Origin of the sequence: Halorientalis sp. (assembly GCF_028275115.1) — an archaeon.
Taxonomy (GTDB): domain Archaea; phylum Halobacteriota; class Halobacteria; order Halobacteriales; family Haloarculaceae; genus Halorientalis.
This window is the reverse complement of record NZ_JAQCNH010000077.1, coordinates 1-53,174: the sequence shown is the minus strand read 5'-3', so window position 1 is coordinate 53,174 and position 53,174 is coordinate 1. Positions and strand designations below refer to the sequence as shown.

The 53,174-nt window shown below is 64.0% G+C and carries 57 protein-coding genes, 2 tRNA genes, 1 rRNA gene and 1 pseudogene; 38 read left to right on the top strand and 23 right to left on the bottom strand.

Going from position 1 to position 53,174, the window contains the following annotated elements; all coding sequences use genetic code 11:
* The 10 genes from rrf to Q0964_RS10435 all read left to right on the top strand — a co-directional run.
* Positions 1-82 (top strand): 5S ribosomal RNA (gene rrf, locus Q0964_RS18570); the annotation flags it as partial.
* Between the two features lie 157 nt (positions 83-239).
* Positions 240-1,442 carry an acyl-CoA dehydrogenase family protein gene (locus Q0964_RS10475; RefSeq protein WP_299266989.1) on the top strand — a complete coding sequence of 401 codons (1,203 nt, stop codon included), beginning with the start codon at positions 240-242 and terminating at the stop codon, positions 1,440-1,442.
* Between the two features lie 141 nt (positions 1,443-1,583).
* A tRNA-Cys gene (locus tag Q0964_RS10470) sits at positions 1,584-1,659 on the top strand.
* A 100-nt stretch (positions 1,660-1,759) separates the two neighbouring features.
* The gene (locus tag Q0964_RS10465; protein WP_299266987.1) at positions 1,760-2,302 is read left to right on the top strand and encodes a DUF6789 family protein; all 543 of its coding nucleotides are present in this window, start codon (positions 1,760-1,762) and stop codon (positions 2,300-2,302) included.
* 378 nt (positions 2,303-2,680) lie between these two features.
* Complete coding sequence (locus Q0964_RS10460; protein ID WP_299266985.1) at positions 2,681-2,902, top strand: DUF7350 domain-containing protein; 222 nt, start codon at positions 2,681-2,683, stop codon at positions 2,900-2,902.
* Between the two features lies 1 nt (position 2,903).
* Positions 2,904-3,839: a DUF7282 domain-containing protein gene (locus tag Q0964_RS10455; protein ID WP_299266983.1), complete on the top strand. Its 936-nt coding sequence runs from the start codon at positions 2,904-2,906 to the stop codon at positions 3,837-3,839.
* A gap of 53 nt (positions 3,840-3,892) precedes the next feature.
* Positions 3,893-4,945 (top strand): DUF7350 domain-containing protein, encoded by a 1,053-nt coding sequence (locus Q0964_RS10450; protein WP_299266980.1) that lies wholly within the window; start codon positions 3,893-3,895, stop codon positions 4,943-4,945.
* Entirely contained in the window at positions 4,945-6,252 is a 1,308-nt protein-coding gene (locus Q0964_RS10445) for a DUF7405 family protein (protein ID WP_299266977.1), read from the top strand. Before Q0964_RS10450 ends, Q0964_RS10445 begins: the two co-directional genes overlap by 1 nt.
* A gap of 98 nt (positions 6,253-6,350) precedes the next feature.
* Positions 6,351-6,596 (top strand): UPF0058 family protein, encoded by a 246-nt coding sequence (locus Q0964_RS10440; protein ID WP_299266974.1) that lies wholly within the window; start codon positions 6,351-6,353, stop codon positions 6,594-6,596.
* 71 nt (positions 6,597-6,667) lie between these two features.
* Positions 6,668-7,489, top strand: a complete 822-nt coding sequence (locus Q0964_RS10435; RefSeq protein WP_299266972.1) for a hypothetical protein — start codon at positions 6,668-6,670, stop codon at positions 7,487-7,489.
* Between the two features lie 89 nt (positions 7,490-7,578).
* On the opposite strand, the gene Q0964_RS10430 is transcribed toward Q0964_RS10435, so the two are convergent.
* The 4 genes from Q0964_RS10430 to Q0964_RS10415 all read right to left on the bottom strand — a co-directional run bounded on the left by Q0964_RS10430 (position 7,579) and on the right by Q0964_RS10415 (position 9,022).
* On the bottom strand, positions 7,579-7,785 hold the full coding sequence (locus tag Q0964_RS10430) for a DUF8123 family protein (RefSeq protein WP_299266970.1): 207 nt from the start codon (positions 7,783-7,785) through the stop codon (positions 7,579-7,581).
* Positions 7,786-7,985: 200 nt separating this feature from the next.
* Positions 7,986-8,097: transfer RNA gene (locus Q0964_RS10425), tRNA-Lys, on the bottom strand.
* A gap of 56 nt (positions 8,098-8,153) precedes the next feature.
* On the bottom strand, positions 8,154-8,822 hold the full coding sequence (locus Q0964_RS10420) for a DUF7119 family protein (protein ID WP_299266968.1): 669 nt from the start codon (positions 8,820-8,822) through the stop codon (positions 8,154-8,156).
* A 62-nt stretch (positions 8,823-8,884) separates the two neighbouring features.
* Complete coding sequence (locus tag Q0964_RS10415) at positions 8,885-9,022, bottom strand: hypothetical protein (protein WP_299266966.1); 138 nt, start codon at positions 9,020-9,022, stop codon at positions 8,885-8,887.
* Between the two features lie 329 nt (positions 9,023-9,351).
* Between Q0964_RS10415 and Q0964_RS10410 the strand changes: the two genes are divergently transcribed.
* Both Q0964_RS10410 and Q0964_RS10405 read left to right on the top strand, forming a co-directional pair.
* Positions 9,352-9,690, top strand: a complete 339-nt coding sequence (locus Q0964_RS10410; RefSeq protein ID WP_299266963.1) for a DUF8134 family protein — start codon at positions 9,352-9,354, stop codon at positions 9,688-9,690.
* Positions 9,691-9,777: 87 nt separating this feature from the next.
* Entirely contained in the window at positions 9,778-11,541 is a 1,764-nt protein-coding gene (locus Q0964_RS10405) for a nitrite/sulfite reductase (protein WP_299266960.1), read from the top strand.
* Positions 11,542-11,612: 71 nt separating this feature from the next.
* Here Q0964_RS10405 and Q0964_RS10400 read toward each other — a convergent pair whose 3' ends face one another.
* Positions 11,613-12,653 carry a hypothetical protein gene (locus Q0964_RS10400; RefSeq protein ID WP_299266958.1) on the bottom strand — a complete coding sequence of 347 codons (1,041 nt, stop codon included), beginning with the start codon at positions 12,651-12,653 and terminating at the stop codon, positions 11,613-11,615.
* 179 nt (positions 12,654-12,832) lie between these two features.
* On the opposite strand from Q0964_RS10400, the gene Q0964_RS10395 reads away from it, so the two are divergent.
* Genes Q0964_RS10395 through Q0964_RS10385 form a run of 3 tightly spaced genes read left to right on the top strand, consistent with a single transcriptional unit; the run spans position 12,833 to position 14,450 of the window.
* Complete coding sequence (locus Q0964_RS10395; RefSeq protein ID WP_299266955.1) at positions 12,833-13,117, top strand: DUF6360 family protein; 285 nt, start codon at positions 12,833-12,835, stop codon at positions 13,115-13,117.
* Positions 13,118-13,164: 47 nt separating this feature from the next.
* Positions 13,165-13,461, top strand: a complete 297-nt coding sequence (locus tag Q0964_RS10390) for a CPCC family cysteine-rich protein (RefSeq protein ID WP_299266951.1) — start codon at positions 13,165-13,167, stop codon at positions 13,459-13,461.
* A gap of 29 nt (positions 13,462-13,490) precedes the next feature.
* Positions 13,491-14,450, top strand: coding sequence for an oxidoreductase (locus tag Q0964_RS10385; RefSeq protein WP_299266949.1), 960 nt, complete (start codon positions 13,491-13,493; stop codon positions 14,448-14,450).
* Between the two features lie 105 nt (positions 14,451-14,555).
* Here the strand turns inward: Q0964_RS10385 and Q0964_RS10380 are convergent, their stop codons facing one another.
* Genes Q0964_RS10380 through Q0964_RS10365 form a run of 4 tightly spaced genes read right to left on the bottom strand, consistent with a single transcriptional unit; the run spans position 14,556 to position 16,604 of the window.
* Positions 14,556-14,798, bottom strand: coding sequence for a glutaredoxin family protein (locus tag Q0964_RS10380; RefSeq protein ID WP_299266947.1), 243 nt, complete (start codon positions 14,796-14,798; stop codon positions 14,556-14,558).
* 27 nt (positions 14,799-14,825) lie between these two features.
* Positions 14,826-16,253, bottom strand: coding sequence for an FAD-dependent oxidoreductase (locus Q0964_RS10375; RefSeq protein WP_299266945.1), 1,428 nt, complete (start codon positions 16,251-16,253; stop codon positions 14,826-14,828).
* Positions 16,254-16,293: 40 nt separating this feature from the next.
* Positions 16,294-16,458 (bottom strand): cupin domain-containing protein, encoded by a 165-nt coding sequence (locus Q0964_RS10370; RefSeq protein WP_299266943.1) that lies wholly within the window; start codon positions 16,456-16,458, stop codon positions 16,294-16,296.
* A complete protein-coding gene (locus Q0964_RS10365; protein WP_299266940.1) occupies positions 16,455-16,604 on the bottom strand; it encodes a cupin domain-containing protein in 150 nt (49 codons plus the stop codon). The genes Q0964_RS10370 and Q0964_RS10365 overlap by 4 nt, the downstream gene beginning before the upstream one ends.
* A gap of 143 nt (positions 16,605-16,747) precedes the next feature.
* Between Q0964_RS10365 and Q0964_RS10360 the strand changes: the two genes are divergently transcribed.
* Entirely contained in the window at positions 16,748-16,990 is a 243-nt protein-coding gene (locus tag Q0964_RS10360) for a hypothetical protein (RefSeq protein ID WP_299266937.1), read from the top strand.
* Positions 16,991-17,230: 240 nt separating this feature from the next.
* Here Q0964_RS10360 and Q0964_RS10355 read toward each other — a convergent pair whose 3' ends face one another.
* The 5 genes from Q0964_RS10355 to Q0964_RS10335 all read right to left on the bottom strand — a co-directional run bounded on the left by Q0964_RS10355 (position 17,231) and on the right by Q0964_RS10335 (position 25,215).
* Entirely contained in the window at positions 17,231-19,072 is a 1,842-nt protein-coding gene (locus Q0964_RS10355) for a CocE/NonD family hydrolase (RefSeq protein ID WP_299266934.1), read from the bottom strand.
* A gap of 602 nt (positions 19,073-19,674) precedes the next feature.
* Positions 19,675-20,967 (bottom strand): MBL fold metallo-hydrolase, encoded by a 1,293-nt coding sequence (locus Q0964_RS10350; RefSeq protein ID WP_299266932.1) that lies wholly within the window; start codon positions 20,965-20,967, stop codon positions 19,675-19,677.
* A gap of 83 nt (positions 20,968-21,050) precedes the next feature.
* Positions 21,051-22,907 (bottom strand): ABC1 kinase family protein, encoded by a 1,857-nt coding sequence (locus Q0964_RS10345; protein ID WP_299266930.1) that lies wholly within the window; start codon positions 22,905-22,907, stop codon positions 21,051-21,053.
* A 198-nt stretch (positions 22,908-23,105) separates the two neighbouring features.
* Entirely contained in the window at positions 23,106-23,387 is a 282-nt protein-coding gene (locus Q0964_RS10340; protein ID WP_414652147.1) for a WNWW family protein, read from the bottom strand.
* A 49-nt stretch (positions 23,388-23,436) separates the two neighbouring features.
* Positions 23,437-25,215: an alpha/beta hydrolase family protein gene (locus Q0964_RS10335; protein ID WP_299266927.1), complete on the bottom strand. Its 1,779-nt coding sequence runs from the start codon at positions 25,213-25,215 to the stop codon at positions 23,437-23,439.
* Between the two features lie 185 nt (positions 25,216-25,400).
* Here Q0964_RS10335 and Q0964_RS10330 point away from each other — a divergent pair, with 185 nt between their 5' ends.
* The 3 genes from Q0964_RS10330 to Q0964_RS10320 all read left to right on the top strand — a co-directional run bounded on the left by Q0964_RS10330 (position 25,401) and on the right by Q0964_RS10320 (position 27,242).
* Positions 25,401-25,796 carry a 30S ribosomal protein S6e gene (locus tag Q0964_RS10330; RefSeq protein ID WP_299266924.1) on the top strand — a complete coding sequence of 132 codons (396 nt, stop codon included), beginning with the start codon at positions 25,401-25,403 and terminating at the stop codon, positions 25,794-25,796.
* A 1-nt stretch (position 25,797) separates the two neighbouring features.
* Complete coding sequence (locus Q0964_RS10325; RefSeq protein ID WP_299266922.1) at positions 25,798-26,232, top strand: DUF7112 family protein; 435 nt, start codon at positions 25,798-25,800, stop codon at positions 26,230-26,232.
* A gap of 140 nt (positions 26,233-26,372) precedes the next feature.
* Entirely contained in the window at positions 26,373-27,242 is an 870-nt protein-coding gene (locus Q0964_RS10320; protein WP_299266920.1) for a CheF family chemotaxis protein, read from the top strand.
* Position 27,243: 1 nt separating this feature from the next.
* Here the strand turns inward: Q0964_RS10320 and Q0964_RS10315 are convergent, their stop codons facing one another.
* The 5 genes from Q0964_RS10315 to cheB all read right to left on the bottom strand — a co-directional run bounded on the left by Q0964_RS10315 (position 27,244) and on the right by cheB (position 33,369).
* On the bottom strand, positions 27,244-28,110 hold the full coding sequence (locus Q0964_RS10315) for a CheF family chemotaxis protein (protein WP_299266919.1): 867 nt from the start codon (positions 28,108-28,110) through the stop codon (positions 27,244-27,246).
* A gap of 78 nt (positions 28,111-28,188) precedes the next feature.
* The gene (locus Q0964_RS10310; RefSeq protein WP_299266917.1) at positions 28,189-29,436 is read right to left on the bottom strand and encodes a HEAT repeat domain-containing protein; all 1,248 of its coding nucleotides are present in this window, start codon (positions 29,434-29,436) and stop codon (positions 28,189-28,191) included.
* The gene (locus tag Q0964_RS10305) at positions 29,436-30,254 is read right to left on the bottom strand and encodes a CheR family methyltransferase (RefSeq protein WP_299266915.1); all 819 of its coding nucleotides are present in this window, start codon (positions 30,252-30,254) and stop codon (positions 29,436-29,438) included. The genes Q0964_RS10310 and Q0964_RS10305 overlap by 1 nt, the downstream gene beginning before the upstream one ends.
* Position 30,255: 1 nt before the next feature.
* Positions 30,256-32,247, bottom strand: coding sequence for a chemotaxis protein CheA (gene cheA / locus Q0964_RS10300; protein ID WP_299266913.1), 1,992 nt, complete (start codon positions 32,245-32,247; stop codon positions 30,256-30,258).
* A gap of 3 nt (positions 32,248-32,250) precedes the next feature.
* The gene (gene cheB / locus Q0964_RS10295; RefSeq protein ID WP_299266910.1) at positions 32,251-33,369 is read right to left on the bottom strand and encodes a chemotaxis-specific protein-glutamate methyltransferase CheB; all 1,119 of its coding nucleotides are present in this window, start codon (positions 33,367-33,369) and stop codon (positions 32,251-32,253) included.
* A gap of 249 nt (positions 33,370-33,618) precedes the next feature.
* Here cheB and Q0964_RS10290 point away from each other — a divergent pair, with 249 nt between their 5' ends.
* The 17 genes from Q0964_RS10290 (at position 33,619) to flaJ (ending at position 47,949) form a co-directional block, all read left to right on the top strand.
* Positions 33,619-34,071 carry a chemotaxis protein CheW gene (locus Q0964_RS10290; RefSeq protein WP_299266909.1) on the top strand — a complete coding sequence of 151 codons (453 nt, stop codon included), beginning with the start codon at positions 33,619-33,621 and terminating at the stop codon, positions 34,069-34,071.
* A 133-nt stretch (positions 34,072-34,204) separates the two neighbouring features.
* The gene (locus tag Q0964_RS10285) at positions 34,205-34,930 is read left to right on the top strand and encodes an RAD55 family ATPase (protein WP_299266907.1); all 726 of its coding nucleotides are present in this window, start codon (positions 34,205-34,207) and stop codon (positions 34,928-34,930) included.
* Positions 34,931-35,093: 163 nt separating this feature from the next.
* Complete coding sequence (locus Q0964_RS10280; RefSeq protein WP_299266905.1) at positions 35,094-35,429, top strand: ArsR/SmtB family transcription factor; 336 nt, start codon at positions 35,094-35,096, stop codon at positions 35,427-35,429.
* 147 nt (positions 35,430-35,576) lie between these two features.
* Positions 35,577-35,855 carry a DUF7521 family protein gene (locus Q0964_RS10275; RefSeq protein WP_299266903.1) on the top strand — a complete coding sequence of 93 codons (279 nt, stop codon included), beginning with the start codon at positions 35,577-35,579 and terminating at the stop codon, positions 35,853-35,855.
* A 251-nt stretch (positions 35,856-36,106) separates the two neighbouring features.
* Complete coding sequence (locus Q0964_RS10270) at positions 36,107-36,811, top strand: archaellin/type IV pilin N-terminal domain-containing protein (RefSeq protein WP_299266901.1); 705 nt, start codon at positions 36,107-36,109, stop codon at positions 36,809-36,811.
* Between the two features lie 122 nt (positions 36,812-36,933).
* A complete protein-coding gene (locus Q0964_RS10265; protein WP_299266900.1) occupies positions 36,934-37,602 on the top strand; it encodes a DUF7500 family protein in 669 nt (222 codons plus the stop codon).
* Between the two features lie 21 nt (positions 37,603-37,623).
* Positions 37,624-38,130 (top strand): hypothetical protein, encoded by a 507-nt coding sequence (locus Q0964_RS10260; protein WP_299266898.1) that lies wholly within the window; start codon positions 37,624-37,626, stop codon positions 38,128-38,130.
* A 116-nt stretch (positions 38,131-38,246) separates the two neighbouring features.
* A complete protein-coding gene (gene cheY / locus Q0964_RS10255) occupies positions 38,247-38,606 on the top strand; it encodes a chemotaxis protein CheY (protein ID WP_299266896.1) in 360 nt (119 codons plus the stop codon).
* Positions 38,607-38,609: 3 nt separating this feature from the next.
* On the top strand, positions 38,610-39,815 hold the full coding sequence (locus tag Q0964_RS10250; RefSeq protein WP_299266894.1) for a chemotaxis protein CheC: 1,206 nt from the start codon (positions 38,610-38,612) through the stop codon (positions 39,813-39,815).
* The gene (locus Q0964_RS10245) at positions 39,812-40,330 is read left to right on the top strand and encodes a chemotaxis protein CheD (RefSeq protein WP_299266892.1); all 519 of its coding nucleotides are present in this window, start codon (positions 39,812-39,814) and stop codon (positions 40,328-40,330) included. Before Q0964_RS10250 ends, Q0964_RS10245 begins: the two co-directional genes overlap by 4 nt.
* Before the next feature lie 206 nt (positions 40,331-40,536).
* Complete coding sequence (locus Q0964_RS10240; RefSeq protein ID WP_349254459.1) at positions 40,537-42,405, top strand: FlaD/FlaE family flagellar protein; 1,869 nt, start codon at positions 40,537-40,539, stop codon at positions 42,403-42,405.
* Entirely contained in the window at positions 42,389-42,826 is a 438-nt protein-coding gene (arlF, locus tag Q0964_RS10235; protein ID WP_299266891.1) for an archaellum stator protein ArlF, read from the top strand. Before Q0964_RS10240 ends, arlF (Q0964_RS10235) begins: the two co-directional genes overlap by 17 nt.
* A gap of 1 nt (position 42,827) precedes the next feature.
* On the top strand, positions 42,828-43,283 hold the full coding sequence (gene arlF / locus Q0964_RS10230) for an archaellum stator protein ArlF (protein ID WP_299266889.1): 456 nt from the start codon (positions 42,828-42,830) through the stop codon (positions 43,281-43,283).
* Positions 43,284-43,299: 16 nt separating this feature from the next.
* Positions 43,300-43,761, top strand: a complete 462-nt coding sequence (arlG, locus tag Q0964_RS10225; protein ID WP_299266887.1) for an archaellum stator protein ArlG — start codon at positions 43,300-43,302, stop codon at positions 43,759-43,761.
* The gene (gene arlH, locus Q0964_RS10220) at positions 43,758-44,519 is read left to right on the top strand and encodes an archaellum protein ArlH (RefSeq protein WP_299266885.1); all 762 of its coding nucleotides are present in this window, start codon (positions 43,758-43,760) and stop codon (positions 44,517-44,519) included. The genes arlG and arlH overlap by 4 nt, the downstream gene beginning before the upstream one ends.
* 2 nt (positions 44,520-44,521) lie before the next feature.
* The gene (locus Q0964_RS10215) at positions 44,522-46,192 is read left to right on the top strand and encodes a type II/IV secretion system ATPase subunit (protein ID WP_299266883.1); all 1,671 of its coding nucleotides are present in this window, start codon (positions 44,522-44,524) and stop codon (positions 46,190-46,192) included.
* Between the two features lie 2 nt (positions 46,193-46,194).
* Positions 46,195-47,949 (top strand): archaellar assembly protein FlaJ, encoded by a 1,755-nt coding sequence (flaJ, locus tag Q0964_RS10210; RefSeq protein ID WP_299266881.1) that lies wholly within the window; start codon positions 46,195-46,197, stop codon positions 47,947-47,949.
* Positions 47,950-48,212: 263 nt separating this feature from the next.
* Here the strand turns inward: flaJ and Q0964_RS10205 are convergent, their stop codons facing one another.
* Both Q0964_RS10205 and Q0964_RS10200 read right to left on the bottom strand, forming a co-directional pair.
* A complete protein-coding gene (locus Q0964_RS10205; RefSeq protein ID WP_299266879.1) occupies positions 48,213-48,842 on the bottom strand; it encodes a hypothetical protein in 630 nt (209 codons plus the stop codon).
* A 187-nt stretch (positions 48,843-49,029) separates the two neighbouring features.
* Positions 49,030-49,161: pseudogene (locus Q0964_RS10200) on the bottom strand (RNA-guided endonuclease TnpB family protein); the annotation flags it as partial.
* A gap of 573 nt (positions 49,162-49,734) precedes the next feature.
* Here Q0964_RS10200 and Q0964_RS10195 point away from each other — a divergent pair.
* Positions 49,735-50,223 (top strand): DUF5807 family protein, encoded by a 489-nt coding sequence (locus Q0964_RS10195; RefSeq protein WP_299266877.1) that lies wholly within the window; start codon positions 49,735-49,737, stop codon positions 50,221-50,223.
* Between the two features lie 192 nt (positions 50,224-50,415).
* On the opposite strand, the gene Q0964_RS10190 is transcribed toward Q0964_RS10195, so the two are convergent.
* The gene (locus Q0964_RS10190) at positions 50,416-51,525 is read right to left on the bottom strand and encodes a DHH family phosphoesterase (RefSeq protein ID WP_299266875.1); all 1,110 of its coding nucleotides are present in this window, start codon (positions 51,523-51,525) and stop codon (positions 50,416-50,418) included.
* Positions 51,526-51,571: 46 nt separating this feature from the next.
* A complete protein-coding gene (locus Q0964_RS10185; RefSeq protein ID WP_299266873.1) occupies positions 51,572-52,027 on the bottom strand; it encodes a universal stress protein in 456 nt (151 codons plus the stop codon).
* A 95-nt stretch (positions 52,028-52,122) separates the two neighbouring features.
* Between Q0964_RS10185 and Q0964_RS10180 the strand changes: the two genes are divergently transcribed.
* Positions 52,123-52,572 (top strand): universal stress protein, encoded by a 450-nt coding sequence (locus Q0964_RS10180; protein ID WP_299266871.1) that lies wholly within the window; start codon positions 52,123-52,125, stop codon positions 52,570-52,572.
* The last annotated feature ends 602 nt before the right edge of the window (positions 52,573-53,174 follow it).

The window sequence follows — 53,174 nt, the reverse complement described above, 5'->3', positions numbered from 1 at the left end:
CGAACACGGAAGTTAAGCCCGCCAGCGTTCCGGGGCCTACTTGAGTGCGCGAGCCTCTGGGAGACCCGGTTCGCCGCCTCCACTCATCCTCGACCCGCAGACGGTATCGGCCGTCTGCGGGTCGAGTTATTTCGAACGTCACCAGCTCCTGCTGGGGTGTCCACCGTTTCGAACGGTCGACAACCATCCAGCCGTTGATAATTCATAGTTTTATAATGTGGTAGCCCCTCGTACGGTGCATGTCATTCACTGACGAATCCGGGTTCGCTGAGTCGGAGACACACCGAATGATGCGAGAGACAGCGCGAGAGGTGGCGAACGGCTACGGCGACGACTACTGGCGGGACGTGTCGGCGGGGACGGAGCCGACAGAGTTCTGGCAGGACTGTGCCGACGCCGGCTTCCTCGGTGTCACGGTGCCAGAGGAGTACGGTGGTGAGGGGATGGGTATCAGAGAGCTGACGACCATCGTCGAGGAGCTGGTCGCACACGGGAGCATGGGTGCGGAGATGCTGTTCGTGGTGAACGTCGTTTTCGGTGCGGTAACGCTGACGAACCACGGGACGGAGACACAGAAAGAGGAGTTGCTGGAGCCGCTGGTGGACGGAAATCTGAACTTCTGTATGGCGCTGACCGAGCCCAACGCGGGGCACAACGCGCCGAACCTGGACACGTCCGCGGCGGAGCGCGACGACGGGACCTTCCTGATCGACGGGAGCAAGCAGTGGATCAGCGGGGTTGACGTGGCGGACAAGATGCTGCTGGTCGCGCGAACGACGCCGAAAGACGAGGTGGCCAAACGGACGCAGGGGATTACGCTGTTCTTGGCCGACCCGCACGACGAGAACATCGAACGTCGGGAACTCGACGTGGGGATTCCGACGCCAGAAAAGCAGTACGAACTCTCTTTCGACGGGTACGTGGCGAGCGAAGACGATATCATCGGGACCAGAGACATGGGCCTGTACCAGCTGTTCGATACGGTAAACCCCGAGCGACTGGTCGGGGCTGCAGGGGCTATTGGCGTCGGTCGGAACGCAATCGAGCGTGCGGTCGAGTACGCGAACGATCGAGTCGTCTTCGACGAGCCGATCGGGGCTCACCAGGCGGTCCAGCACCCGCTCGCGGACGCACACTCGAAGGTGCAGGCGGCGAAGCTGCTGGTCCAGAAGGCGTCCTGGCTGATGGACGAGACGGAGGGGACGGAGGATATGAAGAAGACGGCGGAGCTCTCGAACATGGCGAAACTCCGGGCCTCGGAGGCGGGCCACGAGGCGACAGACGTGGCGTTACAGACCCACGGCGGCAACGGGTTCAGCCGTGATTACATGATCGTCGAGATGTGGAAGGGCAGTCGCCTCGGGACTGTCGCGCCGGGGTCGTCACAGATGATGTTGAACCACATCGCCGAGCACACGTTGGGGCTGCCGCGTTCGTACTGAGGGCGACTTTGTGCGCTCGCGCTTCACGCCCGCGATTCGGTCAAAAAGTGGGATTCTCGCGAGCCTGGTCCCGTATTCTCGGATGCCTCGCCCGCATTAGACCGCTACGCTTAAAACCGGTTCTCGACTACTACCGACTGCGCCAAGGTGGCAGAGTCTGGCCGAACGCGTCCGCCTGCAGAGCGGATCATCGCCGGTTCAAATCCGGCCCTTGGCTTCGTTGTTGCGAACGCGAGACTACTCTGCGCTCCGAGAGGCGAACGTACGGACGAACGTGTGCGCATCGCTTTTGTTGCTCGAGGACGTGAACGAACGACATGGTTGACAGTGACACGCAAGCAAGTGCCGAGGAGCTGGAACCGGACGTCAGCAGTGAGGTCGCGCAGCCGGACTTCGATCATCTCACGGGCATCGTTACGGACGGACTGATCGGGGCCCTCGGCGGGTTGGTCGGGACGGCAGCGATGAGTGTCGTCCTGTTCGTAGCGTCGTCGGTGAACGCTTTCGAGATGGCGTCGTTCGGGATTCTGGCCGAACTGTCCGGGTTGGCCGTGCTCTTCCCGGGCAACGCGGTCGCGGTCGGCTTCCTGGTGTTTCTGGGTGGTGGGATGGTCACGTGGCCGCTCCTGTTCGCCGCGGTATCGGTGTACCTCCCTGGCAGGCGGTTCGCCACGAAGGGGCTTCCGTACGGGTTCGTCCTCTGGACGGGGTTCGTGCTGGCCTTCTCCCAGGGCATTGGCGGCGGCACCGTTACGCTCGCTCTCTACGCCTTCTTAACACTCGTGAGTCACCTCGCGTACGGCTTCAGCCTGGGCGCGGTTTTCGACTACCTCTCGGACCGTCCGGAGACACTAGTCTGACCGACACGACAGCGGAACTGCTAACGGGTCGCCGTCCAAATCTCATGTCGAATGCAGCGGCGACGCCTGCTCGCCCTCTTGGCCAGCATCGTTATTACCGGCCTCACGGGTTGCAACTGGCCGCGAATAATCGGTATGCCGACCGAGACGGCCCCACGCACCTCAACCGCTAAACCGGCTGACAGCGACGTGTACAACCAGTCGTTCGTCGAACGGACGAGACGGCTGTGGACGGCGACCGCCGAGACTCCGTCTCGGTTCACCGCTCGGGACAGACGCCAGACGGGGACTCGGGCGACTCCCAGTGCTGAAGCTCCGCGAGCCAGCAAACCGATGCGTGCCGCGTTCCCACCGGGCCGAACGCCCGAACCCGAGGTTATGCCCGGAACGCACCTCGGAACCGCGAGGAGCGGTGAGGCGGTCTTCGAGGCCGCTCGGCTACCCGACTCGACCCTCGGGTACCACTACGGGACGGTGCTGCCCACCCGCTCGGAGGCCGACCGCCTTCGTCTGACCGTGGCCACGCCGCCACAGGTCGGTTGTTATGAGGGGTACGAGCGCGCGTTCCTGAAACTGCCGCCAACGGAGCTGTCGATCTGAGATGCGCGCAACCGCCATCGCCCTCGGCCTGTTCGCCCTCGTCGTGCTGGGGTCGGGGGTCGCTGTCGCTCACGGGAACCACGCGACGGCGACCCCGCAGGTGTCGACGAACGGCACCGTCGTCGTCGAGGAGGCCGTCCTCTCGATGGACGGCTATCTGGTACTGCGGGCCGACGACGACGGTGAACCTGGACGGGTCGTCGGCGTCCGCCCGCTCGACAGCGGCCGTCACCGCGGCGTCACTGTCCAAGCCGACGCTGCGTTCTGGTCGAAGGTGAACCGGAGCGTCTCGCTGTGGGCAGTGTTACACGCGGATGCCGAGGAGGGGGACGGATTCGACCCGGCTGTGGACAACATGTTACGGTGGTTCGGTGAGCCGGCCGGGCAGCGGTTCTCGGTCGCACGTGGTGACCGTCCCGCATCGGTCCTCACGCGTGGAGCAGGCCCGCTCGAAAACGGGACGCTCCCGGTCGTCGCGGCGACGCTCCCCGACGACGGGTCCCTCGTCGTTTACGCGGCGGACGATGGGACACTCGGCCGCGCGCTCGGCGCTCGGTCGCTCTCGGCGGGCCGACACACAGACGTCCGCGTGTCCGTGAACACGACCGGACTCGACGAGCGGGCGGTCGTCGCAGTCGCTGTTACCACCGACGGCGGTGATGGCCGGTTCGAACCGGGGACCGACGCAACCGTTCACGTTGCAGGCGAGCCGGTCGCCAGTCGATACGAGCGACTCCCCGACGGGCGCGACTCGGTCCGCGTGAACACACCGACGCCCGCTCCCGGACCGGGTAGCGACGGGGGAGATATCGACCGGTCCGACACGGCCGAGACGCGCGCGGAAACCGCGGCGGACGGTGCATGGCCAGGTGTCTGGAGTGTCGTGGTCGCAGGCGGAGTGGTCGCCGCGTGGCTGATTCGGCATTTGGACGTGTGAGGCCTCCTCGTGAACCGGAACGAGTTTTTATCCTCGACATCTAAAAGATACTGATGAATAGACGTGCTGTCCTCCGGGCGGGAGCCGGGCTGGTCGGCGCGGGGATTGTCGGGGGGTGTCTCCAGACGGAGTCGCGGTCGGTCCGCTCGCCGCCACTGGTTGCGGACCGTCCTGACGCGGTCTACCACCCGACTCACTCCGAGGGGATGGAGATGATCGGGTCGACGACTGCGGGTGAGTACAAAGTCGCCGCGATGTACAGTTACCCACACCGCTTCTGGGAGATCACGGGTCCGAACACGAACAAAAAGGAACTCGACGGGAGCCACGCGATGCATCTTATGACCGTGGTCTGGGACCCCGAGACGCGGGTAGTCCTCCCGAACGCTGGGCTCACGATAGAACTCACGACAGGCGGTTCGCTGGTCGACCAGACAAACATGTACGCAATGCTGTCCCAGCCGATGGGACTGCACTACGGTAACAACGTCGAGGCCGACGGCGACGGCACCTACACCGCCAGTGTCGACATCGGGTCGGTGCCGGACGACCGTGTCCGCCGGACCGGTGAGTTCCGGGGCCGGTTCACCGACCCGGCGACGGCAGAGATTGAGTTCGACTACAGCCAGAGCGTCCGGGACGGCCTCTCTTACGAGGAGTACGACGACGCGGGCGAACGCGCCGCCCTGGAGCCGATGGACATGATGACTCCGAGCGCGACCGTCCCGCCGAAAGCGGAGGTGCCCGGTGCGGTCCGCGGGACAGACACGAGTGGCGACGCTGTGTTCGTGGTCGCGGTACAGGACGCGGTGCCTGCAGGCATCGAGGGCGACGGACAGTACTTGACGGTGTTCGCTCACACACCGTACAACCGAACGGTGCTGCCGTCGATGACGCTGTCCGGGTCGCTGTCCGGGTCCGGGGACCCGTTCGCCCTCGAACCGACGCTCGACCCCGAACTGGGCTATCATTACGGCGCGGCCGTCTCCGAGGTGGTGGACGGCCGCACCCTCTCGATCACGGTCGACACGCCACCACAACTGACCCGTCACGAGGGCTACGAGACGGCCTTCCTGGACATGCCTGGCGCGGAGGTGCCACTCTGATGGGTCTCGACGAGTCGCTACCCCGCAGACAGTTCATGAAAGCCGCCGTCGCGGTCGGCGGCGCGAGCGCCCTGAGCGCCTGTCTCGGGCGCGCACCCCGGGCCGGTGAACCCGTCCCGGAGGGTGTCTCGGATTCCTCGGAGCTCCCGCAGCGCCAGCACGCCTGGAACGAGCGCGTGCGTGGAGACGACGAGGGCAACGTCCACCTGCCGCGTCACCAGACTATCCTCTACCTGAACGTCGACGCCGATGGGACCCCACGTAGTGACGCTCGTGAAACCGTCGAGGCGGCCCTCCGGACGCTTGACCGAGCCTACGAGCGGAGCAACGAGGGCCTCGTCTACTCGGTCGCGTACTCGCCGTCGTACTTCGAGCGGTTCGACGACTCACTGCCCGACAGCGTCGACCTGCCCGAACCCCGGCGACTCTCGGGCTTCGAGAACCCCGAATTCGACACGCAGGACACACTCCTCCATCTGGCCAGTGACCGTGCGGACGTCGTACTCGAGGCCGAGGAAGCGATGTTCGGCGACCGAAGCGAGGTCAACGGGCTCGCGGTTGCCGACAGACTCGGTGACGCGTTGACCGTCGACGACCGTCGGACGGGCTTTATCGGCGCGGGAATGCCGGCCGAGCGCCAGACACAGCGCGGCGAACCGATCAGCGGGATTCCCGATTCTCTGCCCGTCCCCGAAGCGTCGCCGCTGTTCATGGGCTTCGAGGCCGGCTTCGCCGGCAACCAGGCCACCGAGGACTACGTGACTATCGAGGCGGGGCCCTTCGCCGGCGGGACGACCAAACACGTCGCGAACCTCCGCCAGCGACTCGGTGACTGGTACGACGAACAGACCTTCGAAGAACGCGTCATGGAGATGTTCAGTCCCAGCCACGCCGAACAAGGCCGCGTCGAGGGCGTCGGTGCCAACCTCGGGGCCGACAGCGGTATCGACGCGTTCCTCGATTCCGAAACCATCCAGCAGTCGATCGACGAACACGGCCGGGTCGGGCACGCACAGAAGGCAGCGCGCGCCAACCGCGACGAGGACGGTAACGTCCGCATTCTCCGCCGGCACGTCGAGTCGACCGACGGCGACATGGCGAGCCTTCATTTCCCGTCGCTCCAGCGCCGACTCTCAACCTTCGAGGAAGTCCGGGAGGCGATGAACGGCGACGACCTCACGGACAACCCGTCGGTCCGGCAGCGAGTGAACAACGGCATCCTCGAGTACGTCTTCGTCCAGAATCGCGGGAACTTCCTGGTACCGCCGCGTCGATACCGTGCACTCCCGACGCCGAGACCCGCCTGATCCGACTGTCGCGGGGTTCGCTTCGGGTGTCGAATTCGTGTGGATTGGTAACACTGCCGCCGTGCGGTTTACATTCGTCCAGCCCTTATGTAGTGGTGATGCGGAAAGACGAATTCCTCTACCTTCATCAGTTGCTCGCCGCGGCACAGGAGACGCTGGTGGCGCGGGGCGTGAACGACGCGGACGCGGTCGTGGAGACGGTCTCACCGATGGCGGCCCACGCCTCGAAGGGAGACCACGAACGTGACGTGATGGCGCTGGCGTCGACGCTGGCGACGGCAACGGCCGACGAGTCAGACGCGACGCAGAGTGGGCGCGACCGGGCGCCACAGGCGTCGAGGTGACCGGAACCGACCGGTAGCGGCCGCGCTGATAAAAAGTAACGGTTAAAACCTGCCCTCCCCAGCCTCGAAGTATGCAACGACGAGCCGCGGCGATATACTTCGTTCTCTTCCTCGCTATCGGGGCAGGGTCGTTCGGCTATATCACCGTCGTCGACGCGCAAAAGCCCGAGATCGACGTACAGGGGCAGGCGCTCGAGTCCGACGACACCCTCAGAGTCGGTGACCGGGTCTACATCGCCTCCATTTCCGAGGGGAGCGGTGAACTCAAGTGGACCGACCAGTCTGCACTGGCGACCGCGTCGCTGGAGAGCGGTTCTACGGCCGCCTACGACAACCGGTCGTGGACGGTCGTCCTCGAGAACCGCACCAACGCGTCGGAGTTCGACCTCCGGCAGGAGTTCGACGTCGACGCCGTCCTAGCAAACGATTCCGCCGTCGAGAACGAGACCGTCACCGTCGACGACGAGCGTCGAGTCGTCTACCGCGAGAACCAGACCCTCGAACCGCTCGAGGAGTACCTCCCGACGCCCGAGACGCTGAGCTTCGCCGTCGGCGACCAGTACGAGTACGTCCCCGAGGAGGGCGGCCCAGTCAACGCGACTGTCACGAACGTGACTGCGTCCGCGGCCGAACTCACTTGGACCACCTCCGAGGAGAACGCCCGCTCTCTCTCCGAAGGCGGGAACGTCACCCTGGACGGGACACAGTACATCGTCCACTTCCCGAACAACTCCACGGCGGTCCTCTCCGAGGACGTCGAGGGCTACCTCGAAGACACGAATCGCCAGGACTACTTCACCGAACGCAAGAACGGTCTCTGGGGCGTCAGCATCATTAGCTTCGCAACTGCCGTCATCCTACTTGGCTCGGCGTACCTCCCGGTCAAGGACTAGCGACGACTCACCAGTGCCGACTTCGGAGAACGGCCACGTCTCGACTACACGATTCGAACTGCCGATTCTGTCTCTCCGTCGCGGCCCGACTACGCAGGGCCTGCATCCGTCCGTGTAAGCCACCCGAGGCCGACGCCGACACCGATTGCCAACAGGCCGCCGACGACTTTCAGCCCGCCGACCGCCCCGCCAAGTGTCGCCCAGGGTGTCCCCGCGATGGTTCCGAGTCCCACGAGAACTAGAAGCGCCCCCGTCACCAGTCCCAGCAGTTCCAGTCCGTCACTGAAGCCTAACATATGCCCCACCTTCTCGGTGCCCTGCCTAAAATCACCGGTCTCGCTCCGCCACATCGATGGGCGTTAGAGAGTCTCGACCGACTGTAAAGATACGGGCCGAGGAGTTGCGAGACACCCGGTCGCATACGCCTACGGCACAGAACCCCAACACAGTCCGACCCGACGCTGACGCGTCCGTCGGTCACGAACCGTTCGCGGTACGGGCCGGGAGGGAGTTGAACCCCCGACCATCTGGTCGCTTCCGAGTCCGCCCGGGTCGAACGCGCGGACTCGTTAAAAGCCAGACGCTCTGCCTAACTGAGCTACCAGCCCTCACCCGGAGACCAAGGGAGTCGGGTAATAAACAGTTTCGGTCCACTGCGGGCGGTTCAGCCGTCGAGATACGTCTCCAACGCCTCGCCGACGAGTCGGCCGGGGTTGACGTCTTTCAGCGCCGCCTGCCGCCGGAGTTCACAGTAAGCGTCCTGTGGCAGTTCCATCGACATCCGCCCGAGCGTGACACCCTCTGCGGACAGGGCCTCGCTGACGGTGTGTCCGTCGTTGATCGTGCTGGCGATGGAACGGATCTGTCGCACAGTGAGACCGTGGTCAAGGGTAGCCCACGCGAGCAACAGACGGGCCTCGCCGGCCACGCGGGCGATGTGTTTCGCGGCGGTTGGCGCGATTTCTCCTCCGGCAACGTGACGGCGAATCGAGCGGGGCAGGTCGTGGACCCGCGCCCACTTCCGAATGAAGGCCACGGTGGCGTCGCCACCGGCGCGCTCGGCCGCGGCCTTGTATGACCCCTCGCCGCGCACGAGGGCGGCACAGGCCGCCGCCCCTCGGAGCATGTAGACGTTGTCGGGGTCCCCGGCGGTGTTTTGCGAGAACTGGCGGACGGTTTCGGCGGCCTCCGCGAGGGTATCGGAGTCGTCCGGGTCGAACGCTACCGCGCGTTCGGCACGCTCGCCGGTGAGAGTGGGGTCGCCCCGGATGACGGGACGACCGACTGGTGACTCGCGGTCCGTCGGTGGTCCCTCTACGGGCCCGTCGGTCATCGATGTATGCTAAGGGGACGAACGGTAAAAGGGTCCCGTAGGCCGTAGCCGTGGGGCATCCGTCAGTCGTCGGCGGCCTCGCGGCGCTCGCTGGTGTGCTCCCAGACTTCGGCACAACCACAGCCGTCGTCTAGGTCGTCGAGATGATCGGTTGGCACTTCTTCCTCTTCTGTGTCTGTGTCTGTTGCTTGTTCTGTCATCGGTAATCCAGCTCTTGGTCCGGTTCGTACAGCTCCGGCGCAACGTCCGCGGAGACGTGTTCGAACACGACGTCGGTCGCACCGTCGCTCGCAGTCATCACTCCACTGTAGCGACCCTACTATCATAATACCTCCCGCAGCCGTAATCCTCACCCGTACTCCCGTATACCGGCAAAAGGTGTCCCCTTTCTCTGACTACGTTACTTGATAACGTGTAGCACGAACGTCCGGTCGTGGCCTCACGGCTGGCTTGCCCCTCGACGACCCGGGTCCGGCGAGTATTGTCCGTGCCGGACCACTCAGGTGGCTCGGGCGACAAAGGCAGATGAATGACCACCGACGTCCACCAACTCGACGACGGTGCCTGGATCAGCGTCAACGACTCCCGAGAGATCAACGTCTCCGATCTGTGGCTGTTGGCCCGTCACGAGTTCTGTGACTGCGAGATGGCCGACTTCCTCGCCGAAGGCGTCGTCGAGGTTGGCGTCGACCATCCCGACATCGCCGCCCGCTTCGCCGGGCGCTGTATCCACTGTGGCACCGAAGGTATCACCGACTGGCTCACCGTCGGCCGCGTCATCGACCCTGACGACGGCCAGTTCTACGGCGTCGTCCCCGAGAGCGTCCACGTGCCGCGGAAACGCACCCGGCTCGCCGGTCCAGAGTAGCCGGCAACATAGTCCGCTACCGCCAAGAGGTGGGGAGGTTTGTCGGTGGGCGGAATCGTATATGGCTGTAGTCCTATAGTGTTACTTATGCCGAGTAAGGTCGAAAACTGGAAATCCGAGGTGTACGGCAACGAGATCCGAGAACACCTCATGGAGTTCGCGGAGGAGGGCTGGGACGCGATCCCGGAAGACGAGCACGACGCTTGGTTCGAGCGGTTCAAATGGTGGGGCCTGTACCACCAGCGGTCGGGACAGGAGAGCTACTTCATGATGCGAATCGGGACACCGAACGGTGTGATCGAGCCCGACCAGCTCGAGGTCATCGGCGAGGTCGCAAAGGAGTACGCGACCGGCCCGGTCGACAACCCCGAGTTCGGCGAGGCCTACTGCGACTGGACGACTCGCCAGTCGATCCAGCTCCACTGGATCAAACTGGAAGACGTGCCGGATATCTTCGAGAAACTCGAATCTAACGGCCTCTCCACCCAGCAGGCCTGTGGTGACTCCTGGCGAAACATCGTCGGCTGTCCGGTCGCCGGCAAAGACAAGCACGAACACATCGACGCCTGGCCTATCGCGGAGGACCTGAACGAGACGTTCAAGGGTAACGACGACTACGCCAACCTGCCCCGGAAATGGAAGGTTTCGGTCACCGGCTGTGACCAGGGCTGTGGGCAGGGCGACATCAACGACCTCGCGTTCGAGCCTGCCGAAAAGAACGGCGAACTCGGCTTCAACATTCGTGTTGGCGGCGGTCTCTCCCGCAAAGAGCCCCGGTTCGCACGGGACATCGACGTGTGGGTGCCCCCCGAACAGGCCAGCGACGTGGCCGCCGGAATGAGTGCGCTGTTCCGCGAGTACGGCGACCGCGACGACCGGTTCAACGCTCGTATCAAGTTCCTGATGGACGAGTGGGGTCCCGAGAAGATGCGCCGCGTTCTCCAGGAGGAGTTCGTCGACTTCGAGCTCCCGACGGCGGGCGAGGACATGCGCGACCAGTACACCTACAACGCCGGCCACGACGACGGTCATGGCGACCACGTCGGCGTCCACGAACAGCCCGACGGTAACTACTACGTCGGCCTGGACGTCCTCGTCGGTCGGATGGGCGCCGAGGACACGATAGAACTCGCCGAACTCGCCGACGAGTACGGCTCCGGCGAGGTTCGCCTGACTCAGCGCCAGAACATCATCGTCACGGACGTGGCCGAGGAGGCCCTCGACGAGTTCCTCTCGGAACCGCTGCTCGAGGACTACTCGCCGGACCCACACCCGTTCATGCGTGGGTCCATCGCCTGTACCGGCTCGGAGTACTGTTCGCTATCGATTACCGAGACGAAGAACCGGCAGGTCCGGTACGCCCGCTGGCTCAAGAACAACGTGGAGTTGCCTGCAGGCGTCGAGGACTTCCACATCCACCTGTCGGGCTGTACGGCCTCCTGTGCACAGCCACAGATCGCCGACGTGTCCCTGCGCGGCATGAAGACGCGCAAGGACGGCGAACCGGTCGAGGCCTTCGACATCGGCCTCGGCGGCGGGCTGGGTGAGGACCCGCACTTCGCCGACTGGGTGGAGATGCGTGTCGCCGCCGACGAGGTACCCGGTTACATCGAGAACATGCTGTCGGCATACGAACAGCGGCGAGCGGACGGCGAGACTTTCCGCGAGTTCGTCGCCGCCCGCGACGAGGACGAACTGCAGGCCCTCGCCGACGCAGAGGAGACCAGCTACGAGGACCCGTACATGCACAACACGAAGATGACGTGGTACCCCTACGCCGACAAGGACGACATGAGCGCCTCGCCCGCACCGACGGACGGCTCCGGGCAGCCCATCACCTCCGACGACTGACACCTGGGTTCCACGTCAGCGAGCGCCGCTCGTCTTTCCGGACGGCGCCGATCACACCGAACGCAGTCGGGTCAGATGGCGTACGTCTCGAACAGCAGGAAAAAAAGCGGCAGAAACACCGACGACGCGAGTCGCGACGCTATCGACAGCGACATGGGGTAGAGGCTCACGCTGTCGTAGGTGTCGTACTCCGTCCGGAGTTCGTCGAGTTTCAACTGGAGTGTCTCTACCTCCTCGAGGTCGTCGTCCGCCAGAAGCCGAGCGCGGAGGTCGTGGATGCGTTCGCGCTTCCTGTTCAGGTGGTCCCGCTTGATTTCGTTCGCGCGACGATTGATGTACACGGTCGGGAACGCGAACGACCCGACGATCAGCGCGATGTACACCGCCACGAGACCGTAAATAATCGCGCTTCCACCGCCGACGCGGACGAGGTCGAACGCGAGTGGCAGTCCCAGCGCGCCGACCGAGAGCATGGTCGTCGTCCGGATGGCGAAGTAGCCGATGGTGCTGAGTCCGCCGAGCCCGTCCGGATGCAACGGGTCGATAGTAAAGTCGAGGCCGCCGATTTCGCGGATACAGAGCGTCGTCGTGACAGCCATTTGGATGCCGACAGCGGTAATTGCAGCGCCCCAGGCCGCAAAGAGTAGGTAAACGACGAAACCGGGGTCGGTGTACCCGCCGACTCCGAGCGACTGGAAGTACCCACGGTTTAAGACGATTGCTATCAGAATCAGTGCGGTCCAGATAGCGGTGGTCGCCCCGACGTCGGCGAAGAAGCGCTGATACCGCGCTGCGATGTCACGGAGCCGCCGGTTGTCGTCGTGTGGCGTGACCTCGGTGGCACGCTCGACGAACGCCGGGAAGACGACGGTGTCGTACTTCCAGATCAGTACCGGCCCGACCGCCGCTAGCGACGCCGCGAGCAACTGACTCCCGAGAAACACCCGCCGAACGTCGGGCCCGGTGAACGCCAGGAACACCGCCGTCAGCAGGAACGGAACCAGCCCGACGGTGAGCAGTATCGTCGGAAGTTCGCCGAAGGGACTCCGCTCGACGAAGACCCGTGAGAGTCGAGTTACCCAGACGTCCGCAGCCGTCTCGTCGCCGTCCATACCAGTGTATGTAGGTGGCGGGCCACGGATACGTAAATCTTGGACCGGCATTCTGCACTGAGTCACGGCGTCCGCGCGACCGGGCGGGCGCGCAGTCACCACCGGCCGGTCGTCGACCCACCCCGGTGAACCAAGCGGAAAAACTGAGGTTGTAAAGGCGGGGCGGCCCAACCGACGGTATGGTTGACCGACTCCTGAAAGTCAATGCGTACACCACGTTCGACCTGCTCGACGGACGCGTCGAGGGCCACGGCTTCGAGGACGAGGCACTGGCCGTACTGAACGTCACCGCGGCCAGAAAAGACCCAGACCACGTGAAACTCCAACTGGAGATGGACAACACGCAACTCGATGGCGTGAAACCCCACGCCGACCACGTCACGCTCTCGGCGACCGATGCGCGTGAACTCGCCGCCGAGCTCGAAGAGTACGCCGACAAAGTCGACGCCGCACAGTCCGAGTAGGCCGAACCGCACTACTATGTAGCGTGAGGCCGAACCTCACGCCGTCGATGGACCCTGAGGGGAATCCTGCATCGCGCGAACTCGGTTTCTGCCCCTGCTGTGGCTACCAATCGCTCCGCGAGGACCAGCCGGGGTCCTACGAGGTGTGTCCGGTCTGTGACTGGATGGACGACCCCGTCCAGTTCCACAACCCCGCCTACGTCGGGGACACCAACCACGTCTCGCTGTCGAACGCCCGCGACAACTTTGAGAAACACGGGGCCTGTACGCCCGGGGCCGCGCCGGACACCCGCGACCCGCGGGACGACGAGCGCCGGGACCCCAACTGGCCGTACGATGAGTAGTTTTTATCGCTGGCGCTGTAAAAATCGGTATGTCCGAGTGGACGACGGCACAGATGCCCGACGTATCGGGCGAGACAGTGATCGTCACCGGCGCGAACAGCGGCCTCGGATTCGAGGGGACGCGGGCCTTCGCCGAGGCAGGAGCAACAGTCGTCATGGCCTGTCGCAGCGTCGGCCGCGGCGAATCCGCGGCCGACGAGATTCGCGGTCAGGTCCCCGATGCGACGCTCTCCGTCACGGAGCTTGACCTGGCCGACCTGGAGAGTGTCGCGTCGTTCGCCGAGGCGTTCACCGACACCTACGACGGACTGCGCGCCCTCTGTAACAATGCGGGTGTGATGGCGATTCCCCGGAGCGAGACAGAAGACGGGTTCGAGACGCAGTTCGGGGTCAACCACCTCGGTCACTTCGCGCTGACGGGCCACCTGCTCGACGCCCTCCGCGAGACCGACGGCGAGAGCCGCGTCGTCACCCAGTCCAGCGGCCTCCACGAGAACGGTACGATCGAATTCTCAGACCTCCAGAACGAGCGCGACTACGGCAAGTGGGACGCCTACGGCCAGAGCAAACTCGCCAACCTGCTCTTTGCCTTCGAACTGAATCGCCGGCTCGACGCGGCCGGGACCGACGGCGTCACCAGCGTCGGCTGCCACCCGGGGTACGCCGACACGAATCTCCAGCGTCGCGGCCCGGAACAGGCTGGTTCGACGCTCCGACTGGCGATAATGAAGGTCGCCAACGCCGTCGTCGCCCAGGACGCGGCTACCGGCGCGCTCCCGATGCTGTACGCCGCGACCGCGCCCGAGGTTCGAGGTGGAGAGTACATCGGACCGAGTGGCTTCATGAACATGCGTGGCCCGCCGGCAGAGGATACGCCGTCCCGACGTGCTCGCGACTCCGAAACCGCCCGCAGGCTCTGGGACCGCTCCGAGGAACTGACGGGTGTGACGTACGACCTGCCAGAGGCAACGGTAGCTGCTGGGGACTGACCGTCCACACTCGTCGGCCGGACCGACGTCGCCAGCCATCCGACAGCTACCCGGTGAGCGGCTCCGGAGGCGGTCCGGCGTCCGGGTTTGTCGGGTCGACGACCGTCACGCCTCCAGCGTGCGCCGCAACTCGGCGGCGTCGACCCGGAATTTGAACTTCGGCGTCCCGTCCACGAGGACGTAGGGGACGCGCTCGCCGTACGCCTCGCGGAGGTCGTGGTCGTCGTCGACGTCAATCTCTTCGACGGTGACCTCGGCCGACACCTCGTCGGCCACCGTCTCGATGGTCGCTTTCGCTTCCTCGCAGAGATGGCAGTTCTCCCGGGAGTAGACGGTGACTTCGGGCATAGTCTGGCCTTGAGGGGCACGCGGTATTCAATTTTTCAGTTTTCCGTTGAGCACCTTCGCGGCGACGAGTATCGGGTCCCAGACGGGGCTGAACGGTGGGGCGTAAGCCAGGTCTGCACGTTCGAGTTCACCGACGGTCATGTCCGCTTCGAGGGCAGTGGCGACGGTGTCGATTCGGACGGCCGCGCGGTCGGTCCCGACGATGGCGCCCCCGAGCAGGCGCTCGCTCGCCCGGTCGGCCACGAGCGTCACCGTCGTCTCGGCCGCACCAGGGTAGTAGCCCGACCGTGAGCCGGCGGTGAGCGTCTCGCTGACGGGGTCGAAGCCGGCCGCTCGGGCGCCGTCTTCGAGGAGTCCGACCCGACCACACTCCTCCTCGAACGCCTTGACGACGGCCGTGCCCGCGATGGAGCCGACGGGCGTGGGGTCGCCGGCAACGGTCGAACCGACGGCCCGACCCGCGCGGTTCGCGGTCAGGCCGAGCGGGACCCACACTGACTCACCCGTGACTGTGTGGTCGTCCTCGGCGCAGTCGCCGGCGGCGTAGACGCCCTCGGCACTGGTCCTCCCGTGCTCGTCGACCGTGACCGCGCCTCGCTCACCACACTCGATTCCCGTTCCATCGAGCAGGTCTGTGTTGGGCGTGACGCCGACGCCGACGACCGCCAGGTCGGTGTCGAGCGCCGTCCCATCCCCACACTCCAGGCGCTCGACGCGGCCCTCTCCTGCCAGCCGTGCGACCTCCTCGTTCAGGTGAAGGGTGACGCCCCGTTCGCGGAACTCGTCGGCGACGACCTCCCCGACGGCCTCGCCGAACGGCACGAGGAGGTGGTCCGACCGCTGGAAGACGTGGACGTCGAGACCGTGGGCCGATAGGGCTTCGGCCATCTCGACGCCGACGTAGCCGCCGCCGACGATAGCCGCTGTCTCCGGCGGGTCCATCGCTCCGAACCGCTCGACACGCTCGCGGTCGACGTACTCCTCGCCGCCCACGTCCGCGAGCGCGTCCTCACTCGGGTCGAGCAGGAACGCCCTCATTGCGGCCGCGTCGTCCAGCCCGTGCAGCGGGAAGCTACCGTCCAGCCCGCTCCCCTCAATGGGGCCGGTCACCGCCCGCGCGCCGGTCGCGACCAGCAGGTCGCCGTAGGGTTGCTCGAACTCCTCGTCCGGTCCCGCGACGGTGACCGTGTCGGTGTCGGGGTCGACGGCGACGACCTCGTGGCCACGCCGGAGGTCGATGTCGCGCTCCGCCACGTCCGCGGGCGTCAGCGAGAGCAGGTTCTCCAGTTTGTCGACCTCGCCCTTGACGAAGTAGGGTTCGCCGCAGTGTGCGTACGACACCCACTGTCCCCTCTCGAAGACGACGACTTCGCGGTCGGGCGACTCGCGTTTGCACTTGCTGGCGGCGCTCAGTCCCGCTGCGTCACCGCCGATCACGACGAATGGTGTAGCCATGGTCACCCATTCGACGGCCAGCACATAGGTTCCGGGTGAGCTACTCGTAACTCCGGGGCGGGACGTACAGCGACAGAGTCCGCTGTGGCACGTCGCCCGTGTTCTCGATCTCGTGGGCCTCGCCGGCCTCGATGCAGCACAGGTCGCCGGCCGTCAACCGGGCTGGCTCGCCGTCGATCACCGCGCGCCCCTCACCCTCGATCACGTAGAGCCACTGTTCGCTTTTTTCGTGTGAGTTGTTCGTCCGCCCGTCGACTGGCCCGGTGAGAGCGTCACGACGGCGGCCTGTGCCGTTTCCGTCTCCTGTAGCACGTCGAACCAGCGGTCGGACTCGACACGCGTCCGCTTCATACACTCCGCTTCGACGGAGATAGCGTTGTGCGTTACGGCGAGACCCCTGCTCTCTCACGCGCTGAAAAAGCCTATATATACCCCACTTCAGGACACGAAAATGCGGTGGCGCATTTACTTCGATGGAGTGTCGGAGTAGATGTATGACCGATTCTGACCCCTCGAGCGAGACCGTGCCGACGACGTATCTGCCCGACCATCTGCTGTCCAGCGGCCAGGGCGGCATCCCGCGCGTCCGGACCATCAATGTCGGAACCGCCGACGAGGGGACCGACACGGCGGACGGCGCGGACGACGAAGTCCAGGAAGCCAGCGACAATCCGGCCGCCGAGTTCTGTCGGTCCTGGCGACGCCACCGTTCGCGCTCGCGCTCGTTCCCCTTCTGAAACCCAGAACCCGGCGACCCCACCATCCCAACCCAGACGGAACTCGTCGACCGACGAGTTCTATGCGGCACGGGCGAAGTCGGTCGAAACGCGACCTTCGTAGACTGTTCGCCACTGTCCGACCTCGGGATGTAAACCGGCGATCCGCCACGGTTGCCTGCCGAGACAGTCGACGCCGACACGGTGGAACCCGCGACTGTCCGTTCACCGAGGCGGATCCGCTGGGTGCCGGATCACGTATCACTCGTCGGCCCCTGCGGACTCGTCGCGGCGGAACCGCCGTGAGAGCAGATAGCCGAGCCCACCTGCGCCGCCGACGGCAGCCGGAATACCGAACCCGGGACCGCTCTCGCTCGTCGTCGTCCCACCGGTGTCCGTTCCTCCGTCGTCGGTGTCCGTCTGTTCAGTGCCGTCCGTTTCCTCGGGACTCTCCATTCCCTCGGGGCTCTCTGTCTCCTCGGCACCGTCCGTCCCGTCGTCCCCGCTATCGACCTGTATACCGCTGTCGGTGCCGGCCGCCGGAAGCTCCCGACTCGCCGGGACCGACAACTGCAGCTCTGTGTCGCCGCCGATCTCGATTCCCGCGTCGTCGTCGGAGGGCCGGTACAGCGACCCGCCGAAGAGACTGCTGACCGCCGCTGTGATGAGATCGTCTTCACGGGCACTCATCGCCACCCGTAGTGTGTCTCCGGCCGCCAGGTTCGTGTGGACCCCGAACAGATCGAGTTCGATCTCGCCGGCCTCCGTGACCGCCAGCGGCGTCACCTGGTCTTTGATCGTCGTGGCTTCACCGTCGCGGACACGCTGGAGCGCGACGAACAGATGGCTCCGGCCGTCACCCGTCGGCGTGACGTCGAGTTGGACCGACGGGAGGCCGAGAATCTCCGTCGACTCCTCGATTTCGATGTCGGCGCTCGCGACGTTGCCGTCGGCGCCGCTGAGTTCGGCCGTCTCCGAGACCGACCAGGTCGCCGACCGCTCCGGATGCGGAGGGAACTCCTCGGCGGCCATGAACTCGTCGGCGGACTCGTCGTAGTAGTGGAGCGTCGAGACGCCGGGGTCGCCGTCCTTGAGATGTGCCTCGTGCCACTGTAACGCTATCCGTCCGACGAACTGCCGGGACGTCTCCGAACCCGGCGGGTAGCTGTCGGACTGGCCGAGAATGTGTGTGCCGTCCTGTCCGAGCAACAGTGTCGCCCGACTCCCGTCGCTCTGGAGCTTGCGGAAGTTACGCACCCCCTGGTTTATCGGGAACAGCTGGTCGGTCAACTCCGGAATCACGAGCGCAGGCGTGTCCTCGATCTCGTCGTAGGTGACCGGGGAACGCTGTCGATAGTACTCTCGGTCCGCCTCGGTCATCCGTCCACGGTCGAGGACACCGCTGGTCGTTTCGGCGTTCTCCGCCGCGATGTTTCCGGACTGTCCGCCCAGTTCGAGTGCCTCGATCCACCCACGCTTGATAACGCCGTTGGGCGCGAGCGCCTGTGCGAGATTGTTCCAGGTCGCCCGCGGAACAATCGAGTCGAGCCGGTCGTCGACCGACGCCGTCCGCATCTGGATTCCCCCACCGTACGAGGTTCCGTCCATCCCGACCCGTGGGTTGTCCTCGCCGTCGGTCAGCACCGCGTCCTGCTGAGCCAGGTACTCGATCAGTGCGCTCGCGTCCTGCCGCTCGAGTTCACTCGTCGAATTGACCTCGCCACCGGAGCCGTCGGTGCTTTCCCCCTGTCCGAACCCGCGGGACGTGTACGCCAGCACGACGAAGTCGTTGCTCGCGTACACCGAAGCGAGTGGCTGGAGGTCCGTCTTGTTCCCGCCCCACCCGTGGGTCATCAGGATGGCGGGATGTGGCCCATCGGCAGCCGGTTCGTAAAACGTCGTGTCGAGTTCGGTCCCGTCGAAGGATTCGATGCGCCGTTGTTCGCTCTCGAAGGCGTCCTCGTCGGCCTGCAGCGCTGCGACCGGGTGCGCGAACGGGTCGACACCCGCCCGACCCCCAGCGACCCCTAACCCGGCAACCGCACCGAGATATTTCAGCACGTTCCGTCGTGTTTCTGCCGGTAGCTCGCCATTGCCTCTCATACCATCAGCTCAAACACACAAAACCTATTTCAAATTTTGGGAGATATGTAAATACCTATGTATAAAACGGAACCGTCGGGGTAAGCGTTCTACCGGAAAACAATCAACACTGTAACCTGTCCTCGTCGCTCGGGCGAACACTGTACGCTCCGGCGGCAGGGCGTTCGACCGTCCATACTCGTTTCCGAAACCGGACCCGCTGGCTCCGGGTTGACCAACCGCAGTTGTGAACTCCCCTGTCCTACCGCGCTCGGGGCTGCCCGCCCCTCGCTTGTCGAGGGCAGGGCTTCCTGTTTCTGTGTCGGAACTTATCGCCGACGTGGGCATAGTGATTCCAGACTCCGCAGGCGACTCCTCTTTACAGGTGGTTCGGAGTGTCCCACTCCTACCGAATGGACACTCGGCCACAACCGACGGTGCGCGCTTCTTCTCGCGCTTGAACACCATCGGAGACGTGGCGAGTGTCAAACTATTAATACTGACCGTAGGGATATGAAAGTCATACCCTGCAGTGAAAGTAAAACAACGACAGCGCTGTCTCCCCGCCATACTCACTCGCTCCGCTCGTTCCCTGTGGATGGGGGCTTAGCGCCTGTAATCAGCTAAATAGAGACGGTTTCCCCGATGCCGGGTGCCGTCGCTCGATACCCTGCATCACCGAGTTCGTCGGCGAAGGCCCCACAGCGGTCGCCGTGGTTGACGAGAATCTCCGTGTCCCGATACTCGTCTAGAAACGCCAGCAACCCGTCGCGGTCGGCGTGTGCGGAGAAGTCGTACTGTTCGACCCGTGCGGCGACGGGCATGACACGGCCGTCGATCTCCGCGCTCCCTGTCTCGAGCAACTCGCGGCCCGGCGTTCCCTCGACCTGGTAGCCCGTCATCGCGATCTTGTTCACCGGCCGGTCCCGGATTTCGGGAATGTAGGTCATGGCCGGCCCTCCGGAGAGCATCCCGCTGGTCGTGACAATCGCCGTGTTCTGGTCCGCGATGCGTTTGCGTTGCCCGTCGCGGCCGGTGACGAAGCGAGCGTGGGACTTCGCCCGCCGCAACGCGTCGGCGTCCCGGACGAACTCCGGATGTCGCAGCAGCATCTTCGTAACCTCCGTCCCCATCCCGTCGACGTAACAGGGGATGTCGTGGGCCTCACAGATCAGCAGCATCTCCTGGGTGCGTCCGATGGCGAACGCGGGGATAACTGCCGTGCCGCCCTCCCAGATAGTGGATTTGACGCTCTCGGCGAACTGGTCTTCGATCGACGCCCGCTCGCTGTGATCGACATCGCTGTACGTGCTCTCGGTGAGGACCACGTCGGCCTCCGGGCGGGCGGTCGTCCCTGCGACGAGCCGCTGTCCACGAAGCGGTTCGTCGACCCGGTTCGTGCGACTCGCCGGAGCGTTACTCCCGCGGTGGCCGTCGGTGTGAAAGTCGGCAGTGTAGAGCAGGCGCGTCTCGCCGTCGTCGACGAGGACGTGCGCACTGCCGGGGATGTGGCCGGCGTTGTAGAACGTCACCTCGTGTCCAGCCGCCTCGAAGGGTCGACGATAGCCGTGGGTCTCGGAGACCTGTGTGACCCGGCGGACCTCCTCTTCGGTGAACGGACAGTCGTAGGTCCCGCCGTGCAGTTTGAGCGTATCTCGTGCGAGTGTCAGCGTCAGTTCCCGGGTCGGGGGCGTCCAGTGAATCGGGGGCCGGCGGTTCCCCGACAGCAGCGACGGGACCGCCCCGACGTGGTCGAGGTGGCCGTGGCTGACCACCACCGCGTCAGGGTCGGCCGAGTCGACGGGAAACTGAGGCGGGTTGGCCGTCTTCATGCCGAAATCGAGCAGGAGACTGTCGTTGACGAGAATCGCACTCCGACCGACCTCGCCTGCACCACCGAGGAACCGCAGATTCATTGCTGACAACTAATCGACCACGGTGTTTGACCCCATTGATTCACGCCTGGACTGTCGGCGCGGTCCACACCGGTCGGATCGCGTTAGTCCCGACGCTCCCCGGCCTCGCCGTGGGCGGTGGCGTACCCCTCGTCCGCTCGCTCTTCGCGTTCCCGGAGACTCTGGCGGGTGAACTGTGGTTCGGCGCTGATCCCCGACCGACGCCGGAGCGAGCGATAGAGGAACGCGAGTGCGAGTGGCGCGCCCAGTGCGGCGACGGTGGCGGCCGTCCGGTCGCCGGCGACGAGCAGAATCAGGCTGGCGAACACCGAGCCGACGAACCCGAGTCCGAGGACGGCCTGCTTCGCGAGTCGGTCGAACAGACCGTTCTCGTCACCCAGCGCCGTTCGGACGGTGAGGTCGTCCCGGGTCGCGCGGTCGAGCGTCCGCTCCAGTTTCGGGCCGGTCACCAGCAACGCTCCGGCGGTGGACTGCAACTCCTCGCCCGCGCGGTCGAGCAGTTCCTGGACGCCCCGACTCGCGTACCCCTCGCCGCGGACGTACTCGGTGACGAGTTCGATCAGGTCGAACTCGGAGTCGAGCGTCCGGCAGACCCCCTCCAGCACGGTAGTGACCCGGACGATCAGCGCCAGTTCCTGGGGCAGTCTGAGTGGGAACTCGTACAGCTCGGCCTGGAACTCCGCGACGAGCTGCTGGACGCGGTACTGGTCTACGTCCTGGCCTCGGAAGCTCTCGATGACGAGCTCGAACATCTCCCGCAACAGCCGGCGATCCGCGGTCGGGTCGAGCGCGCCCATGGCGACAAAGGCGTCGATGACTCCGTCCACGTCGTCGCGCGCGATGGAGACGTAGAACTCGAAGATCTGTTCTTGTAGCTGCTCGCCGACCGTGCCGGTGATGCCGAAGTCGTAGAAGACGATGGTCCCGTCGGACCGGACCGCGAGATTCCCGGGGTGGGGGTCGGCGTGGAACACCCCCTGCTCCAGCACCATCTCGATGTAGGCCTGAAACAGTCGCTCGACCAGTCTTTCCCGGTCGACCCCCATCGCGTCCAGTCGCTCCACGTCCGTAATCTTCGTTCCCTCGACGTACTCCATGGTCAGCACGCGCGGCCCGGAGTGTGAGTCGATGGGTTCGGGCACCCGAATGCGGTCGTCGTCGGCGAAGTTCCCCCGTATCGTCCGGAGCATCCGGGCCTCGTGAACGTAGTCCATCTCCTCGCGAATCGTCGCGGAGAACTCGTCGGCGAGGTTCTCGAGGGTGAACGCCTGTCCCGGTTCGGCGCCCCGGACGAGCAGCGGTGTGAGCGTCTCGATCACCCGAAGGTCGGCCGCGACGCGCCGGCGGATGTTCGGCCGCAGGACCTTCACGGCGACGCGCTGGCCCGCCAACCGGGCGGTGTACACCTGGCCGAGGCTCGCGCCGCTGATCGGTTCGGTGTCGAAGCTGTCGAAGGCCTCGGCGACCGGGCCGAGTTCGGTCGCGACGACGGGCTCGATATCGTCCCACTCGGCCGGTGGGACGCGGTCCTGAAGTCGCTGCAGAACGCCGATGTACGGCCCGGGGAGGACGTCGGGCCGGGTCGAGAGTATCTGGCCGACCTTGATGAAGGTCGGACCGAGTGTCACCAGTGTGTCCAGTAGCGACTCCGCACGGGCGACCTGCGTTTCTTGATCGACCTGCCGTCCGCGTCCGAACAGGAGGAAGCGCCGCCGGTCCCTGGCGTAGGCGAGAGCGAGCGGGAGGAACTGGCGGACGACGACGACGAGGCGCCAGGCGACCCGGAGTCGGAGCCACCTGCCGTCGGTCGTCGCCACAGCGTCCGAGTCGGGTTCGTGAGCAGCCGACCCGTCGTCCTCAATCGCGACACCGTCGGGACCCGTCGCTGATCGAGTTCGCTGCGACGCGTTCGGGGCCTCGCCTGCGTCCGACCCGGCCATGATGTTCCCCTAAGATGCCCCCACTCAAGGCCGTGATGGTCGGCCGCGCTCGCTCACCGGAGTTCCTTCGGTCCCGTCGCTCTGCTCACGGGCGCTTTCCGCTCGCACGTTCGGGGACTCTTCGCCCGCTCGAGTCCCTGCTCGCGGTTCTGTCGTCACCGCTCGCACGTTCGGGGACTCTTCGCCCGCTCGAGTCCCCTACTCCTCTACGGCGTCTGGACGGACGCGGAACCGGTTGTAGCCGCCGTGTGAGAGTTCGAGCGAGTCGAGCCACCAGTTCCACCGTTCGGCCAAGCCGTAGTCGTCAGGCGCGTCCTCGAGGTTGTCCACCACAGCGTCGACCGTCAACTCGAAGCCCAGTTCGGCCTCAATCTTCCCGGCGTCGGCGAGGTCACGAGCCTGCCGCGCCACGACGCGGCGCGACTGCTCGGGGTCCCCGAAGACCGCACCCAGTTCACGTTCCAGCGAATCTCTATCCACAGGTAAAGTCCGAACCGGACACACTTGACGCTCTCGAAGCTATCCCAGGTCAGACCGGCGCCTGCGTCGCCGTACCCGCCACGAGAAACCACGTGACCAACACGGCGTTGAGGAACGCACCTGTCCAGACCCGCCCGGTCCGGTGGTAGAAGTACGTCGAGAGGAGCGCTGCCAGGGTCAACACCGGCAGGAAGGACAGCGACACGATGGCGTACAGCGCCAGCGCCGGGGCTGCGAGCGCGTGACCCAGCACGAGCGGCACGTACTGGACGCCCACGAGCAGAACGAATCCGCCGACGACGACCGCCGCATTGGTCGCCATGGCCCGCCGGAGCGACGTACTGGCCTCCGGCGTCCGAAGACGACCGTGCAGGAGGACGCCAAGCGCCACGAAGAAGCCGCCGAACACCGGCAGATAGAGCAGGAAGGCGCCGAGGTGCCACGGCTGGAGGAGTTTCAGCGCGACGAACCAGAACCGGTAGTCGACGTTGAACAGCGTGTCCACGGCCAGAAGCGACAGGTACACCGCCCCGACGACGACCACCGCGACGCCCAGCGCACGGGCGACCCCCCCACCGTTATCACCGGTTCCTAGCCCGTACCGAGCCACCGCGTCGCCGTTGCCATCACGCCGAACGTGCCAAATACCCACGAAGGCAACTACCAGCAGCGTGTTCACGAGCGCCCAGATTGCCACGCCGTTGGTGAGCGTCTGTGGGAAGAGAGCGTTCGCCGACAGGACCTGATCGCCCAGAATCATCGCGGGGTAGTAGGTGAGCGCCGGGAGGAGCGCGGCGACGGCGGCGTTCGCGTACCACCAGCCGCTACGCTCTGTGACTGCCTCGGGCACGGTGGCCACTGCCGCCGAAAACGGGTCACGGTCGAGGAGGAGGCTTCCAGCCGGGAACACGAAGAGGACGGCCCCGAACAGGGCGAGCAGTGTCCCGAGTTCCTTCCAGTACCACACCTGGTTCGTCGGGGACAGGTCGGTCTCGGTCGGGACGGTTCGCTGGAGCCACTCGACGGAGTCGGCGACCGCTGCCGTCGAGAGATGGGTGCCGGGGTGGCTCGTCGCCGGCGTGGTCAACCTTCGGGCCGACCCCGCACCCACGCTCCCGTAGACGCGGCCCTCCTCGACCGTGTCATCGATGCCGAAGACGGCTCTGGTCTTGTCGGCGTTCAGAACTGTCGCACTGTCGGACGCGGCCGCACCCCACATCAGCCAGTGGAACTCGTCGTACTCGGCGAAGACGACGCCGACGTTCCGCGGGAAGGTCGCACTCCCGTTTGGCGCCGTCGCGTTCGGGATGGGAAAGCCCGGAATGGGCCCCGGTCCAGACCCTTGGTACACCGCCGCGTTGTACTTCTGCGGATGAACGGCCGCGGCGGCGGTGATCGCCCACCCCCCCATTGAGTGGCCGCTCAGCGCGACCGAGTCGTTTTCGACCATCGAGCGCGACTGGAGGTACGCCAGGCCGTCGGGACCGCCGAAGGCGTTGGCGAACGCCGGCGGCTCCGAGCCACCGTGGCCTGTCTGGTCAAGCGCGAGCACGACGTAGCCGCGCCTGGCGTACTCGGTCGCGAACGGCGACTGTACCTGCTTCGTGTTGACGTACCCGTGGACGGCCAGCACGCCCGGTGCGGGGCTCTCGGCACTGACGCCCTCGGGAACGTACAGATGCCCCGACATCGTCGTTCCGTTGGTCCCCTCGAACCGTACGTCCTGCACCGTCACGGAATCCCCTGCGGTGTGGCCCCAGTAGCCAAGCGCTCCGCCACCGAGCACCAGTACCAGTGACAGCACGAGGACTCCGACCCGACTCCCCATCTATACTTTCACCGTGGGACGTAGCAGGAAAGAAACCTTGAAAACTGTTTCCACTGTTCGGCAGAGACCGCGGAAACACATCGGGTGTAATAAACTAGAGACGACCTGTCGGACAGAGCGGACGAGACGTGGCCGGGTGCGTTCCGACGGGCTTTTTATTCGGCGCGGCTTCGGTCCGGGCACCAATGGCAGATTTCACTGTCGTCGTCGCGGACCCCGAGAGCGGCGACACCTACCAGATCGACGTGGACGGACAGGACGCGAACCGCTTTACCGGCCGTGACCTCGGCGAGACGGTCGATGGCGGTGCCGTCGGTCTCGACGGTTACACGCTCGAACTCACGGGCGGTTCGGACAACGCAGGCAGACCGATGCGCACCGACGTGCGCGGACCGGACCTCACGTCCCTGCTCTCGGACGGGGGCACCGGCTTCGAGCCGAGCCGTGACGGCGAACGTAAACGCGTGACCGTCCGCGGTCGCGAGATTAGCGACGACGTCCGACAGATCAACGCCAAGATTTCCGAGCGGGGCTCTACCGACGTGGCCGATCTGCTGGACGAGGGCGAGGACGACGAGTAGCGTGTCCGACCGCCTCCCGAGCGACCACGACGCCGTCGCGACCCACCGGACCAGCCTCGAACGCGTCGGCCGGACCGACCGCTCGAAAGTCCTCGTCCCGGACGAGGCGGCGGTCCCGACCGACGAAGTGGTCCGCGTCGTCGTCGACGGCCGGACCTGTCACGCTCGAGTCGAGACGAACCTGCAGGGCGCTCCCGAGATTACCGGGGCCTACGACACGCCGACGCTGGCCCGCGACCCGGGCGATGGCGAGAACCGTCTCGAAACGTGGGTTGACGACGCCGACGTGACCGTCGGCGGTTCGGTCCTGCTGGACGTGGTCACCGAGGGGTTCAAGTACGGTCTGCGTGCGCCCGGTGAGCGAACCGTTTACGAGGCCACCGAACGACCAAGCGACAGCCTCTCGTCCATCGCCGACGGCCTCGGCGAGGACTGACCGCGGACACGGCTTACCCGACGGCTCTGGATTCGACACGCGCACAAACGTTTTGACCGCTTGGGTACTGGTATGCGTAGGGAAACTCGCGCGAAACCCGCAATATTCGACCACGCGTATCTCCAGTAACTCTGTCCAGTATGTCGGAATCAGTGATCGCGGACTTCGTGGCCAAATTCAACGCCAGCGCCTCCGAGCGCACGGAACCGGCGACGGGTCGGATCCTCCTCAGCCAGAAACGACTGGTGCTGGCCACCGACGCCGGCAAGACCACGATTCCGCTGTCTTCGATTTTCGACGTGGCTGTCGGGCAAGTCCCACAGGACCTGGGGAAGTTCTTCGACTCCACAGTGACCATCGCGTTCCGGAAAGGCGACCACCGTCACGTCGCAGCCATCGAGGCCGGCGACGACAAGGTCGAGAAGTTCTCGACGGTGCTGTTCAAGGCCCTCCTCAACGGTACGACCATGACGGTCAAACACCCCGCGCGACTCGGTGGCCGGGTAACCAACGCCGCCTTCCAGCCCGCGAAACTCGTCCTCAAACCGCTGATGGTCCGGTTCAAGCGGCCCGACTCGCCGGTCACCGTGGACCTCTCGACGGTGACGAGTTTCGAGCGCAGTCAACGCGAGGTCGACGGGAAACCGCGGGAGGTGCTGTCGGTGCGACACATGCAGGACGGACAGGCGATGACCTCGCTGGCCGCCATCGACTCCGGACGGAAAATGGGCATCCTCGGCCGGTATCTGCGACTGGAGTACAGCGACATCGTCGCCGACCTCGAGGATATCTCTCTGTCCGGAGACGAGACGGAACTGCTGGTCGCGGTCTACTCGACCGGCCCCGGTGTCTCGCTGGCCAACGTCGTCGACGTGGAGCCCAGCCAGGTCGAGATGCTGCTCGGTGGCCTCCGTGAAAAGGGGCTGCTCGCCGACGGACAGGCTGAGACGGAGCTCACGGCCAAAGGCCGAATCGTCGTCAGCGACAAAGTCGAAGACGTGAACCAGTGAGCTAGCGGTCGTCCATCACGTCGCTGGCGATGTGCCGACCGCGGGCTTTCAGCCGCACCTCCTTCCGAATCCGGACTTCCTCCAGAATCTCGAGTTCGATCAACCGGTCGTACACATCCTCGACTTTTTCGACGTCCATCCCGACGAAATTGGGAATCTCGAACGGCGAGACGCCCGAGTAAAGCGCCATCAACACCTCGTGTTCTCGTTCGCTGAGATCGGCGTTGACCTCCGCACGCTGTTCTCCTTCCCGAAGCAGACTCCGGAGAAAGACGGTGTGCCGCCGTGTCCCGGAGATGTGGGTCTGGACACTCATCCCCTCGTCCTCTGTGTGTTCGACCTCTAAAACGAGGCGTTCGTCGTCCATGACCGTACGATTGCCTTCGTCGACGCCGCCGATATCGTCGAGTGGAATCTCGACGAACTGACCGTCGGAGATAGCGAGTTCGACACACTCGTCCCCGATTTTGAGCCGCCCTTTCTTCCACTGTGTGTCCTGCACGACACCGCCTTCGACCGCGGGGTGTTTCGCGAGGATGACCTGCTGGTTGAGCAGGGCGCCGTAGAGCTTGTTTTTGAACACCTCGGTGTCGTTTGGGGCGACCAGCGTCACGTTCTTACCGACCTGTAGGGAGATGTACCCCGACACCCGGGCGATGGTCTGGTTGACGTCGACCCGTCCTTTCAGACCGTCGACGCTCGAGAGCGGAATGGTCCGCTTGCCGTCGTTGCTGACGAGCACGATCCGCTTGTTCGAGAGGATGATGCGACCGCTCTGCCACTCGATATCGTTGAGTTTCCGCCCGTCTTTGACGACCCGTGCGAACTTCCCTTGGTCGTCACCTAGCTTCTGTTCACCCTCGCTCATGCGTCGTGCTGTGTCTACCTGATTTTTCGCTCTCGGCGTGCATTAACCTTCCTGCCGTACGAACTGCCGATACGCGACTCACTGGGCCCCTCGCCCGCCGAGCTTCGAGATGGCCGAGAAGGCCTTCTTCCTGAGTTGTTCGCTCTCGGTCTGGTCGATGAGGTCGTCGAGGCGTTTGCGTGTGCGCTCGCCGCCGACCTTCCCGAGCGTGAACACCGCCTGTGCGCGGACGTCTTCGGCGTAATCTGTGTCGTCGAGCACGTCGAGCAGGCGGCTCTCGACCTGCTGGCCGCCGATCTCGACGAGGCTCGTGGACGCGAACTGGGCGGTCATCTGGTCGTCGTCCTCCAAGGTCCCGATCAGCGCCTCGACGATCCGGCCGTAGCCGGCGCTCTCCTGGTCGGCGACCCGGCCAAGGAGCCAGGCGGTGTTGCGCCGCTGGCGGTTCTGGGTACTCTCCTCGAGGATGTCGATCATCGGGACGAGGACGCTCTGGTCGTCGGTCCGGTTGAGCTGCTCGACGACGGTCTCGCGAATCTCGTGGCTCTGGTCGGTCGGGACGTTCGAGAGGAGTTCGATGATCGAGTACACCGCCGTCCGTCGGACCGAGGCGTCGTCGTCGCCCAGCGCGCCAACCAGCCCCTTGACCGGGCGGGCGTTTCCAAAGTTACCCATGGCCCCGACGGCGATCCGCCGGATGGGCGCACGCTCGTCCTCGAACATCTCCAGCAGTGCGGTCAGCGCCTGTCGGTTCCCGATTGCACCCAGCGCTTCGGCAGCCTCGCGACGCACCTCGGCTCTCGGGTCCGAGAGTCGGTCGACCAGGGCGTCGGTCGCCCGGGCGTCCTCCAGGCGGCCACAGGCGCGAGCGACTCGGGCCCTGACGCGGGGGGCCGAGTCGTCCAGCGCCTCCAACAACTCCGGCAGCACGTCCGTTTTCCCGAGCTCGCCCAGCGCGTTAGCGGCGGCCATCCGAAGTTCGGGTACGTCGGCCGACAGCGCCTTCGAGAACGCTTTGGCCTTCGCCCAGTCGGCCTGTTGTTCCTCACCCAGGTCCAGACCGGCCATATCCGCGATCAGCTCCTCAATCGCGGCGGTCCCCCGCTGATTGAGAGCGTCGATGGCGGCGGCGGTCACGTCGTCGTCGTCGGCGGACTGGGCCAGGTCCACGAGCGGCGTCACCACGTCGTGGCCCATCACCGTCTCCTCGTCGAAATCGCCGAGAATCCCCGCGGCCCGGGCCTTCAAATCGGAGTTGTCACTGGTCCGGAGGACCGATTTCAGCTCTTCGACCTCGCCTTCGCGTTCGAGTTGGTAGAGCGACATTATCCCTTGCGGTAGATACGGTGGCGCTTGTCGAACGGCTCGAAGGTGTCGCGGCACTCGTGGGGAAGCGTCTCCGTCATCCCGATGACGAGGTAGCCGTTGTCACGAAGCGACCCGTCGATGGTGTCGAAGATGGGCACTTTGTACTCCGAATCGATGTATATCAACAGGTTCCGACAGAGGACCAGGTCGAAGTCGCGCTTGGTGTCGCCCCGGATCAGGTCGTGGTTCTCGAACTCGACGAGGCCTTTCACCCGGTCTTTCACCTGGAACCGGTCGCCGTCCTGCTCGACGTACCCCGTCGAATCGTCGAGCGGGGACAGTTCCTCGCCGATATCGGTCGTCTGCGAGGTTTCGTAGACACCCCGGCGCGCTACGCTTAACGAGTCGTCGCTGATGTCGGTGCCGAGAATCGAGAGCCGGCGCGTATCGATGTCCGGGTCGTCGAGGGCGACCATCGCCAGCGAGTACGGTTCGCGGCCGTCGGCACACGGCGCGCTCCAGACTCTGACCGACCGGCGTTCGTCGGTCAGTCGCACCAGCACCTCACGGATGCCGCTCCAGGCCTCGGGGTTACGGAAGAAGCCGGTGACGTTGATAGACAGCGAGTCGAGCAGTCGGTCCTGTTCGCCGTCGTCGTCGGTCAACTGACTCCGGTACTCGCCGTAACTGTCGGCGCCGGTCCGGCGCATCCTGGCGGTGATCCGCCGGTCGAGATAAGCGTCGTTGTAGAACCCGGTCTCGAACCCGACCTCGCGCTGGACGTACCCGAGCAGGTCGTCGAACGCCTCGCGGGACTCCTGTCTACTGTCAGTCATCTTATAGCGTCACCACGTCGAGGATGTGGACGATATTACCGTCGCCCAGTACTGCCGTTCCCGAGAGACCGGGCGTCCCGCTGAGGATGCCTTCCAGAGGTTTGACGACGACCTCCTCCTGCTGGGTAACGGCGTCGCATTTCAGCGCGACCTGTCGCTCGGACTCGCGGATGCGAACCAGCATGCCGTCGCCGTTGGTCTTTGCGTCCGGCACCTCGAAGGCGTCGGCGATGTCGACGATGGGGTAGATGTCGTCGTCGTGTTCGATGACCTGCTCACCGTTGACGACTTTCGTCCCGTTCATCTGGCTGATTTCGTCGATATTCTTGATCGGGACGCCGTACTGTTCGTCGCCGACCTGCACGAACAGGACTTTGACGATGGCCATCGTCACGGGTAGGCGCAGGGAGACGGTAGTCCCCTCGCCGGGTTCGGAATCGACGCTGACCGACCCGTCGAGCTGCGTGACGGTGTCGTGAACAACGTCCATCCCGACGCCGCGGCCGCTGGTGTCCGTGACCTCCTCTTTCGTCGAGAGACCGGGGTGGAACGACAGGTCGTATATCTCCCCCTTCTCCATCCGGTCGAGTTCCTCCTCGGTCCGGACCTCGTTTTTTATTGCCTCTCTCCGGATCTCGTCGACGTCCAGTCCGGCACCGTCGTCCTCGACGTCGATGATAACGTGGTCGCGCTCACGGGTCGCGCGGAGTTCGACCGTTCCTTCGCGAGGCTTGCCTTTCCGCTCACGCTGTTCGGGGGGTTCGATTCCGTGGTCGACCGAGTTGCGGAGGATGTGCATCAGCGGGTCGGAGATCTCGGTGAGGATCGTCCGGTCGAGTTCGATTTCTTCGCCCTCGATACGGAAGTCCACCTCTTTGTCGAGTTCTCGCGCCAGGTCCCGGACGAGCCGCGGGAACTTGCCCACGACTTTCTTCAGAGGGATCAGGCGCATGTCCATCACGGTGTTCTGGAGGTTGGCACTGATCTTGTCCAGTTCGTTGAGGTTCTCCCTCGCGGCGTCCATGTTGCTGTCGGCGACCGCCCGGCGGAGTTTGATCCGACTCGTCACGAGCTGTTCGACCTGCCCGTGGAGTTCGTCGAGACGGTCTACGTCCACCCGGACGGATTTGATCTCGTCGACCGAGGAGTCCGCCGACGCCGCCGTCGCACCGTTCTCGTCGCCGCCGTCGTCGGTCGTGAGCCCGTCGACCGTCTCGACGGCGAAGTCGTCGATCTTGGAGACGGTGCCGAGGCTTCCCCGCAGCACGTCCGGGTCGGGGGCGTCGACGAGCAGGTCGAACCCGCCGTCGTACTCGCCGTTCTCGATGTTCGCGCGAGCTGGTTCCGCGGCCAGCAACCCGAAGGTGTCGGCGACGGCTTCGACGGCGAGCATCCCGTCGACACCGAGCATATTACTCTCGCCGATCTCGACGCGAACCTGGTAGGCCTCGTCTTCGTCGACGCCCGCGTCCGCGAACACCGACGTGTCGACCGTGACGGCCGATTCGCCGTCGGCCGTGTCTCCACTCGTATCGCCGGCGTCGCCCTCGGCTGTGCCGTCGCTCGCTTCCGCGGCACCGTCGGCGCGCTGGCTCTCGTCGCTGGCCGCGTCGGGGCCGTCTTCGAGGACGCCCCGAATCTCCGTGACCATCTCGTCGGTCTCGGCCGTGGACTCGCCGTGCTCTTCGATCTCGCCGACGATGACCTCGATCTGGTCGACGCCCGCGAAGATCATGTCCATCACTTCCGGGGTGACCTCCATGCTGCCTTCCCGCATCTCGTCGAGGAGGTCCTCGATGGCGTGGGCGAGGTCGCTGGCGTCCTCGAAGCCCATCGCGCCGAAGTTACCCTTCAGCGTGTGGGCCGTCCGGAAGATCGACTCCATCGCCTGCTCGTCCTCCGGATTGGACTCCATGGCGAGCAGCGAGTTGTTCAGTTCGGTGATCGCTTCTTCGCTTTCGCGGATAAACGCGTCGAGATACTGGTCATCCATGATTCAAGCCTCCGTAAGCGCGTCGAGTACGGCGTCGGTGATCGACTCCAGTGCGAGTTCGTCGTCGACGACGCCGGTTTCGACGGCCCGTTTCGGCATACCGTACACCGCCGAACTCGCCTCGTTCTGAGCAACCACGTGGCCGCCCGCTCGCGCGACAGCGCGGACGCCGTCGGCACCGTCGGTCCCCATACCGGTCAGGATGACCGCGACCATCGGGTCCGCGATGCAGTCGGCGGCGGTGCGCATCGTCACGTCGACGGCCGGACGGACACTGTTCTCCGGTGGCGCCTCCGTGAGCGACACGCGGAGTCGCCCGCGTGCGTAGTTCGTCACCGTCATGTGCCTGCCGCCGGCGGCGACGAGCGCCTCGCCGCCGCCGATGCGTGCCCCGTCGGTCGCCTCCTGCACGTCGTAGTCGCTGCGCGCGTCGAGGCGCTCGGCGAACCGACCCGTGAAGCCGTTTGGCATGTGCTGAACGATCAGCACACGCAGGTCCGCGTCGAGGGGCAACTCGGCCATGATACGCTCGACGACCGTCGGGCCGCCCGTCGAAGACCCGAGCAACAGCGTCGGGTTGTCCACGTAGCTCCCTGCGGGCCCGGTGACGGCCCCAGCCTCGGACCCGCCGGAGCCCGCCGCCGCGGGTTCAGCGGCCTCTACGGCCTCGGTGTAGGCCTCTTGTGGTGTGGTCGCGCCGGTACCCGGGCTGACGCTCACGTCGACCTCGGCGACCGACTGTACCATCTCGACCAGCTGGTCTTTGAGGCGGGACATCTCCATCGACACCTCGCCGCCGGGTTTGGTGAAGAAGTCGACCGCACCCTTCTCCAACGCCTCGAAGGTCACGTCGGCGTTCTCGTCGGTGTGGGCCGACAGCATGAGGACGGGTGTCGGGGCCGTGGCCATGATCTCTTCGACGGCCTCGATGCCGTTCATCTCGGGCATCTCCACGTCCATCGTCACGACGTCTGGTTCGTGCTCGCGGACAGCTCTGACAGCTTCGCGGCCGTTCCGTGCCTCCCCGACCACCTCGACGCCGGCCTCTCCGAGCATGTCGGAGATGACACTTCGCATAAAATGGGAGTCGTCGGTAACGACGGCCCGGGTCGCCTGAGCCATTCAGCTCCCTCCACGGGAGCCGGACAGCCGGCCGCGGCGCGGGTCGACGTCGCCGACGGTCACCGGTGTGTGCGAGAGACGGTCCGTCCGAGTCGGGCGTTTCGGCATCCGTATGTTCTGTTCGAGAGATACCCGTGAGCGAGCAATAAAGACACCGCCCCCGTAATCAAATGTGATAGTCTAAGGGGCAGTCTTAAGTCCGAATCCGCGCTGGTAGAGAGCAGACCGGCTCTGACGGTCGGATTTACCATGTCACAGGCCACACCGACGGACACCGCCGAGGCGACCGGGCAGGTACTGGAGTTCAAACTCGGCCCGGAGACGTACTGCGTCGACATCGACTACGTAACCGAGATCGTCGACGTGGGTGAGTTGACTGGCCTCCCGAACGCACCCGACTACATACGTGGCGTGATGGACCTGCGGGGGCGAACGACGGCTATCGTCGACCCGAAGACGGTCTTCGACATCGACGGGGCCGACGCCGACGCTCAGCGCATCATCGTGTTCGACCCGGAAATCATCGCCGACCGAAAGGCCGCCGGGTGGCTCGTTGACGAGGTCCACCAAGTCGTCACACTCGACCCCGACACTATCGAAGCGGCGCCCGACAGCGGACGCGAAGCGGTTCGAGGCGTCGTCAACCACGACGACGAGGAAGGGTTCGTCATCTGGGTCGATCCTCAAGCCGTCCACATGTAACTGTCCCGCAGACAGCAGAGACGCCCCCAGTTCACGTCTGTCCGCCGTTCGCGGCCAGTTGGAGAGGACACTTTTTCAACGCGGACGGCACACCCTTTTTTTATTCGCGGCGTGTACGTGTCTCTAACAGAGCATGATCGAGTTAACAAAGACGGGGATCGACGGACTCGACCAGATCCTCAACGGTGGGATTATAAAAAATTCGACGACACTCGTAAGCGGCAATCCAGGGGCTGGGAAGTCAATTCTGGGGCTGCAGTACATCTACAACGGCGTCGAGATGTTCGACGAGAAAGGGATCTACCTCTCGTTCGAGGAAAACGAGAAAGACATCCGCGAGGCCGCCGAGTCCATCGGCTTCGAGAACTGGGACGAATACGTCGAGAGTGGCGATATCAAAGTGTTCGACAAGCAGGTTCTGCTCCGGGAGAACGACTTCACCTCCTCGCTCGATCTGTTGCTCGATGACATTCAGGACGAGGAGTACCAGCGGATGGTGCTCGACTCGCTGACGATGTTTCAGCTGTTTTTCGAGAACGAACAGGAAAAACGGACCTACCTGCTGAAGTTCACCGACATCCTCCGGAAAAACGATCTGACGACGCTGATGACCAACGAGCAGGGTGCGGTGTTCCCGGACACAGACATCGGCCTGGAGAACTACCTCACCGACGGAAACATCTATCTGATACAGACTCCGACCGAGTCCGGCGTCAACCGCTACGTCTGGGTGGCGAAGATGCGCAAACAGGACATCGAGACCGACATCTTCCCGATGGAGATCGAACACGGTGGCATCACGATCCACCAGAACGCCAGCGCGTTCTCGATGATGAGCGAGGACGAATCGCCGATCTGAGCCGCTCTAACTATCGTTATTGGGTTCGATAACGAGTGTAACCGGCTCCTGCATGGTTACGAATATCTGAAATCCGCGGCCACGGTTCCGGTCTTGGTCTCGTTTCGACGTCTTGTTTGACCCGTCAATTTTATTATCGGGTAAATTCATTATCTGATAATCAATGCCACCTGCTGAGATTCTACGAACGCTTGGAAACAAGTACAGCGCCGAGATTCTGGAGGCGACCGACGAGCCTCAGTCGGCACAGGGGTTGAGTGAGGAACTCGACATCCCGATCGCCACCTGTTACCGTCGGATCGACGAGTTGACCGAGCACGACCTGCTCGAACTCCACGACAACATCCTCTCAGACGACCGCCGGCGGATCAAGGTTTACCGCCGGAACGTCGACGAGATCACCGTCGACTTCTCGGAGGAGCTGTCCGTGGCCGTCGAGGAGCGGTCGGAAGTCACGAACAAACTCGACGAAGCCTGGCGGACACTCTCAGAAAGCTAACTTCGGCACTGGCCCGCTGATCGAAACAGGAACCGTCGTAGTCCCTCGGTTTTCGGCCGTCTGTAACGGGTAGTTATCAGCACAGATATTTTCAAGGGTGGATTTAAGACACGCGTCGGCTTTCGTCTATCGTAGAGACAGATTGTGATGACAGTAGAAATTCTCTATGCCGCCACCACCCTGGTCTTCGTCGTGGCCGGGTTGACGATGGTCGGCATGGCCATACGCGCGTACGTACAGACGTCTCGGCAGGCAATGCTTCACCTCTCGCTCGGCTTCTCGTTGGCCGTCGCCGGTGCTGCAGCGACGATGATCAGCGCGTTCATCAACGACTTCTCCGGCACGCGCTGGTTGCTGCTGGTCAACAGCGGGCTGACGACCTTCGGATACCTGTTCGTCATGTACAGTCTCGTCACGTACGAGTGAACGGAAACCCCAGCACCCTCCAGCCGACGAACCCGGGGACAGCGCGGTTGTTATCATCGATAAAACTGCGACCCCAGCTCAATTATCATCTCCAAATCTCCCAGAATGGGGTTACAAATCTTTGTAATCGCGACCTAATCGTTTGTTTTCAAACTCGATAATTGGCAGGCCAGGTTTATTACCAGCAATTGATTTTCTTGGTATAGAGTCCGGGTCGGCCGTGACGGTCGCTCGGGCACAGGTAACAAACCATGTTCGAGATATTCAGCAAAGACGAAGACAAGGGTCAGGTCGGTATCGGGACCCTCATCGTGTTCATCGCGATGGTGCTCGTCGCGGCGATCGCGGCGGGTGTCCTGATCAACACGGCCGGCTTCCTGCAGAGTCAGTCAGAAGAGACCGGTGAACAGAGCAGTCAACAGGTCACGAACCGACTGGACATCGTGTCGAAAACTGGAGTGAAGACGACTGGAAGCGGCATCGACCCCGGCTCCGGAACCACCTACGGGACAGTGGACTCCGGTTCGGACAAACTCGGCACGGTGTCGTTGATCGTGACGAAAGCCCCCGGCGCGCAAGACATTGACCTACAGGACGTGACGGTCCAGTTCGTCACCGATGGTGGTACCTTCGACCTCGTCTCCGAGCAAGCCGCCAAAGACGGCAGCGGGAACAACGACGGTTACTTTGCTATTAATCCGATCAAAGATGCGGACGGCTCCGCGACGGTCGTCAATAGTCCCGACGATCGGATGGAACTGTTCGTGAGCCTCAGCGACTCGAGTGCCAGCGCCCCCAATGCCAACAGCCCGAGTAGTGCACCCACTGCAGAACCGAGTCTCCTCGAAGAAGGTGACACCGTCACCCTCGCGATTGCGACTGAGGACAGTTCGTCCTCGACGGTGCGGCTCACTGTGCCCCAGTCACTGAGTGGGCAGACGGCCGCCACGCTGTAATTCCAGCCGCGTTCTTTTCGTTTTCTTCACACCGCCGAGTGCCAACTCCGCACTCGCCCGGGCAGGGCGACCGCCCGACACCACCGACGCAGTTATTGCTCTCGGCCTCGATGTACCCTACTATGCCTCCGGGCCCAGACGAGAAGCCGACCGGCGGCGACCCCGAAGAGGGACCGGTTCTCTCGCCCGAGGAACTGGACATCGGCGAGGACGAACACGTCAGGGAACTCGACGACGGTCGTTACGTGGTGTCGGCGAACGACCCAATCGCCGACACCGGATCCGGGCCGACCGGGCAGATCGAAGGCTCGACGACCGACGACCGGCCCGCACCGTCTGAACCCGAACCCGACCCGGAACCGACCGGTGCACCGGCAGCGCCCGACCACAACCCCGACCCGGGCCCGGAAACGGAACCCAAACCCGACCCGGAACCCGACTTCACCGCCCACTCCGTCCACGAGTGGCTCACCCGGGACCTCGAAGCGTCGAACTCCCGGTACGGGTTCGACATCACCGCCGCGTTCGACGGCGGGGTCTCCCAGCAACGGATGGTCTCGAACGACGTCGTCACAATCTTCGAGAACCTCGTTATGTGGTACGCCCAGCAGATCGACCGGAACACGCCCGTCGAGGAGGTCCTCGGCATCCTCCTGATGGAGGCGAACGTCCCCGTTCGCTACCCACCCGACGCCATCGTCCGGACGCTCAAATCGACCGACCTCTCGCCGGACGACTCCATCGAAGACCTCCTCGACGCCGTCCGCGAGGACGAGGGCCTCGAACTGTGACGACACCGGCTCCGGCGACGCATGGGTGAGGGCTCGCTACCGTCGGTCCAGCAGTTCCAGGTGGTGACTGTGGCCGTCGTCCTCGCCATCCTCGTTCTGTCCGGCCCGCTCGTCGGCGTTGTAGACCTGACCCCCGAGACACGCAGCGCGGCACAGCTCGGAGGCGGGACCGCGAACGTGAGCGTCGTGGACGACCCAACGGCCGACCTCGCGATAACCCCCGGCCGGTTCGGGACGAACGTCTCGTACCTTCGAGTTCCGCCGGCCGTCGTCGACGTCGACCGCGTCGAAGGGCGACCCCGACTCCTCTACCTCGTTCAGGCGCCACGCCTCGACTTCGAACGGTCGGTGGCCGAGCCTCTGAACGGGACCGTCGACGGCCGTGTCGCCGTCCGGATGGACGACCGCGCCTTCGAGCGCGCGAGCGTGCCGAACGACAGCTACGTCGTGACCGTCACCGTCCGGGTCCAGAGCTTCGACGGGACCAGAACCGTCTACCAACGGAACGCGACCGTCCCGGTCCAGTGAACCCTCTGGCATCTGCAGATCTGATAAACTATCACGTCTCAATGCGTTTCTCGTATTCAAACGCGATAATCTGATAGAAGGGTTTATTTGGATATTCACGGTACGAAACGGTAACCATGTCAGAGGTACTGATCGCGGACGACTCGGAGTTCATGCGGAACCTGTTGCGGGAGATCCTGGAGGAAGACCACCGGATCGTCGGCGAGGTCGAGAACGGCGTCGAAGCAGTCGAAGTGTACAAAGAACAGCGGCCGGATCTGGTCATGATGGACATCGTGATGCCCATCCGTGACGGAATCGAGGCGACCGACGAGATAAAAAACGGTGATCCGGAAGCGACGGTCATCATGTGTACCAGCGTCGGGCAGGAGGAGAAGATGAAAGAGGCGGTCAAAGCCGGCGCGGACGGATATATAACCAAACCGTTCCAGAAACCCAGTGTCATCGAGGCAATCGAGGACGCAGTCGGGGCATAGGCGATGGAAGTCGACATTCAGTCGCTCGAGACATTCAACCAGCTCGCCTCCGAGGGAGCCCAGCAGGCGACGGCGATGTTGGCTCAGATGACCGGTATCCAGGCCGAAGTGGAGGTTACCAAGATCACTCTCATGGACCGGGCCGACGTCGGCGAGGAACTCGCTGGGCAGGCGTTCGTCGGGATCGGTTTCGACCTCGAAGGCGCGCTGGTCGGCGACACGACTCTGGTCTTCGAGGAGGCCTGTACCGGCCCCATCGTCGAGGCGCTCCCTGGTGGTGCGGCCGGCGAGGAGATGGTCGAGTCCAGCGTCAAGGAGATCGGCAACATCATGATGAGTGGGTTCATCGACGGGTGGGCCGACTTCCTCCGGACGACAATCGAACACTCGCCGCCGCGGTACGTCGAGGCGACCGGCGCGGACGTGTTTCCGGCCGCGAACGACCCGAACGAGCAGGTGTTCGTGTTCAAAAGCCACATCCAGTGGCCCGGTGAGGACCTGAGCTTCTACATCTACATGCTGCCGGCCTACGACCGGCTCACCGAGTTGATGGCCGACAGCGGGACCGGCGACGATGCCGTTCCGGTCGACAAACTCTCGGTGTTCAACGAGATGACCAAGCAGGGGACCGCGACGGCGGCGGACAACGTCACACAGATGACCGGAATCGAGACCGACGCGGAGGTGACACAGATCAGTTTCGCGCCGATCGAGGACGTGCCGAAACAGGTCGATAACAAGTCCTACGTCGGGACCGCCGTCGAGTTCTCCGGGACGCCGAGTGGCTACCTGATGATCCTCTTCGACGAGACGTCCGCAATGAACGTCGCAGAGGCACTGATGCCGATGGAGCCCGACGGCGAGGGCTTCACAGATATGCACGAGAGCGCTATCGAGGAGATGGGAAACATCATGACGAGTGGGTTCATCGACGGGTGGGCGAACGTCCTCGAAACGTCCGTCGATCACACACCACCCCGGGTCGTTCACGATATGGGCCGGGCGATCATCGACCCGCTGGCAGCCCAGGTCGGTCAACAACAGGAACACGCATTCATCATCGAGTCCCGCATGCAGACGGCCGACCTCGAGTTCGGCTGTGAGATTCACGCACTCCCCGACGACGCGGAGCTGCGGCAGGCACTCGGCGACCTGGACGTCACGCGGAAAGACCAAACCGAGCCGGACGTCGAGACGATCTTCGAATGAAAGTATACGACAGCGGCAAGGGCACGATGGGCAGTCCCGAACAGGAGCGGGTCAAGGTCGGCATCGCGGAGTACGAGGTGACGACTAGCGACGCGACGCTGACGACCAGCGGACTGGGCTCCTGTCTCGGCATCGCGCTGTACGACGCCGAGGCCGGCGTCGCCGGACTCGTCCACGTGATGCTCCCTTCCGCCGCCGACGTCGAGGACCCGAACACCGCCAAGTACGCCGACACCGGCATCGAGACGCTCCTGCTGGAAATGGAGCGGTCGGGCGCCGAGCGCGGTCGCGTCCGTGCGAAAGTCGCTGGTGGGAGCGACATGCTCGACTTCTCGGAAAACGGGTCCGGAATCGGCGTCCGGAACATGCAGCAGGTCGAGTCGACTCTCGACGACCTCGGCGTCCCCCTCGTCAGCGACGACGTCGGCGGCGACCACGGCCGCTCGCTCCGCCTCGACGGCGCATCCGGCGACCTCACAGTCAAGAGCGCCAACAAAGGAAGCAAGACGATCTGAGTTACTGGGAGCAATTAAACGAGCTACGTTTCTACCGTTGATAATATATTCCCTCGTAGCCGGAACGACTTCTATCGACTGGAGCTGACTCTGAAACGCGAAACTGCCCAATTCTGCCGAAATCTCCACCTGAAGCGTCTGACGAGTATCAGTCGTGATACTATAAGCGACAGGTTGAAAACTGTAAAGGGTGAATGTATGTGCTGATGAGTGGTCCCGTCGCAGGCCCGGTTGCAGTCGTACTCGCCACCGGTGCTGAGGGGCTGGTCCCAGATGGACTGGGCCCACTCGTGGCGCTCGTGGCCAGTGGTGCCGTTGGAATGAGTATCAAGAACGTTTTCGACTCAATACTCTCCGACGAGGAGGAAGAAGGCGAACTCAGCGGTGACGTGGGCGACGACATGGGCGGCGACGGCGGCCTGATGACCGAGGAAGGCGATGACGACCTCGACGATCTGGGCGGTCTCGGCGGCGACGACGACATCGGTGGCTTCGACGACGGCGACGGGTTCGGCGATATGGACGGTGGCGGCGGTGGCGGTCCGGCCACCGACGAACTGGAGAACCGACTGGACGAGCTCGAAAACGAGGTCGGCAGCCTCCAGTCGACCGTCAACACCGTTCGGAACGAGAACGAGCAGATCGGCGAACAGGTCCAGGATCTAGACGAGAACATCCGGAAACTGCTCGACATCTACGAGATGGTCACCCGTGGCGTCAATCCGTTCGCGGACGACATTCAGTCGGGCGCCGGTGGTGGCGGTCTCGACGAAGGTAGCTTCGGACTGTTCAACGACGACGACGACGACGACGAGGAGGAGATAGACGACGAAATCGCCAACGCCGACGCCGAGGGCTTCTTCGACGAAGACCTCGTCGAGGAGGAAAGCGACGACGTGGAGGGTGTCGGCGACGACTTCGGAGGCGCCAGTGACGTCGTTGACGGCGGTGCTGATGACGGTGAGGAGATGGGCGAGTTCGACGACGGTGGCGACGATTTCGGCGACATGAGTGACTTCGACGACGGTGGCGACGATTTCGGTGACATGGGCGACTTCGACGACGGTGGCGACGATTTCGGCGACATGGGCGAGTTCGACGACGGTGGCGACGATTTCGGCGACATGGGCGACAGTGGTGACGACAGCGACGGCGGTGACGACGGCGACGGCGGCAAATCCTTCCAAGAGCTGAAACAGGAGTACGAGTCCGGTGATGCCGACTGGGCTGAAGGAGAAGAACCCGAACCCGAAGCCGAAGCCATGTCCGACGAGGACGAACTGGCGGGTCTCGACGACGGAGCGGCAGCCGACGAGGAGCCAGTCGTCGAACCCGCCGACGACCTCGACGGGGGCACCGTCGAAGCCGTCGGCGACGGACTCGGCGGGATGGACGGTGAGTTCGACGACGGAGCGGCAGCCGACGAGATGGGCGGCAGCGTAGTCGAGTCCTCCGACGTCGACGACGTACTCCCCTCGGCCGGTGAGGACGACGGCGAGGCCGGACTCGGGGCCGAACCGGAACCAGAGCCGGAGTTGGACACCGAGCCGGAACCAGAGCCGGAGTTGGACACCGAACCGGAGCCAGAGCCGGAGTTGGACACCGAGCCGGAACCAGAGCCGGAGTTGGACACCGAGCCGGAGTCCGACCCCGAACCCGCGACCACGACGACCGAGGCTACCGAGACGGAGCAGGTGAGTGAGGCCGGGACGGATGACTCCGCAGCGTCGGACGACGAGCCGGGGAAGCCGTACCTGCGTGCGCTCCCGGACGGGTATGCGGCCGATCTGATCGTTATGGAGTGGCTGGAGTATCTCGTCTCGCAGTCGGGCGTGCGCGAGACGACAGAAGCCATCCAGTACTACGAGCGGATCGACTGGCTCAGCGAGTCGGTCGCCGGGGAACTACGGTCGTTCCTGTCGGGCTACGATGGCGGCGGGGCGGGTGGGTCGCTGACGATCGATCACCACACCCAGAGTCTCCGCTATATCAGCCAACTGGGCGAGGACGTCGCCGATGGGGCGGCTATGCGACTGTTGGCACGTGGAGGTGGTGGTGATGGGCTTCAGCGTTAGCGGCTCGGCGGCGATCGTCTTCGTCGGGATGTTCATCGGCTTCGGTATCCTCTCTGGGGCCGTCTCCGACGGGCACGAGCGAGTCTCGGACGCACGAGACGCCCGAGCCGACGCCGCCCTCGAAACCGAGAACACCGCAATCAACGTCACGTCCGCCGAGTACCTCGGGACCACTGACCGGCTCACGGTGCTGGTCGAGAACACCGGTGCGACCGCAATCGAGGTCAACACGACCGACTTCCTGATCGAAAACAGGTACGTCACCGACTGGCAGGCGTCGGCCACCGTCGCCGACACGAACGACACGCGACTGTGGCTCCCGGGCGAACAGCTCAACATTACAGTCCGAACCAGTGACGTGCCGGCGCGGGTGACCGTCGTCACCGGCACCGGTGTCGCCCGGACGGAGGAGGTGAACTGAGATGGGTGTTAGCGTCACCAGTTCACTCGCCATCATCATTGTCGGTGGCTTCCTGGCTTTCGGCGTGTTCTACAGCGCCACGGCCAACTCGTTCGAACGCGTCCAGGAGGCGAGCAACGGGCAGGACGAGCGTCTCGGCCACGCAGCGGGAACCGCGATCAGCGTCACGACCGCCGACGTGGTCGATACGACCCCGTGTACCGTCCAAGTTAACGTCACCAACGACGGGAAGACCGAGTTGGCGCTCGGGGATACGGACGTGCTGGTCGACGGCGTCTACGAGACGGACTGGCAGGCAGACACCCGTGTCGACGGCGAGGAAAACACCAGCAACTGGTTCCCGACCGAGCGCCTGTCGCTCAACGTCTCCGTCGACGGGACTCCCGAGCGTGTCAAGGTCGTCACCGGCCAGGGCGTCGCCGAGACGAAGCCGGTTACGGGGGGGTCAGCATGCTGAGGGAGGTGCGTGACTGATGGCCAGCGTCTCGGTGTCGCACATGATCCTGTTCATCGCCTCCATCGTGATCGCCGCGAGCGTCGCTGGCGTGTTCACCGACAGTATCAGCCAGGTGAGCCAGGCCATCGACGACCGCGGATTATCGGTCAGTGAGAACATCCGCACCGATATCGAGGTCATAAGCGACAGCGGGTCGGCCGCCGTCTACAACGAGACGGAGAACAACGTCACCATCTACGTCAAGAACACCGGCTCACGACGGCTACGTACCGAAAACGGCGGCATCGACGTGCTGGTCGACGGTCGATACGAGACCGACTTCACCGTGACGCTGCTCAACGGGGCCGACACCTGGGACCAGGGTGACGTTGTTCGTCTCGAAATCGAACCGAACGACGGGAGCGGCCTCGGAAACGGTGACCACCGGCTGAAGGTCATCGCTAACGAAGACGAGGAGGTGTTCAAATTCCGCGTATGAGTATCACGACACAAGATCTCTACTCGCTCGGACTGACGGATCACGACCGGCTCAACAAGGAACTCGGCGGTGGCATTCCGCCCGGGAGTATCGTCCTCGTCGAGGGCGACTACGGAGCCGGTAAAAGCGCGATGAGCCAGCGGCTCACTTACGGACTCTGTGAGGAGGGCCACTCGGTGACGATGCTGTCGACCGAACTCACCGTCGGCAGTTTCCTCGACCAGATGAACTCGCTGTCTTACGACATGGTCGACCACATCCTCCGAGAGAACTGCCTGTTCCTCCACGCCGATATCGGCGACACGAACACGCTGACCGGTGGTGACGACGACGGTGACCGCAAGGAACTGCTCAAGCGTCTGATGCAGGCGGAAGTGATGTGGGGCACCGACGTGATCATCATCGACACGTTCGACTCGATTCTTCGGAACGACCCCAAGTTCGAGGCGCTGGTGCGACAGAACGAGGAGCGCCAGGCGGCACTGGAGATTATCGGTTTTTTCCGGGATATTATTTCCCGGGGAAAGGTAGTCGTCCTCACCGTCGACCCATCGACGCTCGACGAGGAGGCTATCGGCCCGTTCCGCTCTATCGCCGACGTGTTCCTCGAACTCGAGATGGTTGAGGTCGGCAACGACGTGCGTCGTCAGATCTCGGTGAAACGCTTCGCCGGGATGGGTGAACAGGTCGGTGACTCCATCGGGTACTCCGTCCGGTCGGGGACGGGTATCGTAATCGAGAGCCGTAGCGTCGCATAACAATGACTGAACACGGAACCGCCCAACCGTCGGACGAACTCAGGCAGTACGCCGCCAGACGCCGCCACCTGCAGGACCATCTGAAGAAGTTCAAGCAGATCACGGGCGAGTTCCCGATGTTCATCGACGAGGCCGACGACGAGTACGAAACTGGCCGTCCGAACGTCCTCTATCCGGTCGGCGGCCCCATCTTCGTCCACATCTACGGCGACGTGGGCCAGGACACCAAGTACTACGCCATCGAACCGGAACTCGACGAGACCGAATCGGTCGTCTACCAGAACGTCCGTGACAAACTCCTTCAGAAGTCGGTGACGAAACCGGCGCCGACCGACGAGGCCGAGTACGACGACCGCATCGAGGAACTGCTCCAGGAGACCACCCGAATCAAAGACGAGGAAGACGCCGGTGTGATGAGCAGACTCTCGTCGGTCGTCGACATGGGGAGAGTCGAGGTGTCCCGAGAGACCTACGAAGACATCCGGTACATCCTCAATCGCGACATCGTCGGGTTGGGGCCGCTGGAACCAATCATGCGCGACCCGGCAAACGAGGACATCCACGTCATCGGCCCCCACGAGACCTACGTCGACCACGCGGTGTACAGCATGCTGGAGACGACGGTCGACTTCGGCGAACCCGAGGAGTTCGACCAGTGGCTACGTAACATGGGCGAACGAATCGGCGACCCAGTCTCCGACTCCGACCCCATCGTCGACTCCACACTGCCCGACGGGTCGCGTCTGAACCTCATTTACTCCGACGACGTGAGTCTGAAAGGCCCCAGCCTCACCATTCGACAGGGCGACGAAACGCCGCTGTCGATGTTCCAGATTACGAAGTGGGGAACCCTCTCCCCGCGACTGGCCGCGTACCTGTGGCTCTGCTTAGAGAACGAGCAGACGGTGTTCGTCGTCGGGGAGACGGCCTCGGGGAAGACCACGACACTGAACGCCGCGTTCGCGTTCATTCCCCGTGACGCGAAGATATACACCGCGGAGGACACCGCCGAAGTAATCCCGCCCCACGACACCTGGCAACAGCTGTTGACACGCGAGGGCGAGGAGGAAGGCACCGGGGTCGACATGTTCGACCTCGTCGCGGCCGCACTGCGTTCCCGCCCCGACTACATCATCCTCGGCGAGGTTCGTGGAGCAGAGGGTCGAATGGCGTTCCAGGCGGCCCAGACCGGCCACCCAGTCATGCTGACCTTCCACGCGAGCGATATCGTCTCGATGATCCAGCGGTTCACGAGCGAACCGATCAACGTTCCCGAGACGTTCATGGACGTGGCAGACGTGGCGCTGTTCCAGAACCGCGTCAAACAGGGTGACGAAGTGCTTCGTCGTGTGACGTCTATCCAGGAGATCGAGGGCTACTCAAAGGAGATGGACGGGGTCGTCACCCGGCAGGCGTTCTACTGGGACCCCGTCGAGGACGAGATTGTCTTCCAAGGGATGAACAACTCATACGTCCTCGAAGAACAGATCGCCACCCTCCTCGGGTACGAGGACACCCGGATGATCTACGACGAACTCGACTTCCGCTCGAAGATCATCGAGCGCGCCATCCAGGAGGGCGTGCTCGGCTATCACGAGGTCAACGAACTGATCGCCGACTTCCAGCGTGACGGCGTCGAGGGACTCCCCTTCGACATCCAACGCGAGAACTGACGATGGCATCGAAAGAAACCACCAGTACCGTCGAAGACCTCAGACTGTCGGTCGCCAGCGTCGCCGACGACCTGCTCGAGTCGTACCAGCAGATGCACGTTCCGATGCGGCGGTACATGCTGGTCATCCTGCTGCCGGCAACCGGCTTCATGCTCCTGACCGTCGTCGGCGCGCTCCTGATCAACGCCCCGACGTTCGTCCGGGTACCCGTCCCTCTGTTGGGCCTGCTGCTGTTCGGTGCCGCCCTTTTTTACCCGAAGATTCTCCTCTCACAGGAGCGGAAGGCGCTGAACAACCGGCTCCATCTGGTGATCACACACATGACCGTGCTGTCGACCACCCGTATCGACCGGATGGAAGTTTTCCGGGCGCTGGCCGAAGAGGACGAGTACGGCGCGCTGGCCGACGAGATGCGCCGGGTCGTCCAGTTGGTCGACACCTGGAACCAGAGCCTCGACGACGCCCTCCGCCGGCGGGCCAGACAGGTTCCAAGCGACGCCCTCGCCGACTTTTTCGACCGGCTCGCCTACACCCTGGGGGCCGGCCAGCCCCTCGAGGACTTCCTGCTCTCGGAGCAGGAGCAGGTGATGCAGAACTACGAGACCGTCTACACCGGCTCGCTGGAGAATCTGGAGGTCATGAAGGACCTCTACATGTCGATGATCCTCTCGATGACGTTCGCGCTGGTCTTCGCCGTCGTCCTCCCGATCCTGACGGGTACGAACCCGACGATGACCGTCAGCGCCGTCATCCTCCTGTTCATTTTCGTCCAGTCTGGCTTTTATCTCACGATCCGTACGATGGCCCCCCACGACCCGCTGTGGTATCAGCCCGAGGGAATCACGACCGAACTCGACACGAAACTGATCGCCGTCTACGCTACCGGGATCTCGCTGACACTCGTGCTCGCGTTCGTCTCGCTCGGAGGGCTGTTCGGCCTCAGCCCGATCACGCTCGAGATGCTCCTGCCGATGTCGTCCGTTCCGCTCCCCCTCTACGTCGCCGTCCCGATCACACCCCTCCTGATCCCCGGCATCTACGTTCGTCAGGCGGAGAAATCGATCGCCGCCCGCGACGACGAGTACCCCTCGTTCATCCGCGCCCTCGGCGCCGCCGAAGGAGCCAAACAATCGACCACCTCGATGGTGCTGTCGACGCTCCGGAAGAAGGACTTCGGGAAAATCACGAACAACATCGACGACCTCTACAAGCGACTGAACATGCGGATCGAACCTTCCTCGGCCTGGCGGTACTTCACCGCCGACTGTCGCTCCTACCTGATCCAGAAGTTCTCCGAGATGTTTCTCATCGGCCGCGAGATGGGTGGGTCGCCCAAACAACTGGGTGAACTCATCTCAGAGAATATGAACGTCGTCCTCCAGTTGCGGCAACGGCGCTCCCAAGCCGCGACAACGCTGATCGGCCTGCTGTACGGTATCTCCGCGGCCGCGACCTTCGCCTTCTTCATCGGCCTGCAGGTCGTCAACATCCTTGCTAGCATGAGCCTAGACCTGACGACCTCCGCGGAGTTCAACGTCAACTCCCTAATCAACACGAGCGTCTACAACATCCCGCTGATCGAATTCCTGCTAATCGTCATCATCGTGTTCAACGCCCTGCTGTCCTCGCTGATGATCCGTGAGACCGACGGCGGCCACAAGCTCAACGCCTACATGCACTTCGTCATTCTAACGTGGCTCGGCTCCGTCATCGCCATCCTCACGAAGTCGATGGTGAGCAGTTTCCTGACTATCTAGAACCCACTTTTTATCTGAGGGGGTGCGCTGCGCGCACCCCCTCGTGCAAAAACTTGGGGAAAAACACGGGATTCGCGCCGCTGGCGCGAATCCCGAGAACCGCGCGCCAAAGGCGCGCGGATGTTGGTGTTTGGTACAGATTACGTACTGAACGATTCGAGAATCCCATTGGCCGTTCCTATCACACGCCAGAAACTGTAAGCGGTCCTTGTTCGGACCGAGAAATTCAATCCAACAGAGGGAAGAGAAAGAGTTTCGTTCGATTACGACTCCTGTTCGTCGCTGTAGGCGTCATATTTGAGCTTTGTGAAGACCGCGAGTGGCAGTGATCCCAGCCCGGCACCCAGTGCAAGGACGAAGAACAGGAGCAACGCAAATTCGCCGTGCGCTCCACTCTGAACGGCCAACCAATAGCCCATTGCGGGGCCGCCGATGACTAGTACACCGGCGAGTATCGGGACCGCAAGTGACCGTTCCTCCCGGGGTGTTGGGATATAGCCACCGGAGATAGCGCCTACTGTGATCGGGGCAAATCCAAGTACAAACGTCAGTCGGTTACGGGCCATCCCCACGAGAGTTGGAGTGCCATCATAGTATGGCGGGGGCGTGACCACGAGATGGTGCCAGATGAACCCCACCGCGAGTGGATACAGAACAGCGAGCGCGAGGAGAGCAGACACAACTCCACAGAGATCAGTACGTATAGATGTCTGTGCACACAGCGTCATCGTTCCTGGCAAAAGTAGTGAAAATGCTCCGGCGTGAAGCAGGACGGCATTGACCGACAGTGAATATCCGTGGAAAAGCTCTCCGCTGAGGAGGTACTCGGTTAGGATAGATACGGTTCCAAGAAGCAGGAGCGACAGACGGGGATGGCGACTAAAATAATGCACGTGTCTGGATAATTTCAGTATATGAACTGTTTTCTGGTTGGCTCTAATCTACCGTTGGCTACCGCTCACCAGAAGTTGGTGATTGATCGGTATGTTCGTTCGAACGGCTAGCTCGCCGAAACAGCGACACAATCAACGCCCTATACTCTTTTACAGCGTCTTCTCCATCGCAGACGCTACAAGTGAACTACCCCACCCTGCTCGCGCTGACGCGCTCGCTGGGGGTGGGGTTTCCTGCTTCCACGACGCGCTTTGCAGGAACCGGCGTGGTTCCCGTAGGGAGCGCAGTCTCCACAGGCGTACCTTCGGAGTGACCCACTCATAGTGTCTCGACGGGAGCGTTCCGTGGGACAGCGCACGCTTCTTGTCGCGTTCTAACGCTGTCCGTGACTGGGAACTTCGCAAGGAACGAGCCGTTCGAGGTGGAACGGCCAGTGAGTCGAAGTCCACAGGTTGGAACGCCCATCTTACACTCTGACTGAGCGTTCTCCGATAAAAATGCTTGCGTGGGCCTGTGGGCCAGCAACAGGAAGGTGCAAAAAGACGATGACGGCGTGGACGAATCGCTCCGCGATTCGTTCGCACACCAGAAATCGCCGATTTCTGGGGACGCTGTATCCCCGCCCTACCGCGCCCCTTGTCCGCTTGCACGGACTGCGGTGCTTGTTGAGGGAAGGGGCTTCGCGCCTGCATTCAGCTAACGGGAACCACACCCTCCCCAGCCGATTCGCTCACTCCTGTCGGTCGTTCGCTCATCCCTCGTGCTTCCGTCTCGCGTCCTCGCGGTCGCCCGGCCGCTCGACGGCGCGCGCCACCGTGAGGCGTACCCTCTCGGGAGCCGACCGCCACCGCCCTTCGCGCTACTTTAGTGTCCACGCGCGCGAGAGCGTCCATGGACGAGAAACGCGAGCAGTTCCTCGCGGGCGAGCGCCCCGACGAGGTGTTGCTGTACTTCGACGAGCGCGCCGTCTCGGGGATGGACCGCCTCGCAAAAGTCGGCGAGAGCGTCGATACCGGTGTCGTGCTGGTGCGTCCAGGCGAGGAGGGTCGCTCGGCCTTCCAGCGAGCGGTCGGCGTCGACCCGATGACGCTGGCCCAGTCCGCGATGGGCAACGAGGGCGAGATCGACCACGGCTGTACTGGCGGGGTCTGTCCCGAGAGTGCGGAACGCAGTTCCGCGGACGTATCGAGCGGCGAGCGGAGCGAACCGCGAGACGACGCCGACGAGGACGGCGACCATTTCGCTCGCTTCGTCTTCGCCTTCGCCGAGGAACAGAACGAGGACGTGGGCGGCCTCTACGCCGACGGCGACGTGATCCACGCTTACGCGCGGTGTGACTGCGGCACCACCTACTCGGAAAAGTGGGTCGCTGAGGCGTAACCTACTGCTCGGGCCCGCCCTCTGCTTCGGTTCTTCGCTTCACCTCTGTTCTCCCGCTCGGGTGGCTCACTCCGTCCGCCACCACTCGCAGGAGGAATGTGGTCCCCGCGAACGAGGCGAACGGGCGCTCGAACGTCGACCGAAGCGACTCTTCCGACTGAAAAACAGCCACTCGCCTCGCTCGTGGTTGTACTACTGCTCGGTCTCGACGCCTTCGTTCTCGTCGGTCTCGGCCTCGGCTTCCCGCTTCACGTCGTGAAAGGCCTCGATGATGACCTGCCGGGCGACCGCACCTCTCGTGGTCCAGTGGTTGGCGTAGTCGAGCATGTCGTCGTAGATGTCGGGCTTACAGCCCGCGGCCTTTGGGTGGCCGCCGCCGTTGACCTTTGCGGCGACCTCGTGGGCCCGCTCGAACTCGTCGGTGCCGCGGATGCTGGCGCTGCCGGCAGGTTTGACGACGACGGCGGCGTCGGTCCCCTGCTGGCGGAGGGCTTCTGCGACCTCATTCTGGGAACAGCGGCCGTAGGTGACGCCGACGGTCCAGTCACCGACCTCGTGTATCTCCGCGCGGTCGACGGCCCGCTCGATCAGGGCCTCTTTCTCGACGCGTTGCTCGGCGAGGAACTCTGTAACCTCGGCGGGAAGGTCCGCGCCGTGTTCCCGGACGACCTCGATGTACTCCTCCGGGTCGGTCCAGTATGCGTAATCGGCGAGGTCGTCGCTGCGGGGGTCTTCGCGGAGCCAGAGGTCGTGGTCGCGGGTAACCACCGCGAGTTCGGCGAGGTGGTCGGGCACGTCGGTGTCGAGCGAGCGCGCGACCACGTCGGCCGAACACTCCTCGTCGGACTCGCCGACGACGCGGCGCGTGACGTGTTCGTCGACGCGGGCGCCCAGGTCGGCGTCCCACTGGTGGTGATCGAACCAGTGGACCTCGCTGGCGCGGTCGGCGACCAGTTCGAGGTGTTCGATGTCGGTCTCGGCATCGGGACAGAGGTCACAGATGAACACCGGAATTCCGGGCTCGGCGTACTCCGCGATGTACCCCAAAGCGGTCGCGATGTCCCGCGGGCCGACCGGAAGCAGTGTGGCCTCCGCGACCAGTTCACGCAGCAGGGCTACACAGGCCAAGCCGTCGGCGTCGGGGTCGGCGACGACTACTGCCGGGGCGTCGTCGAGCGCCTCCCGTGCTTTCCGCTCCTGTTCGGCCTCCGCGACCGAGTCCGGGCGAAAAAATCCCTCACCGGGCAGGAGCGACGTCCGGGTGAGAGAAAGCCGGTCGTCGTCGATGAGCCAGTCGTCCATACCGCTTCCAACGCGCCAGGAGTCAAGAAGGGCACGGTCCGCGGCGTCAGGCGGGCGTCTCGACCGCGCGTTCCTCGTCGGCGTCGAGTTGCCGGACGGTCAAAACCGGGGCGGAACAGCGCCGGACGACGCCCTCGGCGACGCTGCCGAGCAGCAACGAGTGTTCGCCGTGGCGGCCACGGGTCCCCATCGCGATTACGTCCGCGTCGAAGTCGTCGGCGTACTGGCAAATTTCGCTGACCGGCTTCCCTTCGCGGACGGCGGTGTTGACCTCGCGTTGGGCGTGGTTGACGACCGTTTCGAGCGCCGCCTCGCCCGCATCCTCGAGGGCGCCACGGAGCTCCGCACGCACCTGCTCGGGGCTGCCTTCGACGTCGCTGCCGTCGATCACGTACAGCGCGTGGACCTCGGCGTCGAATTTCGCCGCCAGATCGAGCGCCACAACGACGCTCCGTTCGACGCTCTCCGAGCCGTCCGTCGCAATCACCACGGTGTCGAACATTATCGACCGCTACCGCTCGCGCCATTATAAAAGGCCCGACGTGTCCGACTCGTTCGCTCGGTGGCTTTTTTATTCTGCCGGATGGACAGTCCGACATGTCAGTCGTCGAGTTCGACCGGGTCCTCGTGCCGCTGGACGGGAGCGAGGAGTCACTAGAGGCCGCCGAGTACGCCGTCGCCGTCGCCCGACGGTACGACGCGGACGTCCACGCACTGTACGTCCTCGATGAGTCGACTGCCCGCAGTCTGGAGTCGGGAGAAATCGAAGGCGACGCTGTCGCCGCCGACACCGAGGCGTTCATGGAGTCGGTCGATCAGTACGCGGCCGACCACGACATCTCGATGTGCCACTCGACGGCGCTCGGATTCGTCACCACACAGCTCACCCACCACCCCGGGAGCGTCATCCTCGACACCGCCGACGCCGTCGACGCCGGTTTCCTGGTTGTCCCCCGGGAACCGGTCTCGGGCGACCCCGACGAAGTCCTCGGAAAAGCCGCCGAGTACGTCCTCCAGTACGCCAGTCAACCCGTCCTCTCCGTGTGACTCGCTGTCACGATACGCCCCGGTCGCCCGGACGTGTTGATACTGCAGAAATTCGTTCGCCCCGCCAGCAGCCACACGGACAGTAGCCACCGTGAACTGGACAGAACCGACAGCAGACGGCAGACCGTCGAGTGAAGTAGATACCATCTATAGGTTGAGCAGGCGCAATACCACGGTCTTCAGGCCGTGGACACGCGCCGTCACTTTGGGAAACGTCCCACCGTTCAAACGCCGGCCCCGAGTTTCCAATGATAACGTTTAATTTACACGCCGCCGGGCTGTAAGCCAGGAATCGGTCGGAACGGAGCGGATTCCGGACCGTCCTTCGGAGGCGGCCTGTCCGCTCATGAAACGAGGTCGTTCGGAAATCGGGGATTTCCGTGATCACGAGAGACTTCGTCTCTTGGACGGCAGTATCCGAAAGGGCAGCCGGCGAACGTACATCCTCGAAGGGTGTATCTGTGCCGACTGCTCGAAGCGAACCAGACGATATCCCCGAGTCTGCTGACGCCTGCTGGCGTCCCTGTGGCACAAACAACACCGGGACGCCGTACACGGTCGAAAATAGGGGTAACGGCCACTTGGCATGGCCAGCAGTCCAC

Excerpts from the sequence above, each read along its gene's own strand:
- Q0964_RS10475 (WP_299266989.1), top strand. The coding sequence starts at position 240 with ATGTCATTCACTGACGAATCCGGGTTCGCTGAGTCGGAGACACACCGA.
- Q0964_RS10465 (WP_299266987.1), top strand. The coding sequence starts at position 1,760 with ATGGTTGACAGTGACACGCAAGCAAGTGCCGAGGAGCTGGAACCGGAC.
- Q0964_RS10460 (WP_299266985.1), top strand. The coding sequence starts at position 2,681 with ATGCCCGGAACGCACCTCGGAACCGCGAGGAGCGGTGAGGCGGTCTTC.
- Q0964_RS10455 (WP_299266983.1), top strand. The coding sequence starts at position 2,904 with ATGCGCGCAACCGCCATCGCCCTCGGCCTGTTCGCCCTCGTCGTGCTG.
- Q0964_RS10450 (WP_299266980.1), top strand. The coding sequence starts at position 3,893 with ATGAATAGACGTGCTGTCCTCCGGGCGGGAGCCGGGCTGGTCGGCGCG.
- Q0964_RS10445 (WP_299266977.1), top strand. The coding sequence starts at position 4,945 with ATGGGTCTCGACGAGTCGCTACCCCGCAGACAGTTCATGAAAGCCGCC.
- Q0964_RS10440 (WP_299266974.1), top strand. The coding sequence starts at position 6,351 with ATGCGGAAAGACGAATTCCTCTACCTTCATCAGTTGCTCGCCGCGGCA.
- Q0964_RS10435 (WP_299266972.1), top strand. The coding sequence starts at position 6,668 with ATGCAACGACGAGCCGCGGCGATATACTTCGTTCTCTTCCTCGCTATC.
- Q0964_RS10430 (WP_299266970.1), bottom strand. The coding sequence starts at position 7,785 with ATGTTAGGCTTCAGTGACGGACTGGAACTGCTGGGACTGGTGACGGGG.
- Q0964_RS10420 (WP_299266968.1), bottom strand. The coding sequence starts at position 8,822 with ATGACCGACGGGCCCGTAGAGGGACCACCGACGGACCGCGAGTCACCA.
- Q0964_RS10415 (WP_299266966.1), bottom strand. The coding sequence starts at position 9,022 with ATGACAGAACAAGCAACAGACACAGACACAGAAGAGGAAGAAGTGCCA.
- Q0964_RS10410 (WP_299266963.1), top strand. The coding sequence starts at position 9,352 with ATGACCACCGACGTCCACCAACTCGACGACGGTGCCTGGATCAGCGTC.
- Q0964_RS10405 (WP_299266960.1), top strand. The coding sequence starts at position 9,778 with ATGCCGAGTAAGGTCGAAAACTGGAAATCCGAGGTGTACGGCAACGAG.
- Q0964_RS10400 (WP_299266958.1), bottom strand. The coding sequence starts at position 12,653 with ATGGACGGCGACGAGACGGCTGCGGACGTCTGGGTAACTCGACTCTCA.
- Q0964_RS10395 (WP_299266955.1), top strand. The coding sequence starts at position 12,833 with ATGGTTGACCGACTCCTGAAAGTCAATGCGTACACCACGTTCGACCTG.
- Q0964_RS10390 (WP_299266951.1), top strand. The coding sequence starts at position 13,165 with ATGGACCCTGAGGGGAATCCTGCATCGCGCGAACTCGGTTTCTGCCCC.
- Q0964_RS10385 (WP_299266949.1), top strand. The coding sequence starts at position 13,491 with ATGTCCGAGTGGACGACGGCACAGATGCCCGACGTATCGGGCGAGACA.
- Q0964_RS10380 (WP_299266947.1), bottom strand. The coding sequence starts at position 14,798 with ATGCCCGAAGTCACCGTCTACTCCCGGGAGAACTGCCATCTCTGCGAG.
- Q0964_RS10375 (WP_299266945.1), bottom strand. The coding sequence starts at position 16,253 with ATGGCTACACCATTCGTCGTGATCGGCGGTGACGCAGCGGGACTGAGC.
- Q0964_RS10365 (WP_299266940.1), bottom strand. The coding sequence starts at position 16,604 with ATGAAGCGGACGCGTGTCGAGTCCGACCGCTGGTTCGACGTGCTACAG.
- Q0964_RS10360 (WP_299266937.1), top strand. The coding sequence starts at position 16,748 with ATGACCGATTCTGACCCCTCGAGCGAGACCGTGCCGACGACGTATCTG.
- Q0964_RS10355 (WP_299266934.1), bottom strand. The coding sequence starts at position 19,072 with ATGAGAGGCAATGGCGAGCTACCGGCAGAAACACGACGGAACGTGCTG.
- Q0964_RS10350 (WP_299266932.1), bottom strand. The coding sequence starts at position 20,967 with ATGAATCTGCGGTTCCTCGGTGGTGCAGGCGAGGTCGGTCGGAGTGCG.
- Q0964_RS10345 (WP_299266930.1), bottom strand. The coding sequence starts at position 22,907 with ATGGCCGGGTCGGACGCAGGCGAGGCCCCGAACGCGTCGCAGCGAACT.
- Q0964_RS10335 (WP_299266927.1), bottom strand. The coding sequence starts at position 25,215 with ATGGGGAGTCGGGTCGGAGTCCTCGTGCTGTCACTGGTACTGGTGCTC.
- Q0964_RS10330 (WP_299266924.1), top strand. The coding sequence starts at position 25,401 with ATGGCAGATTTCACTGTCGTCGTCGCGGACCCCGAGAGCGGCGACACC.
- Q0964_RS10320 (WP_299266920.1), top strand. The coding sequence starts at position 26,373 with ATGTCGGAATCAGTGATCGCGGACTTCGTGGCCAAATTCAACGCCAGC.
- Q0964_RS10315 (WP_299266919.1), bottom strand. The coding sequence starts at position 28,110 with ATGAGCGAGGGTGAACAGAAGCTAGGTGACGACCAAGGGAAGTTCGCA.
- Q0964_RS10310 (WP_299266917.1), bottom strand. The coding sequence starts at position 29,436 with ATGTCGCTCTACCAACTCGAACGCGAAGGCGAGGTCGAAGAGCTGAAA.
- Q0964_RS10305 (WP_299266915.1), bottom strand. The coding sequence starts at position 30,254 with ATGACTGACAGTAGACAGGAGTCCCGCGAGGCGTTCGACGACCTGCTC.
- cheA (WP_299266913.1), bottom strand. The coding sequence starts at position 32,247 with ATGGATGACCAGTATCTCGACGCGTTTATCCGCGAAAGCGAAGAAGCG.
- cheB (WP_299266910.1), bottom strand. The coding sequence starts at position 33,369 with ATGGCTCAGGCGACCCGGGCCGTCGTTACCGACGACTCCCATTTTATG.
- Q0964_RS10290 (WP_299266909.1), top strand. The coding sequence starts at position 33,619 with ATGTCACAGGCCACACCGACGGACACCGCCGAGGCGACCGGGCAGGTA.
- Q0964_RS10285 (WP_299266907.1), top strand. The coding sequence starts at position 34,205 with ATGATCGAGTTAACAAAGACGGGGATCGACGGACTCGACCAGATCCTC.
- Q0964_RS10280 (WP_299266905.1), top strand. The coding sequence starts at position 35,094 with ATGCCACCTGCTGAGATTCTACGAACGCTTGGAAACAAGTACAGCGCC.
- Q0964_RS10275 (WP_299266903.1), top strand. The coding sequence starts at position 35,577 with ATGACAGTAGAAATTCTCTATGCCGCCACCACCCTGGTCTTCGTCGTG.
- Q0964_RS10270 (WP_299266901.1), top strand. The coding sequence starts at position 36,107 with ATGTTCGAGATATTCAGCAAAGACGAAGACAAGGGTCAGGTCGGTATC.
- Q0964_RS10265 (WP_299266900.1), top strand. The coding sequence starts at position 36,934 with ATGCCTCCGGGCCCAGACGAGAAGCCGACCGGCGGCGACCCCGAAGAG.
- Q0964_RS10260 (WP_299266898.1), top strand. The coding sequence starts at position 37,624 with ATGGGTGAGGGCTCGCTACCGTCGGTCCAGCAGTTCCAGGTGGTGACT.
- cheY (WP_299266896.1), top strand. The coding sequence starts at position 38,247 with ATGTCAGAGGTACTGATCGCGGACGACTCGGAGTTCATGCGGAACCTG.
- Q0964_RS10250 (WP_299266894.1), top strand. The coding sequence starts at position 38,610 with ATGGAAGTCGACATTCAGTCGCTCGAGACATTCAACCAGCTCGCCTCC.
- Q0964_RS10245 (WP_299266892.1), top strand. The coding sequence starts at position 39,812 with ATGAAAGTATACGACAGCGGCAAGGGCACGATGGGCAGTCCCGAACAG.
- Q0964_RS10240 (WP_349254459.1), top strand. The coding sequence starts at position 40,537 with ATGAGTGGTCCCGTCGCAGGCCCGGTTGCAGTCGTACTCGCCACCGGT.
- arlF (WP_299266891.1), top strand. The coding sequence starts at position 42,389 with ATGGGCTTCAGCGTTAGCGGCTCGGCGGCGATCGTCTTCGTCGGGATG.
- arlF (WP_299266889.1), top strand. The coding sequence starts at position 42,828 with ATGGGTGTTAGCGTCACCAGTTCACTCGCCATCATCATTGTCGGTGGC.
- arlG (WP_299266887.1), top strand. The coding sequence starts at position 43,300 with ATGGCCAGCGTCTCGGTGTCGCACATGATCCTGTTCATCGCCTCCATC.
- arlH (WP_299266885.1), top strand. The coding sequence starts at position 43,758 with ATGAGTATCACGACACAAGATCTCTACTCGCTCGGACTGACGGATCAC.
- Q0964_RS10215 (WP_299266883.1), top strand. The coding sequence starts at position 44,522 with ATGACTGAACACGGAACCGCCCAACCGTCGGACGAACTCAGGCAGTAC.
- flaJ (WP_299266881.1), top strand. The coding sequence starts at position 46,195 with ATGGCATCGAAAGAAACCACCAGTACCGTCGAAGACCTCAGACTGTCG.
- Q0964_RS10195 (WP_299266877.1), top strand. The coding sequence starts at position 49,735 with ATGGACGAGAAACGCGAGCAGTTCCTCGCGGGCGAGCGCCCCGACGAG.
- Q0964_RS10190 (WP_299266875.1), bottom strand. The coding sequence starts at position 51,525 with ATGGACGACTGGCTCATCGACGACGACCGGCTTTCTCTCACCCGGACG.
- Q0964_RS10185 (WP_299266873.1), bottom strand. The coding sequence starts at position 52,027 with ATGTTCGACACCGTGGTGATTGCGACGGACGGCTCGGAGAGCGTCGAA.
- Q0964_RS10180 (WP_299266871.1), top strand. The coding sequence starts at position 52,123 with ATGTCAGTCGTCGAGTTCGACCGGGTCCTCGTGCCGCTGGACGGGAGC.